At 53.3% G+C, this 44,818-nt stretch carries 41 protein-coding genes and 1 pseudogene (1 of these 42 running past the window's edge); 18 read left to right on the top strand and 24 right to left on the bottom strand.

Annotation, left to right across the window (positions count from 1 at the left end; all coding sequences use genetic code 11):
- Positions 1–199 precede the first annotated feature (199 nt).
- From H8527_RS05840 to H8527_RS05825, 4 genes are all read left to right on the top strand, one after another.
- Positions 200–466, top strand: a complete 267-nt coding sequence (locus tag H8527_RS05840) for a hypothetical protein (protein WP_255498527.1) — start codon at positions 200–202, stop codon at positions 464–466.
- Positions 394–543, top strand: a complete 150-nt coding sequence (locus H8527_RS10040; RefSeq protein WP_370539229.1) for a hypothetical protein — start codon at positions 394–396, stop codon at positions 541–543. Before H8527_RS05840 ends, H8527_RS10040 begins: the two co-directional genes overlap by 73 nt.
- A gap of 583 nt (positions 544–1,126) precedes the next feature.
- Positions 1,127–1,387, top strand: coding sequence for a hypothetical protein (locus H8527_RS05830; RefSeq protein WP_187546443.1), 261 nt, complete (start codon positions 1,127–1,129; stop codon positions 1,385–1,387).
- 87 nt (positions 1,388–1,474) lie between these two features.
- Entirely contained in the window at positions 1,475–2,545 is a 1,071-nt protein-coding gene (locus H8527_RS05825; protein ID WP_222935113.1) for a winged helix DNA-binding domain-containing protein, read from the top strand.
- Positions 2,546–2,663: 118 nt separating this feature from the next.
- Here the strand turns inward: H8527_RS05825 and rpmH are convergent, their stop codons facing one another.
- The 6 genes and pseudogenes from rpmH to H8527_RS05800 form a co-directional block, all read right to left on the bottom strand.
- Positions 2,664–2,822, bottom strand: coding sequence for a 50S ribosomal protein L34 (rpmH, locus tag H8527_RS05820; RefSeq protein ID WP_009437314.1), 159 nt, complete (start codon positions 2,820–2,822; stop codon positions 2,664–2,666).
- 145 nt (positions 2,823–2,967) lie between these two features.
- Positions 2,968–4,059 carry a tryptophan--tRNA ligase gene (gene trpS / locus H8527_RS05815; protein WP_187546441.1) on the bottom strand — a complete coding sequence of 364 codons (1,092 nt, stop codon included), beginning with the start codon at positions 4,057–4,059 and terminating at the stop codon, positions 2,968–2,970.
- A 111-nt stretch (positions 4,060–4,170) separates the two neighbouring features.
- A pseudogene (locus H8527_RS09915) lies at positions 4,171–4,350 on the bottom strand (IS30 family transposase); the annotation flags it as partial.
- 84 nt (positions 4,351–4,434) lie between these two features.
- Positions 4,435–4,962 (bottom strand): hypothetical protein, encoded by a 528-nt coding sequence (locus tag H8527_RS05810; RefSeq protein WP_187546440.1) that lies wholly within the window; start codon positions 4,960–4,962, stop codon positions 4,435–4,437.
- Between the two features lie 126 nt (positions 4,963–5,088).
- A complete protein-coding gene (locus H8527_RS05805; RefSeq protein WP_187546438.1) occupies positions 5,089–5,406 on the bottom strand; it encodes a TRL domain-containing protein in 318 nt (105 codons plus the stop codon).
- Positions 5,407–5,704: 298 nt separating this feature from the next.
- Complete coding sequence (locus H8527_RS05800; RefSeq protein ID WP_187546437.1) at positions 5,705–7,240, bottom strand: OmpP1/FadL family transporter; 1,536 nt, start codon at positions 7,238–7,240, stop codon at positions 5,705–5,707.
- Positions 7,241–7,495: 255 nt separating this feature from the next.
- Between H8527_RS05800 and H8527_RS05795 the strand changes: the two genes are divergently transcribed.
- Positions 7,496–8,107: a glutathione peroxidase gene (locus H8527_RS05795; RefSeq protein ID WP_187546435.1), complete on the top strand. Its 612-nt coding sequence runs from the start codon at positions 7,496–7,498 to the stop codon at positions 8,105–8,107.
- A gap of 105 nt (positions 8,108–8,212) precedes the next feature.
- On the opposite strand, the gene H8527_RS05790 is transcribed toward H8527_RS05795, so the two are convergent.
- From H8527_RS05790 to tsaB, 8 genes are all read right to left on the bottom strand, one after another.
- Positions 8,213–8,560, bottom strand: coding sequence for a T9SS type A sorting domain-containing protein (locus H8527_RS05790; protein WP_187546433.1), 348 nt, complete (start codon positions 8,558–8,560; stop codon positions 8,213–8,215).
- 149 nt (positions 8,561–8,709) lie between these two features.
- Positions 8,710–10,098 (bottom strand): RIP metalloprotease RseP, encoded by a 1,389-nt coding sequence (rseP, locus tag H8527_RS05785; protein ID WP_187546432.1) that lies wholly within the window; start codon positions 10,096–10,098, stop codon positions 8,710–8,712.
- Between the two features lie 66 nt (positions 10,099–10,164).
- The gene (locus tag H8527_RS05780) at positions 10,165–11,325 is read right to left on the bottom strand and encodes a 1-deoxy-D-xylulose-5-phosphate reductoisomerase (protein ID WP_187546430.1); all 1,161 of its coding nucleotides are present in this window, start codon (positions 11,323–11,325) and stop codon (positions 10,165–10,167) included.
- Positions 11,322–12,356, bottom strand: coding sequence for an acyltransferase (locus H8527_RS05775; protein WP_187546428.1), 1,035 nt, complete (start codon positions 12,354–12,356; stop codon positions 11,322–11,324). The genes H8527_RS05780 and H8527_RS05775 overlap by 4 nt, the downstream gene beginning before the upstream one ends.
- A 94-nt stretch (positions 12,357–12,450) precedes the next feature.
- A complete protein-coding gene (gene rimM / locus H8527_RS05770; protein ID WP_187546427.1) occupies positions 12,451–13,032 on the bottom strand; it encodes a ribosome maturation factor RimM in 582 nt (193 codons plus the stop codon).
- Between the two features lie 19 nt (positions 13,033–13,051).
- The gene (gene murA / locus H8527_RS05765) at positions 13,052–14,356 is read right to left on the bottom strand and encodes a UDP-N-acetylglucosamine 1-carboxyvinyltransferase (protein ID WP_187546425.1); all 1,305 of its coding nucleotides are present in this window, start codon (positions 14,354–14,356) and stop codon (positions 13,052–13,054) included.
- Positions 14,357–14,372: 16 nt separating this feature from the next.
- Positions 14,373–14,912, bottom strand: a complete 540-nt coding sequence (locus H8527_RS05760; RefSeq protein ID WP_187546423.1) for a DUF4290 domain-containing protein — start codon at positions 14,910–14,912, stop codon at positions 14,373–14,375.
- Positions 14,913–14,914: 2 nt separating this feature from the next.
- Positions 14,915–15,607 (bottom strand): tRNA (adenosine(37)-N6)-threonylcarbamoyltransferase complex dimerization subunit type 1 TsaB, encoded by a 693-nt coding sequence (gene tsaB, locus H8527_RS05755; RefSeq protein ID WP_187546421.1) that lies wholly within the window; start codon positions 15,605–15,607, stop codon positions 14,915–14,917.
- 1,128 nt (positions 15,608–16,735) lie between these two features.
- On the opposite strand from tsaB, the gene H8527_RS05750 reads away from it, so the two are divergent.
- Positions 16,736–17,221, top strand: coding sequence for a hypothetical protein (locus tag H8527_RS05750; protein ID WP_187546419.1), 486 nt, complete (start codon positions 16,736–16,738; stop codon positions 17,219–17,221).
- A gap of 97 nt (positions 17,222–17,318) precedes the next feature.
- Here H8527_RS05750 and H8527_RS05745 read toward each other — a convergent pair whose 3' ends face one another.
- The 7 genes from H8527_RS05745 to H8527_RS10035 form a co-directional block, all read right to left on the bottom strand.
- A complete protein-coding gene (locus H8527_RS05745; RefSeq protein ID WP_187546417.1) occupies positions 17,319–20,297 on the bottom strand; it encodes a M16 family metallopeptidase in 2,979 nt (992 codons plus the stop codon).
- A 26-nt stretch (positions 20,298–20,323) separates the two neighbouring features.
- Positions 20,324–21,637 carry a thioredoxin fold domain-containing protein gene (locus H8527_RS05740; RefSeq protein ID WP_187546415.1) on the bottom strand — a complete coding sequence of 438 codons (1,314 nt, stop codon included), beginning with the start codon at positions 21,635–21,637 and terminating at the stop codon, positions 20,324–20,326.
- A 207-nt stretch (positions 21,638–21,844) separates the two neighbouring features.
- Positions 21,845–22,309: a hypothetical protein gene (locus H8527_RS05735; protein WP_187546414.1), complete on the bottom strand. Its 465-nt coding sequence runs from the start codon at positions 22,307–22,309 to the stop codon at positions 21,845–21,847.
- 1 nt (position 22,310) lies between these two features.
- Positions 22,311–22,940: a fasciclin gene (locus tag H8527_RS05730; RefSeq protein WP_187546412.1), complete on the bottom strand. Its 630-nt coding sequence runs from the start codon at positions 22,938–22,940 to the stop codon at positions 22,311–22,313.
- A 40-nt stretch (positions 22,941–22,980) separates the two neighbouring features.
- Positions 22,981–24,522, bottom strand: coding sequence for a RagB/SusD family nutrient uptake outer membrane protein (locus H8527_RS05725; protein ID WP_187546411.1), 1,542 nt, complete (start codon positions 24,520–24,522; stop codon positions 22,981–22,983).
- Positions 24,523–24,529: 7 nt separating this feature from the next.
- The gene (locus H8527_RS05720) at positions 24,530–28,015 is read right to left on the bottom strand and encodes a SusC/RagA family TonB-linked outer membrane protein (RefSeq protein ID WP_187546409.1); all 3,486 of its coding nucleotides are present in this window, start codon (positions 28,013–28,015) and stop codon (positions 24,530–24,532) included.
- Positions 28,016–28,704: 689 nt separating this feature from the next.
- Positions 28,705–29,502 (bottom strand): energy transducer TonB, encoded by a 798-nt coding sequence (locus H8527_RS10035; protein WP_187546407.1) that lies wholly within the window; start codon positions 29,500–29,502, stop codon positions 28,705–28,707.
- 189 nt (positions 29,503–29,691) lie between these two features.
- Between H8527_RS10035 and porQ the strand changes: the two genes are divergently transcribed.
- From porQ to H8527_RS05665, 10 genes are all read left to right on the top strand, one after another.
- Positions 29,692–30,669, top strand: a complete 978-nt coding sequence (gene porQ, locus H8527_RS05710) for a type IX secretion system protein PorQ (RefSeq protein ID WP_187546405.1) — start codon at positions 29,692–29,694, stop codon at positions 30,667–30,669.
- Positions 30,670–30,720: 51 nt separating this feature from the next.
- Entirely contained in the window at positions 30,721–31,596 is an 876-nt protein-coding gene (locus H8527_RS05705; RefSeq protein ID WP_187546404.1) for a 4-hydroxy-3-methylbut-2-enyl diphosphate reductase, read from the top strand.
- Positions 31,597–31,652: 56 nt separating this feature from the next.
- Positions 31,653–32,216, top strand: coding sequence for an FKBP-type peptidyl-prolyl cis-trans isomerase (locus tag H8527_RS05700; protein WP_187546402.1), 564 nt, complete (start codon positions 31,653–31,655; stop codon positions 32,214–32,216).
- Between the two features lie 329 nt (positions 32,217–32,545).
- Entirely contained in the window at positions 32,546–33,754 is a 1,209-nt protein-coding gene (trpB, locus tag H8527_RS05695; RefSeq protein ID WP_187546400.1) for a tryptophan synthase subunit beta, read from the top strand.
- Positions 33,755–33,813: 59 nt separating this feature from the next.
- On the top strand, positions 33,814–34,386 hold the full coding sequence (locus H8527_RS05690) for an aminodeoxychorismate/anthranilate synthase component II (protein WP_187546399.1): 573 nt from the start codon (positions 33,814–33,816) through the stop codon (positions 34,384–34,386).
- Positions 34,387–34,573: 187 nt separating this feature from the next.
- Positions 34,574–35,641, top strand: a complete 1,068-nt coding sequence (locus tag H8527_RS05685; protein ID WP_187546397.1) for a Gfo/Idh/MocA family protein — start codon at positions 34,574–34,576, stop codon at positions 35,639–35,641.
- A 324-nt stretch (positions 35,642–35,965) separates the two neighbouring features.
- On the top strand, positions 35,966–36,418 hold the full coding sequence (locus H8527_RS05680) for a copper resistance protein NlpE N-terminal domain-containing protein (RefSeq protein ID WP_187546395.1): 453 nt from the start codon (positions 35,966–35,968) through the stop codon (positions 36,416–36,418).
- A 110-nt stretch (positions 36,419–36,528) separates the two neighbouring features.
- Positions 36,529–37,476: a calcium/sodium antiporter gene (locus tag H8527_RS05675; protein WP_187546393.1), complete on the top strand. Its 948-nt coding sequence runs from the start codon at positions 36,529–36,531 to the stop codon at positions 37,474–37,476.
- Positions 37,477–37,611: 135 nt separating this feature from the next.
- Positions 37,612–38,160, top strand: coding sequence for a glutathione peroxidase (locus H8527_RS05670; protein ID WP_187546391.1), 549 nt, complete (start codon positions 37,612–37,614; stop codon positions 38,158–38,160).
- A 99-nt stretch (positions 38,161–38,259) separates the two neighbouring features.
- Entirely contained in the window at positions 38,260–38,700 is a 441-nt protein-coding gene (locus tag H8527_RS05665; RefSeq protein WP_187546390.1) for a MarR family winged helix-turn-helix transcriptional regulator, read from the top strand.
- 156 nt (positions 38,701–38,856) lie between these two features.
- Here the strand turns inward: H8527_RS05665 and H8527_RS05660 are convergent, their stop codons facing one another.
- Genes H8527_RS05660 through H8527_RS05650 form a run of 3 tightly spaced genes read right to left on the bottom strand, consistent with a single transcriptional unit; the run spans position 38,857 to position 41,856 of the window.
- A complete protein-coding gene (locus tag H8527_RS05660) occupies positions 38,857–40,386 on the bottom strand; it encodes an arylsulfatase (RefSeq protein WP_187546388.1) in 1,530 nt (509 codons plus the stop codon).
- Between the two features lie 35 nt (positions 40,387–40,421).
- Complete coding sequence (locus H8527_RS05655) at positions 40,422–40,898, bottom strand: type I restriction enzyme HsdR N-terminal domain-containing protein (protein ID WP_187546386.1); 477 nt, start codon at positions 40,896–40,898, stop codon at positions 40,422–40,424.
- 4 nt (positions 40,899–40,902) lie between these two features.
- Positions 40,903–41,856, bottom strand: a complete 954-nt coding sequence (locus H8527_RS05650; protein ID WP_187546384.1) for a helix-turn-helix transcriptional regulator — start codon at positions 41,854–41,856, stop codon at positions 40,903–40,905.
- 627 nt (positions 41,857–42,483) lie between these two features.
- Between H8527_RS05650 and H8527_RS05645 the strand changes: the two genes are divergently transcribed.
- Together H8527_RS05645 and H8527_RS05640 are read left to right on the top strand one after the other, a co-directional pair.
- Positions 42,484–43,749, top strand: a complete 1,266-nt coding sequence (locus H8527_RS05645) for a hypothetical protein (protein ID WP_255498531.1) — start codon at positions 42,484–42,486, stop codon at positions 43,747–43,749.
- 68 nt (positions 43,750–43,817) lie between these two features.
- Positions 43,818–44,818, top strand: partial view of an imelysin family protein gene (locus tag H8527_RS05640; RefSeq protein ID WP_187546380.1) — the 5' portion only. Its footprint extends 115 nt past the window's final position; the window shows 1,001 of its 1,116 coding nt (coding positions 1–1,001); it begins with the start codon at positions 43,818–43,820; the stop codon falls past the right edge of the window.

The raw sequence follows: 44,818 nt of genomic DNA, 5'->3' as shown, positions 1-44,818 counted from the left end.
TAGCAAAATTTCCTCGTCTGTACATTCTCATAAAGTCACTTTACTGGTATGAATTTATTTTCTTTATTACTAACCCCAATTCGGGATAAGCAAAGCTTGTTTTTTGCCTTAAAATAGTTTTAACAAAAGCCAAAAAAAGAGGATTATTTTTCGTATATTTGTTGTTGATAACCAAACAGATAACAAAAAACAATCCTCTATGAAACTTGTCAGCAAAGTTACGGAAATTTATTGTATTGCAGATGATTTCTGCAAAGAATATGAGCTGGAATTGAACAAAAAGGCACTTTCGCTTTCAAATCCAGCTCCCAACACCCCTAAAACTCGCAATAGAAAGGGAAGAATGAGCGATGCAGAAATGATTACCATTCTTGTCTTGTTCCACAGCAATACATTTCACAATCTCTTTTTGCTTCACTCTTCGATAGGGGAGTTCACATCGTCACGGGAATACGCACTAATATGAAGAACCACTTAATGGATGTGCAAACATTGAACATTCCCCTCAAAAAATCTCCCTCGCGCGCGTATACCCTACAATAGCACGTGTTTTTTGCCTTCACTCCTTCACCACAGGGGATAGACGCCAGAAAAACAGGTCGTTACAGGTGAAGGCATTCGACATCTGTGCCTTCACCTGCCTTCACCACTGTTGCCCCTCGGTGAAGGCGGTGAAGGCAAAAAACAAGCCTGTTGTGTAGTGATGCGCACGTACGCGCGAGGGCGAACAAGCGAAATGCCGCTGTCTCTTACCTCTGAAAATCTACCTCTGAACTAAATCCATCTACCTCTGAGGTAGAAAAAACTACGTCTGAGCTAAATTCCTCCTGCTCCCTCGCAGATATGTTAAAGTCGTGTTAAAGGCGAGGGTGAGTGGCGGATTTCTTGGGCGAGATGTCTATATATTCACAGAGGCCGACATCGAGCGGGAGAGAAGCAAAGGAAAAAGAAAGGTGTTCCCGAAGGAAACTTTTTGTTGCTTCGGAAAGATTTTGCCCGTTTCTTCTCGAATAGAAAATTCCTTTTTACTACCTTTGCAATCTGATAGCACCTTGCTCCAAAAAGTTAGGAGGAGGTGTTGGAAGCACTTTTTCTCATCAATACAACAACTTGACACCACAACAAAATGAATCAAGAAAAGTTTTTAACCATTCTCGGCTGGATTGCCACGGCCACCGCTATGGCGATGTACATCTCTTACATCCCGCAGATTAGTTCTAATCTGTCCGGACACAAAGGCGACTGGCTTCAACCCTTGGTAGCCGGCATCAACTGCACACTGTGGGTGGGCTATGGTGCTATCCGTAAGAAGAAAGATTGGCCCATCATCATCGCCAACTTCCCCGGCATTCTCTTTGGTTTCGGAGCATCTATCACAGCGCTGTAAAAGGAGGGACAATCCTTCTCAGTGATGCCCGATATTCGCCCCATTGGGGAGGTTTCCCTTTATCCAACAGCCCAAAAGAGAGATGCGATGACGACAGATTTCAGAGTTTTAAGACAGATTTCTCAACAGTTGGTCTTTCCTTCCTTCGTAAGGCCCGAAGAGGTTGTGGCGTGGATGGGTGCCATGCAGGCGCAAGACTACAACATGGTCAAATGGGCTGTGGGCATACGGCTGAAAGGGGAAGGCGGCTTCTCGGTGGTACAAAAGGCTTTCGATGAAGGTAAAATTCTACGCACCCATGTGATGCGCCCCACATGGCACATCGTCCCTGCCGAAGATATCCGCTGGATGTGCGCATTGTCGGCCTCAAGCCTACAAGCCACCATCAGGGATAAGAAACGAATGGCCGCTTTGCTGTTGAGCGAAGACACCTTTCGGAAAGGTTGCCGGCTCTTTGAGCAGCATCTTGCCGGAACGACAGGGATGACGAAAGATGAACTTGAAGCGATTTTTGTGGCCGAGGGAATACCCTGCGTTACCGGTACGATGTATCGCCTCCTCATGTTTGCCGAAACCATCGGACTGATTTGCAGTGGTATCGACCAAAACGGCAAACCCACCTACGCCCTGATGGACGAACGGGTGCCGCCCACACCGGAGCGCTCCAGAGAAGAAAGCATCGCTTTACTGGCTGAACGCTACTTCCGCAGCCATTCGCCAGCCACCCTCGCCGACTTTGTTTGGTGGTCGGGGTTGGGCATTCGAGAAGCGAGGGCAGGCATAGAGGAGATTAAAGACCGGCTCGAACTGCTGACGATCCAAAATACCACCTACTATCTGCATACGGAAGCGGCCGCCCTCATCTCGACTCCGGAAGCGGCGGTACATCTCCTGCCGGCGTTTGATGAATACACCATAGCCTACAAAGAGCGGGCGGAGGTGATTCACGAAGCCGGAAGAGGACGCAATCAATGCTCTAAAAATGGTTTTTTCTATCCGCTCATTGCCGACCAAGGCAATGCGGTAGGGCTGTGGAAGGCAGAAAAGAAGCGGAAAGCGCTGTTAGTGACAACCACGTTCTTTGCCCCTCATCTCGAACCCAACTCCCTTCTCCTGCAGGCAGCGACAGAGCGCTACTTGTCGTTTTGGAGCAAGTAAGGGGAAGGGCGCTCTTCGACTTTTCGAGGAGCACTCTTCTCCACTACACAAACAAAAAACCGAATTCTTCAAAAAGAGGAATTCGGTTTTGTTTGAGGTTGTATCGCAGTACAGCGAATTACTTCTTGCCGTGTACTTCATCAGATACGGTGAGCTTCTTACGGCCTTTGGCACGACGAGAAGCCAAAACGCGACGGCCGTTTGCAGTGGCCATACGCTGACGGAAACCATGCTTGTTGTTTCGCTTGCGATTGTGGGGTTGGAACGTTCTTTTCATTTTTTATATCGATATTATTGTTGTTCTGTACAATGCTCACGCATTCGTCATTCGGACAGCAAAATTAGCAAGAAAATCTCATTTAGCCAAACCTTTGTGCTACTTTCTGCACAATGAGAGCAGTTTGGCTGGCTGCTTGGCGCACTTACTGTGCAAAACGTGCCACTTGCTCGGCTATCAGTTCGGCGTCGTCGAAATAATTGATTTTCATGGCACGACGCACATCGGCCAATGTGTCGGCCGCCACTTCGCGAGCGGCTTCGCTGCCTCGGCGCAGAATTTCGTAGATGGCGGGAATGTCCTTTTGAAGTTCCAGACGGCGCGCCCGAATAGGTTCAAGCGTTTCGTTGAGTACCTTTTCCAAGAACTTTTTGCACTTCACGTCACCTAAGCCTCCTCGCATATAGTGGGCTTTGCACTCGTCAAGGTTGGCATAGTCGGGCCAGTAGCGGGCAAAGTGGTCGTCGGTGCAGAAGGCATCGAGATAGGTGAAGACGGTGTTTCCTTCCACGTGACCGGGATCACTCACGGCGAGGTGCGTGGGGTCGGTGTACATGGTTTTGACCTTTTTGGCCATTTCATCTGCTGTCTCAGAGAGGTAGATGCAGTTGCCCAAACTCTTCGACATCTTGGCTTTGCCATCGGTGCCGGGAAGGCGCATACAGGCAGCGTTGTCAGGGAGCATGATGGAGGGCTCGACAAGGGTATCGCCATAGATATGGTTGAAGCGGCGCACAATCTCGGTGGCCTGCTCAATCATCGGTTTTTGGTCTTCGCCGGCGGGAACGGTGTTGGCACGGAAAGCCGTGATGTCGGCGGCCTGCGAAACAGGGTAAGTGAAGAAGCCGACAGGGATGCTGCTTTCAAAGCCACGCATACCGATTTCGGTTTTCACCGTGGGGTTGCGTTGCAGACGCGACACGGTGACCATGTTCATAAAGTAGAAAGCCAATTCGCAGAGTTCGGGAATTTGGCTTTGGATGAAGAGGGTGACACGCTCGGGATCAAGACCGCAGGCAAGATAGTCGAGCGCCACTTCTATGACGTTTTGCCGCACCTTTTCAGGATTGTCCACGTTGTCCGTCAGGGCTTGAGCATCGGCAATGAAGACAAACATCTTCTCGTAGTCGCCGGCATTCTGCAATTCTACGCGGCGGCGGAGCGAACCGACATAATGCCCAATGTGAAGGCGACCTGTTGGGCGGTCGCCTGTGAGAATGATTTTATTGGAAGACATAAAATGCTAATTTTGCGTGCAAATGTACGATTTTTTTTTGAGATGGCGAAACAAAACGCCCTCTGCTTCCGAGGAGGCAGAGGGCGGAGAAGGGCCCGTAGAGTCAACCGGCAAGTGCTCTGCTTTCTTCCCATGGGCAAGTTTGGCCATGAAGAGCATGTTTGTGGAACGCTCCACAATCGTGAGTATGGCGTGGTTGTGACTATCCACAATCAAATCCATCTCAAAATCCCCAAAGCGTTTTCCGTCTGCCTGCTTGGGACGCGAGTGAATGCTCGTTCTATCGGATATGGGGAAAGGCACTGCGGTGGGCGAAAGGCGGAGCATTTCTCTTTTCTCCGCAGTCGCGCGGAGAAACCACCCCCGGCAGACGACTTAGTCATTTTTCATCTGTTCGATCAACTGATAAATGCCTTGTTGACGGCGCCACGCTTTGTCGGAGAAACTATAGCTGACCACCGGTTGACCTTTGTGGCAGAAGCGGAAGGTCAAAGGCGTCTGTGCGCTGAGCAACGTTTGCCACAGAGTATAGGGCAATTGGATGGAAAGGCGCAGTTCCCATTTGGATTTTCGCGGCTCTAAGTACAGCCGTTCGGTAGGAAAGGTATGGTTCTTTCCTTGGGCGTCTCGAAACGTGAGACTATCCACCTTTTGTGGCACGGAAAAGAGTAGCGAAGTGTTGAGCCTCAGCGAATCGTCGGGGCTGATATAAGTGACGTCGAAGGTGAGTTTGCTCCTCTTGTGGGCGCCTTCCTCTCGACATTCCGCTTTGCTGGGCAGCACAAAATAGAGCATTCCCCGTTCGGTGGGTCGTGAAACGATGTATTTGATGAAATTTTCCGCCTGCAGAGTGGCGAAAGCGGCAAGAAGGAAGAAAAGTATAGTCAGAAAAGATCGTTTCATCGTAGTAAGCAGTGTTAAAAAAGTATACGTGGAAAAAATCGAGCCCACCAGTTGTAAGCAAATACGAGGTCGCAGAGATGATTGCACTGCGACCTCGTAAGTTGTTCGGAGTTCTTGTCGGTGTGATTATTCACCGTAAACAAAAATGGTGTACTTGCCGTAGAGACCGAGGATAGAGTATTTTTTGCTATCTACGTGGCTGATCTTCTTGATGCCTGCTTTCTTTGCAGCTGCATTGATCGAAGCGTCACCCGTAACCAAAACGCCGAGGATGTTCACGGCTTCAGCCGTACCTACTTTGTTACCAACAGTGTTAGAGGTGGCAGTTTCACCGGATTGCATGTCGGTGTAGATTGTACCCAAACCTGCGGGAGTGGCAATCGTCGCGCAACTCGTGAAAACGAGAGCTGACACCGCTACAAGAGCGAGAGAAAGTTTCTTCATAACTGTAAAAGGAATTAATGGTTCTTTTAAGTGTTTAAGTATGCCGCAAAGATAGTAAATGTATTTTTAATAAACAAGCCCGAAGGGAGAAATTTATCGTGTAAAATATTTGAACTGCGATATTTTCTGAAAGAACGGCTCGCCATTTTGCGCTGACTTTTCGGTGAATGTGTGGGAGAGGAGCGCCGCAGGCTTACCATTTTTAGGGCTCGTTGGAGGAGGACAGGGGGGGAGATTTGCGGAGTGTGTGCTGGTTGCTTCCCTTGAAAGATTTCGAGAGGAAGGGGGTAGCACTTACTTAAAACTTAAATTCGGCACCAATGCCAAACACTTTGTTGCTGCGGGTGAAGTGGTCCGTACCGCGCAGAGCGCCTGAAGCCACGATGGCCTTAGCACGTTCTTCGCCTTGGGCTTTGGCGATGATGTTGGCGGTGTTGTTGTAGTTGTCGGCCGTCTTGGTGTAGTCACCATAGAAGGTTTGGAAGTAGGCCACGTTGAACTTCACGCGGTCGTTGAGTCGATAGCCCAAGCCGAGACCCACGCTGTAAGAATTGACGTTGAACGAAAGGTCGTTGACAAAGGCATCAGTGTTGGGATAAATCGTGCGCTGCATACCGGCACTGAGTTCAAACTTCTCATTCACATCGTACTCCGCACCCACGTTGTATTCCATCGTGCCATGGTCGAGGAGTTGGTTTTTCCAGCCCGAAACGTCCGAACCCGATTTGGCTTCACGGTCGAAATAGTAGTGGTAGCCGGCATTCAGACGGAGACGCTCGATGGGGCGGTATTGTACGCCCAGGGTGAGCAGGGCGGGAATGTCGCCGCGCACCTTAGCACCGTCTTTATAAGCTGCAAGAGCGGTGAGGTTGTCGGCGCTGGCAGAGCTGGCCGAGGTGTTCTTAAACTCAAGGCGTGTGCTGAATTCGTATTTTGCAGCCACATCAAACTTGTCATGATGGTAGTGCACACCTACGATAGGGGCGATGCCAAAAGCCGACTGGTCGGTGTTGAGCAACACGTCCTGTGTGGCAACACCGAGCACACCCATTGTGCGTGCAGCGGTAGCGGCTTGTGCTGCGGCTGCATGCTGACCCGCGGCTTGTGCTGCGGCAGCCATGGCCTTATACTTGTCGGAAGCCGCATTGAAGTAGCTCGATGCACCTACCATCGCACCACCGGCACCGGCATTGATACGGATGTTCTTGAGATAGCCGTAGTAGTTGGCTGTGGCATAGATACCGCGCAAACCCAAATAGGCCGAGAGGTGATTGGTGATTTTATAGCTCGAGCCGAGGGTCGTGCCAAAATAGTATTGTTTGCCGCGCATGTAGGCATCTACATCATACTTGTCGAAGCCAAGGTTTTGGTTCTTGCCGAGCATACCGAGGAGGGCAACCTGACTTTCGAACGAACCCAAACCATTTTCATACTCGGCCTTCCCGCCACCGCCGACTAAGGCAAAGTTGAATTGGAGCGTCCAGCGATCCTTGACCCAAGCAGCCTGAAGGGAAGGAATGACGGGAGCCGCCGCACGTCCTTCAAAATACTTTTGGGTGCGACCACCGTTGTTCTGCCCATAGGCAAAAGATCCGAAGGTAGAGGTGATTTCACGCGTTTGGAAAGCCGCCTGCCAGTTGACACCGAGATGGATGCCGTTGCTCAAAAAACTCACACCTGCGGGGTTGGAGTAGACGCCGTTCAGATTGACTGCAGCGTCTTGTGCAGGGTTGCGCAGAAAGGCTACGCTTTGGTTGGTGTTGGTCAAGTAGCCGCCTGCGGTGGCAGAGAAGGCTGTGGCGAGCAGTGCCACAGAAAGAAAGAACTTTTTCATGATTTACGGTAAAATTGTTATTTACGGCGGCAAAAGTACGATTTTCCTGCACACGAGAAAAATAATTGTGCAGAAATAAGCGATATTGCTGCTCACTTTCGTATGTTTTGCGCAACTGATGTGGCAAAGCACCGCTTTGGACACACGCTAATTTGCTTCATCTACCAACGAGGGGGATACAAAAATACAGATGGTAGCGGCAGATTTCGCTAAGAAATCCGTACTTTTGCAATCTTATCTCTTTATTCATATCAAATGAAACGTTTTTTGCTTTCTCTCTTTGCCCTTTGTGCCTTTGTGCCGGGGCTGTTGGCTCAACAGAGCTTGTATGATTTTCAAGTAGCCGATCGCGATGGCAAGCTCGTGAGCTTGTCGGACTATCGGGGCAAGGTCCTCTTGATTGTGAACACCGCCACCGAATGCGGTTTCACACCGCAATACAACGACCTGCAACGCCTCTACGAACGCCTGCACGATCAGGGTTTCGAGATTTTGGACTTTCCCTGCAACCAGTTTGGCGAGCAAGCCCCTGGTACGGCCGAGGAAATCCATCAGGTTTGCACAGCACGCTTCAACATCACATTTCCGCAATTTGACAAGGTGGAAGTGAACGGCCCAAATGCCGCTCCCCTCTTCACCTTCCTCAAGAGCCAACAAAGTTTCAAGGGGTTCGACCTCAACTCGGACATCGGCCGACGGATGGACGAAATGATGCGCAAAACCGATCCAAACTACGCCACGAAGCCCGACATCAAGTGGAACTTCACCAAGTTTCTCGTCGACCGCCGCGGTTTTGTCATTGCGCGCTACGAACCGACCCACCCGCTCTACGCCATCGAGGAGGACGCGACCCTGATGCTCCGATAGTGCTCAGCAAATAGACTAAGAAGTGAGACCATCACAACTTTTTGTGGTGGTCTCGCTTCTTGTTGTTGAGGAGAGAAAACGGAGTGTCTTCGGCCTATCGTCGGCTTAGAGGAGGTTGATGCGGCGCGCCACCTTGCCCACCTTGGCAATGTAGATGCCGCGGTTGAGGTTGAGCGTGATGGTCTTGTCGTCGCTGTCCACACGATAGGTGGCCACTTTGACCCCTGCCACGTTGTAGAGGTCGAGCGTGAGCCCTTCGGCATTCTGCACCCGCACCTGATTATTTTTGGTCGTGATGAGGATATCACCACCGGTGGGCACTTCTGTCACATTGGGTGCAGTGGCAACGGGTGTCATGGTCCAAGGTTCGGGAAACTGGAACGGAGCGGCAACGGCCGAGGTCCCGGTCCAAGCCAGGGCGATGAGCAGGAGAAGACGTATAGCAGAGTTCATATCAAATCAGACTTTAGGGCGTGGGGACGTGCTCCACGTGATGGTTTGAGAGCAAAAATAGCGTTTATTGTGCAAGCAGACAAGTTTTTTTGAAGAAATCTTCGTATTCCGGCTTTTTATCGGCCATTTTCGCTCAGAAAGGGCAGTCATCAGAACAGGAAGCGCACCACATCGTTGAAAATGCCGAGTGCCATCAAGCCGAGCACCAAATAGAAACCGATGGTATTGACGCGCTCAATCAGACTGTCGGGGAAGCGGCGGCGGGTGATGAGTTCGAGCAGCGTGATGAAGATATAACCACCATCGAGCATGGGGATGGGCAGGAAGTTCATGAAGGCCAACATAAGGGAGATGAAGGCCGTGAGCTGCCAGAAGGCGGGGGCGCTCCACGTGGAGGGGAAGAGGCTGCCGATGGTGCCGAAGGAACCGACACTCTTGGCGCCCTCGAGAGTGAAAATGTAGCGCAGGTCGCTCACGTAGCCGGTGAGCACCTCCCAGCCGTGGCGGATGCCGGCGGGGAAGCAGTTGAGGAAGTTGTAGTGCATGGTCTCCATCTTGTAGTCGGCCAAGACGTTGTGCTTCATCACACCGAGTTTGCCTTCGGCGGTAAGTGAAAAACGGAGGGTGTCGCGGAGGGCATTGTCGGCGTGGAGCACCACGAGGGCGGTACGGAGCACGGCGGGTGCCACTTTGCCGTCGGCGGCATCGATTTGGTCTTTGACCACGGCGAGTTGGGCATCGATTTCGTTCCAAGTCTGCACGGGGGTACCGTTCATCGCGATGATGCGGTCGCCCTCGCGCAGGCCGGCCTTGCGGGCGGGGCTGTCGGGGGCAAGGTCGTCAACGAGAGCGGGCAGGGTAAGGGCAACAAAGGGCGGTTGCTCCTTGATCATCTTGAGCAGGTCGATGCGGCCGCCGGTGGCAATGTCCACCTGTTCGCCGCGGCGCAACACGTGGATGGTCTGTGCTTTGCCCAAGTCGCGGAGCATTTCGCTTTGGTTGAAATGAGTGTAGGTCTTACCGTCGGCCCCGGTGATGATGTCGCCGTTGCGGAAACCGAGTTGTTGCGCTGTGGGCGAGAAGGTGAAACCATGGGTGATGTTGCGCATCGGCAGGCGCTCTTCGCCCCACGCCAGCAGCACCATCGAGTAGATGAACAGCGCCACGAGGAAGTTCATCAACACACCGCCCACCATCACCAGCAGGCGCTGCCAGGCAGGCTTGTTCTTGAACAGTTCGTGAGCCGGAATGGTAGCCTCTTCTTTGGCTACGGCATCGGCATCGGTGCTCTCATCGACCATACCGGCGATTTCGACATAGCCCCCAAAGGGCAACCAGCCGATGGCAAACTCCGTGCCGCGCCATTTGCCTAACGGCAGCGCCACCCGCTTGCCACGCCAAAAGTCGAAAAAGAGGCAGAAGCGGTGGACTCGGATACCGAAGAGTTTGGCAAAAAAGAAGTGGCCGCCTTCGTGGAGGATGACCAGTAGGGAGATGCTCAGAATAAGTTGTAGAGCTTTGGTGAGAAAGATTTCCATTGCTTACTTGTTGTGGAGTTTTGTGTTGAAATAAGGTGGACGGATGCCACCGAGGAGAGGGCGCGTTTAGGCAGAGGGTGCATCGCAATAGGCCGCGACGAGACGGCGCACTTCGGCATCGGACGCGAAATAATCGTCGAGGGTGGGCTGCTTGCAGAAGGTGGCTTCGGCCATGGCGCGGCGGATGCAGCGCGCGATGTCGAGATAGCCGATGCGGTTTTGTCGGAAAGCGAGATTAACGACTTCGTTGGCGGCATTGACGACGCAGGGCATGTTGCCACCGATTTCGGCAGCTTCGTAGGCGATGCGCAGGCAGTCGAATCGATCAAAGTCGGGGCGTTCGAAGGTGAGGTTGCGTAGTGCAAAGAGGTCGAGCCGTTCGCCGCTCAGCACTTCACGCTGTGGGAAAGAGAGGGCATACTGGATGGGCAGGCGCATGTCGGGCACACCGAGCTGGGCTTTGACAGCACCGTCGGCAAACTGCACCGCGCTGTGGACGATGCTTTCGGGGTGCACCACCACTTCTATCTGTTCGGGCATCACGCCGAAGAGCCATTTGGCTTCTATCATCTCAAAACCTTTGTTCATCATCGTGGCGCTGTCGATGGTGATTTTGGCGCCCATCTCCCAGTTGGGGTGGCAGAGGGCTTGCGCTGCCGTCACGCCTGCCATCTCGGGCAGGATGAACTTGCGGAAAGGCCCTCCCGAAGCGGTGAGCAGGATCTTGTCGATGGCGTTGCCGCCTTCGCCCACCAAACATTGGAAAATGGCACTGTGCTCGCTATCGACGGGAAGGATAGCTACGCGGTGCTCCACCGCCAACCGAGTGATAAGTTCACCGGCCACCACGAGCGTTTCCTTGTTGGCCAGCGCAATGTTCTTCCCTGCTTCGATGGCGGCGATAGTGGGGCGCAGTCCCGAAAAACCGACCATCGCAGTGAGTACGACGTCGACTTCGCTCATCCGCACCACATCGCAAAGAGCATCGGCACCGGCAAAGACTTTCATGGGCAGGTCGGCCAGCGCATCGCGCACCGTCGCATAGTGGGCTTCGTTGGCAATGACCACGACTTCGGGCCGAAACTCACGCGCTTGTGCAATGAGGAGTTCAGCGTTGTTGCAGGCGGTGAGTGCGTAGGTTTGGTAGGCTTCGGGATGCTCGCGCACAATGTCGAGCGTTTGTGTCCCGATGGATCCGGTTGAGCCCAGGATGGCAAGTTTTTTCATGAAGGATGAGTTGTAATTCGGCCGGTGAGTAGAGACAAGAGGTGGGGAAAGAAGAGTTGTAACACTCGGAAGACAGCCCACGAAATGCCGATGATGACACATGGGAGGAGGACGTAGAAGGCTGCCGCAGCGATGACACCGGTGTCCATCAGCGGAAGGGCTTTCTTGCGCAGCATTCCGAACAGTGGTTCGTGGAAGGCGTAGAGAAAGAAGGCAAACTGCCCGCTGCGCCCCAGCCACGCCCAGCGCGTGGAGGAGGTTCCCATTTTTGCCCAGCGCCACAACAGCAATATCGCCGGGAAGGGGATGAGTGCATCAACGTAAGGCAGGATAGCCGCTGGGAGTTGTTGATAAAAGACCGTGAGGCGTACCATCAACAAGAGGAGCAGCAGCAAGGAGGAGATGGAGGGTATCAGACGAGCTGCGATAGATTGTAAGCGTTTCAGATGCCCCAAGCGTAGCGAAATGCCCAAACAGAAATAGAACAGCGAGAGGATGGGCACGTTGCAAAGATAGAGCACCAAGAGCACCCCGAGGGAGAGGGAGCGCGTGCCCTTGGCAAGCCACACCCAAAGCGGATAGACGAGGGATAGGCACATCAAATCTCTCAAAAACCAAAACTGGAAGTGCAGCGGTGTGCCTTGCCCATGGTAGTTCCAGAAAGAAGGCAAGACATCGTGCCACGTGGCTTGATGCAGGGCGAGGGCCGCCAGCAAGGTTAGGCTTCCCCAGCAGACATAGGGCACAAAGAGCGTGAAGAAACGCCGCTTCATCTTCTGCGGCCACGCTCGTGCGTCATCGCCGCCGGAAGAGACAATCAAATAGCCCGAAATGAGAAAGAAGAAAGGTACACAGACGCGGAGCACACCCAAATTGAGTGTTTGCTCAAGAAAGGACAAGACGCTGACCACATTGGGTTGTGCCAACTGCTGAAAGGTGGTGTATTGGTTGTGTAGCAACACCACGCCGACCATAAGCGGCAGGCGCAACCACGCAATCGCGTGCGAAGTTCGTTGTTCTATGGCATTCATCGTTCTGTTGCTTTGCGATTTACCTATATGCTCCTCCTCTCAGTGGGTGGAAATCCTGTACGAGATGTCGTGCAGTCAAGGATTTTTTACGCTCCTACCGGGCTGCATTGAGTTCTAAAATCTCCTCGGGCACATTGAGCACGAGATAGCGCCGGCGCGTGTCGTAGTCGAGGACGAAGTCGTCGTGCAGCGGCAGCAGCACCTCCTCGCCCTCCTCGGTTTCGACTGTGAGCAGCGCACTGGAAGGCGTGGTGGCCACGTGGGTGATGCACCCCAGTTCGCGTGTGGGCATACCGGCATCTTCGGTGTCATCGGCCTGGACGGCGGTCAGGTCGGGGAGCAGTACGGTGTAGCCTACAAAGGCTTGGAGGCTGCGGATTTCCGGAGCATCATCAGCGGGCAAAGCGGCGTGCGGATAATACACGGAAACACCGACCAAGCGGCGGGCATCTTTTTCAGAGTCGATCTCCTCGAACTTGATGAGGGCGGCTTCGTTGTTTTTGAAACGATATTCTTCAAAGAAGAAAGGGACGAAAATGCCGTCCAGCAGGAGCACAACATAGTCCACCTCACCGCGGTCGAAAGCATCGTCGGTGAATTGGAGTTCCATTTCGCCCTTGATGCCGTGGGTGCGGGTGAGGCGGCCGATGAGGTAAACGTCTTCGGGTTTAATCATAAGCTATAATAGTTGTGTCTTACACACGCTTGATGGAGGCGCCCAAAGCGTTCAGGCGCTCTTCGATGCGTTCATAGCCGCGGTCGATCTGCCCGACATTGTCGATGCGGCTCGTGCCGTCGGCACACATTGCGGCGATGAGCATGGCGATGCCGGCGCGGATGTCGGGGCTGACCATGCGGTGGGGCTTGAGGGCGATGTCGAAATTGTGCCCCACGACCACAGCGCGGTGCGGGTCGCAAAGGATGATTTGCGCTCCCATGTCGATGAGTTTGTCGACAAAAAAGAGACGACTCTCAAACATCTTCTGGTGAAACAAAACACTGCCTTTGGCTTGCGTGGCCACGACAAGGAGGATGGAGAGGAGGTCGGGCGTGAGTCCCGGCCAGGGGGCATCGGCCAGCGTCATGAACGAGCCGTCGATGAACGACTCGATTTCGTAGCGCTGACGGCCGGGGATGAAGAGGTCGTCGCCGCGCTCGTCCACGCGGATGCCCAGACGGCGGAAAGCATCGGGAATCATCCCCAGGTCGCGCAGGGAGACGTCCTTGATTGTAAGCCCGTCGCCCACCATAGCGCCGATGCCGATGAACGACCCTATCTCAATCATGTCGGGCAGGATGCGGTGGGTGGCGCCATGCAGTTCCGTCACGCCGACAATGGTGATGAGGTTGGAGGCTATGCCCGAGATGTTGGCGCCCATGCGGTTGAGCAGGTGGCAGAGTTGCTGGATGTAGGGCTCGCACGCCGCGTTGTAGATGGTGGTCGTGCCCTCTGCCAGGACGGCGGCCATGATGATGTTGGCCGTTCCGGTCACGGAAGCCTCATCGAGCAGCATGTAGGCGCCTTGCAGTCGGCGGGCAGCGAGTTCGAAGATGCCTTTTTCGGCATCGAAGTGAAACTCCGCCCCGAGTTGTTTCAGCCCGTAGAAATGGGTATCCAAGCGGCGGCGGCCGATTTTGTCGCCACCAGGCTTACTGATGGTGGCACGACCGAAGCGGGCCACGAGGGGACCGATGGTCAGCACCGAACCGCGCAACGCAGCGCAGCGGTCAAGGTATTCCTCCGAGCGCAGGTAGTCCAGATTGAGGGCATCGGCCTGGAAGGAAATGTCGCCGTGCCCATAGCGCGTCACCTTCACGCCGATGTCGCAAAGGAGCTGTATCAGGTTGTTGACGTCGACAATGTCGGGCACGTTCTGCAGGCGCACTTCCTCCGAAGTGAGCAAGGTGGCGCAAATCACTTGCAGCGCCTCGTTCTTAGCGCCCTGAGGAGTGATTTCGCCCTTCAAGCGGCGATTGCCTTCGATGATGAAAGAAGCCATAAGTAGGTGTAGGGGATTATTGTTCTAAGGCGTCGGCCACTTCGCTTTCGGTCAAAGCGCCGTTCACGCCCACCACGATGTCGCGCACCATGCGCCGTTGGTCGGGATGTCCGTTGCGGGCCGCAGCGAGTGTGGTGCACATGTGGGCAGCGGCTTGGCGGAGGAGCGCGTTGCGTGTGGCGATGTCGGTTTCGGACTCAATCCTCCGAAACAGTTGCTCCACCAGTTTGCCGTAGTTCTTCATCCGCAGACGATGGTCGGGATAGGCCAACCTCCCGGGGCGCACAGCCTCCGTGTGCGGCTCAATCTCGCACGGGAAGTCGATGTCGAGGCGATAGTCGGCGATGCGTGCCAGGTGGTTCCAGATTTGCACCTCGTTGTCAATCCCCGACTTCGTCTTGGCTGCCACCATCTTCATCACCTGCACGATTTGGTGGGCATAGCGGGTGCGCTCCTCCCGATCGGTCATGGCGAGCGCACGCTCCACCATCTCTTGCACCTCACGACCGTAGGCGCGCAGCCGCAGTGGGGGAAGTTGCGTGTTGTAGGGTAGCATGTTCAGAAGCGTTTTTTAGGGGTGGTGGCTTGATACTCTTTCAGGTAGAAAGGTTCGAAATAGGCGGTGTCGACAAATTCGCCCTTGGCGTGGGCACGCTCTGCCAGCGGAGCCATATATTTGGCCAGCGGGAGAGCGCCGTCGATGAAGTGAGCGTTGGGGTGGTCGATGACAGCCTTACACTTCTCCATGCCGTCGCCCAAGAAGTAGACGGGGCGCTCGTCGAGCCAAGGTCGATAGGTGTCGGCATCGACGATGTCGGCCTGCACCTCGCGCACAGCGTTGAGGGCGCGGTCGTAGACGGCAGCGTAGACCTCCATGCGGCGGGCATCAATCATCGGCACGAGGAGGGCATCGTCGGGCAGGTCGTCGCGGAAGAGGAGCGTGGGCACGGTGATGAGCTTGAGCGTGGGCACGGCAATCATCGGCACGCCGCGGCCGTAGGCCACGCCCTTGGCGGTCGACACACCGATGCGCAGCCCGGTGTAGCTGCCCGGTCCGCTCGACACGGCCACGGCATCGAGCGGGATGGCGTGGCTCTCAGCGAAGCTCAAGGCCTCGTCCACAAAGGGGGCGAGCACACGGGCATGGTTGGGGCCTTCCAGGTTTTGCTGTTCAAAAATCACTTGCCCGTCTTCGCTCACGGCTACGGAGCAAACGGAAGTGGAGGTTTCGATATGGAGTATGCAGGACATTGAGTCAATGATTTTACATCAGGTTGGGAGATTTCTCGGGGGGACTTTCCCCTTTCGACAGAAAAAGGCGCTTGCTTTCGGCGCACATCTCCCCAAATTATCGCCTGCAAAGGTACATCTTTATCAGTAATGTGCCAAAGAAAACGCTTATTATGTAGTCGGTGCGCCCTTTGACAAAGTCTACGGGACGTTTCAAATTTTGGTCGGCGAGCGTCGCAAACTATAAACCAAGGTTTGAATTATATAAACCAAGGTTTGGTTTACATAAACCAAAGTTTGAATTACATAAACCAAAGTTTGGTTTATAGAATTTCTCTGACTTATCGAACTTTTTTCGGCACTTGCGCAACTTTACTTGCGCTGCCGCCGAACTTCATCAAAACCGCCCACGGGGGCTTCTACTTCGTGCGGTGAATATCAGACATTCTTCTACATCGTACAAGTCCAAAGCCGCAGGGTAGTCCCCGGAGGGGGCTTCTCTGAATAGCCGTAGTGTGAGGAGGAAGGACGACGAACCTACGGAACGTCCAACGCTGAAAGAAACCAGCCAATTTGACTTCCAGAGAGAAGGCCTGCCCCTATAAGTATATAGACATCTCGTCCACGAAAAGTGCCACTCATCCTTGACTTTAACACGACTTTAACATTCCTGCGAGGGAGCTGGAGGAATTTAGCTCAGACGTAGTTTTTTCTACCTCAGAGGTAGATGGACTTAGATCAGAGGTAGATGTTCAGAGGTAGGAGACAGCGATACTTTGCTTTTTCTCCCTCGCGCGTACGTGCGCATCACTACACAATAGGCTTGTTTTTTGCCTTCACCGCCTTCACCGAGGGGCAACAGTGGTGAAGGCAGGTGAAGGCACAGACGTCGAATGCCTTCACCCGTAACGGACTGTTTTTCTGGCGTCTATCCCCTGTGGTGAAGGAGTGAAGGCAAAAAACACGTGCTATTGTAGGGTATACGCGCGCGAGGGGGATTTTTTTGTATGTTAAATGTTTTGGTCTTTCGGGATTTTTTGGTGCAATTTATTTGGAAGATTAAAATGAAAAATCTTATATTTGCTGCCATCAATGTTGTTAAATCTCATAATACTAGAAGTCATGTGTAAATTAAAATTCTTATGCTGCTTGTTAGCACTATTAATGTTTGAAGCATGCTCGGAGAATTCTATTGAACCTATTCAGAATGAAGGGGTAGGAGTACTGCTGGGTAAAAATCTCCAAAAGTTTTCTTTCTCAGAATGCAAGGCTGAAAAACAGATAGCCAATGAAGATCAAGTGCAATTGTTTACCTTGCCTGAAGGTCGGCTTCGTATGATTGTAAAAAATCTTACTTTCCCATGTGATGCTCTCTTATCGGGAACAGTAGAAAATTCTGATAAAGAGTGCATATTGTATATTCTCGGAAAAGGAATATCTGCAAATTGTATGTGTCATCATGATTTTACTTATGAATTTTCCGGATTGAAAAATGCCACCACTTATAAGATTGTGGTGAAGCAATGTGAGACAAATAGAGAAACTTCGGATGTTCCCTACCATTTTTATCGTGAAATACAAACTTTCAGCTTTACCTATGTGAATGGAAAAGCACAACTTGAAGTTAATAAATAGTCTCCCCTCAACTACGTACTTCCAATTTACCTAAACAACAATGGGGTGTGCCTAATGTGGCACACCCCATTGTCGTATTTAGGAGAATGAAGAGATCTTACTTTTCCCACTTGCGCTCGGCAGGAGGAAGGGCTTTGACCACGATGTCGCGGTGGCGGGCTCCTTGCAGCAGACGAGTGGCAACGGACTGCACATCTTCCGGCGTGAGTTGGCTGAAAGCATTGTCTACCAACGCTGCGGGCGCTTGGGCAGCAGTGGGCTGCGCCTTAGGCTGTTGTTGCGTTTTGCCTTTGGTCTTACCCGATGTAACGGTGGCTTTGTCCACTTCGGCAGCGAGATCGGCCGGAAGTTGAGGTACCGTCCCTGTTTCGGCATAGACGTTGAGCATTCCCATCCACAAAAGGGCTTCGGGCGTGTTGCTTTCCGTGTGCGTTTCTTCGGTAGCGGCATTGACGGCCAAAGGCACTTGTACGGCTTTGAACTCGTCGGCAGAGAAATGTCCGGCAGCGATGTCGCGGAGAAGTTCATAGGCACGCGCTTTCATCTCATCGGTACGGGCGCGCTCAGTGGTAAAGTGAATGTTGAGCGTGGCCAGTCCTGCTGTCTCGGCATCGGTGGGAGCGTTGTAGCGGCTGCGCACCCCGATGGTGTAGGTGGCGCGGGCTTTTTCGCGCAACTCCTCGAAATAGCGGTTTTCCAATAAGCCACGGAACACTTCGAGAGCGGCTTGCTCACGCTCATTGAGGTTGAGGTCGTTGAGATAAGCGATTTCGATTTCGCCTTGGTCGCCCTCGGTGTCTACGAGAAACTCACGCTTGATTTCGGGGGCTTTGGAAGAAAAATCGAGACTGCGCTGTGGTGCGAGCGATTGCAACGTGGCGGTACGGCGGTCGGCATGGCCGGGGAGGGAGGCCAGATAGCGCTCCACAAGTTGGCGTGCCTGTGCTTCGGGCAGGTCGCCTACGATACAGAAAGTGAAAGCCTCAGCACGTCCAAACTGGGAGGCAAAGAGCGGAGCGAGATCCTCGTGACGTATCTTTTTGTAAAAGTCGGCGTCCTTACGAGGATTTTCGGGGGTGATGGGATTGAGCAGTTCTTGGATAGAATCTTGCACAGCCTGCATACCAGTGGTGCTGCGGGTAGAGGCGACATAGGCACTGCGCTGCACATAGCGGTCGAAGATGTTACGATCGAAACGCTGATGCGCCAAGACAAGATGGGCATAGCCCAAGAAATCGTCGGCCACAGCGGCAGCCGATTCGCCTCCGATACCGCTGGAGGTTTCAGACGAGGAAATGGAGAGATCGAAATCCTTGTTTCTTACCCATTCGTAAAGCTGATTGCGCGAATAGTTGTGCACCCCGCTTTGCATGATGAGCTGCGTCACGGCGGTGTAGGCCGGAAGGTCGCGTGCTGTGATGGAAACAGCGCCACCGGGCGCAGAGCCGGCAAAGAAGAAGCGGCCTTTGGGGTTGGGCACGTACTTGTAGAACACGCGTGCACCATTGCTCAACGTCCACTCTTGGGCTGCGAGAGCCGTGATGTTTTGGGTGGCGGTGATGTGTCCGGCCGGCAGGTCGAAGTCGATGAGGCGGGTGATGGGAGCGTGAGCAACAGGTTGCACCGTGGAGGGGTCGGCTTGCGCAAGGGCTTCGGTGAATTGTGCCTGCGTAAGGTTCATTTCATCGGCCGTTCTCGAAAAGGTGACAAAACTGAGATTGCGTCCATCGAGCATCGAGCGAAGCCACTCGTTCATGTCGTCGACCTCCAGTTCTACGAGTTCTTCGAGGTTGTCTTGCAGTTGCTGACGGAAAGACTTGATGGGGCGTTGCAGCAGGAAGTTTTCTTTGAAAAGTTGGAAAAGGTTGTCGGGCGTGCCGAGGCCTTCTTCTGATTCCAGCAACGTTTTGATGCCGTTGTAGATTTCTTTGCGTACAGCGTCAAATTCGGTTTCGCTAAACCCACGCTGTCGCAAATCTTCGCGGACGGCCAGCACTTGACACAGGGCATTGTACTCTTTTCCGTGGAAAGGCACAACATCCCACGCCATCTGACTTTGCAAGCGTACCAAGGGAGAAAGGCTCACCGAGGCGGCGATGAAGTCTTCGCTACCATCGTTGCGCAATGCAGCAAAACGACGTGGCGCCAAGCGGTTGAAGATTTGTGTGAAGAAGGTGTTGTGCTTGATATGGGCGATGCGTGTGCTGTCGCGCTGGTCGAAACGCTGATAGATACCCAGCGAAGGAGCAGTATTCTCACGGTCGATGAAGCGGGTGTAGAGCGGTGTGGCATTGTCGGCGATGGTGCGCGCATCAAGATCGACAGGAGCTTTCTTGTTGGGCACCTTGCTCAACACGGCCTTCACCTTGGCTTCCCACTCTTCGGGGTTGATGTCGCCGACGATGGCGACAAACTGGAGGTTGGGGCGATACCACGTGTCGTAGAAACGCTGCACGTCTTTGGCTTTGAATTGCTGCAAAATCTCCGGCGAACCGATGACGTTGCGCTGGGCGTAGCGTGCATTGTTGTAAAGCACCGGATCGATGACGTCGTTCATACGCTGGTCGACATTGTAGCGACTACGCCACTCTTCGAGCACGATGCCGCGCTCTTTCTCCACATCGGCAGGAAGCATCTTGATGCCGTGGCACCAGTCGGCCAAGAGGAGAAGCATGCGGTCGGTCAGTGCGGTGTTGGCGGCAGGGACATTGTGCACCGCATAGCGGGTTTCATCTTTGCCGGTGAAGGCTTCAAAATCGTGGAGATTGTTGGAGCGCAGGAAAGTCATCACGCGCTCGGGAAAATGCTCGGTGGTGTTGAACGCGAGGTGTTCAAGCACGTGTGCCAAACCTTTCTGCCGGTCGTTTTCGAGGATAGCACCGACATTCTGATAGAGGTAGAATTGAGCTTCGCCGGGCGTGCTGCTATCGTGGCAGACGTAGTAGGTCAAGCCGTTGGGAAGCGTACCTGTGCGCAAACCCTCGATTTGTGCACGAGCCGTCCACACATGCGCTAATGTGAACACGCAACTTACCATGAAGATGCGGAGGAGACGGGAAGAGAAAGATGAAAACATAAGATGGAGAGGCATGAGGGGAAGAATTATTTCTCAAGCAATTCGAGTTCGGCCAGTTTGCGGGCAATGGTTTGCTGTACCATCGCTTGCACCATTTCCATTTCGGCCATGCGCAGACTCTCGATGTTGGCAAGGTTGTATTGCTCGCGGGCTTTACCGAAATCTTTGAGTTGCCGGTAGGAGTCGCCCAACATGACGAGGTAGTTCACGCGGTTCATCACTACTTGTTCACCGGCAAGGGCGTGTTCCACCCAAGCAATGGCTTGGCGGTGTTGGTCGGCAGTGAGTTGATCGCCTGCGGCATAGTAGAGATCTTGTGCGGCCTTACCATAGTCGGCAGGAGTGGCTTCCTTACCCAAACGCTGCAAGAGCGAAGACATCGCTTGGATGTAGGTCTTGGTGTCTTTGTTTTTGTAGAGCTGATAGAGCGCATCGGCATAGATGGCTGTGCGTTCGGCAGGAGAGATACTTTCCGTGCTGACCACGGCATAGGACTTTTGATAGGTAGTACCTACTTTTTCCACAAGTTCCTTGTAGTGGGCATCACCGGCTTTGGCCAGCGCTTCAATTTGCGCATCATTGTTTTCCACTACATAGTAAGCAGCTGCATTACCGATGGCAACCTGCCAAGCGGGAAGATTGTCGTTGATGAAGTCGATCATCTCCCGAATTTCGTTCTTGTCATTGCCACCCACCGAATTGATGATGAGATAGTCCTGTTTGTTGATTAGGGCAGGACCTTTCTTGGCCTTGATGTAGGCGGCGTAGAGTTTGCGCAGGCGGACAGCCCACTTTTCGGCATCCATACCTTCTTGTGCTCCGAGAAAGGCAGGGGCTTTCATCAGGAGGGCTTGCTGGATAGACAAGTCGTTGGTCTGCTTCTTGTATTGCTCATAAAGGTCCTCAAAGCGTAAAGATTCGCCAGCGGCAATGCGTCCGGCTTCCATCAGTTGCGCAGCATTCATAGCGCCGGTGTTGACAGAAATTGCCTTACCATCGGCTGCGATAAAAGCGAGTGTGGGGAAGGCTTCTACATTGTATTGCTTGGCCAAGGCAACGTTATCGCCTTTTTCGGCATCAAGCTGGAGGGAGATGAAGTTGGCATTGAAATAAGCCCCCACGGAGTCTTGGGTGAACACTTCTTTGGCCATGCGCTTGCAAGGGCCGCACCACACGGCGTAGAAGTCGACGAAAAGGGGCTTGTTTTGTTTTTGGGCTTCGACAAGGGCGTCCTTGAATGAACCTTTGAAGAAGGTGATGCCTTTTTCTGCATTTTGCGCTTGTCCGTTGAATGCGAACAGAAAGGCAAAGAACAGGAGAAGAGAAGATAGTCTGTACATAATGATTGTGCGTTAGATGATGTGAAAGAGGAGAGTCGATAATTGTCGTTGGGAGAGGTCGGTATCAAACCGATCTGCGCTGCCGAAGGAGTCTACGATTGTGGGGAACTCTCTGGTGGAGCAGAGGGTGGGTTCAAATGAGGAAAAACAACGACGGCAAGGGATTTTCAAACTTGCAAAACCTCTTGCCGTCGATGGTGAAAATGCTTAGGGGGTCGGTTCGTCATCGTTCACCACGAAGGTGAGCACATCGGTAAGTTCACGGCTGTGGTCTTCATTGTAAACGAGCAACGTGAGCGTGTAAACACCATTGGGAATACGCTGAAGGGCTGCGGGGAAAACCTGCACGATACCGCCTTGGATAAGCACTTCGCCCGCTTTGACAGCTGCGTCAAAAGCTGCTGCATCGCCACCTTCTTTGGCTACAACGCGCACATACTTGTAGTTGATGGGGTTGGTACCTGCCACACCTTGAATACGGGTCGATGTCCAGGGTGCACCGGTCTTAGCACGCTCGCTGTCGGGAGCCGGCGTACGGTAGACTAAAACAGTATCGGGAACATAAGAGGCGTGGTCGGCATTGAGGTAGCCCACCTTCATGCGGTCGCATGCGGCAAAGACAGAAGCGATGAGTAGCAGCGCGAAAAGGCTGCTGAAAAGAGATGATTTCATACTAAAAATCGCTAAGGGTAAAGTTGTAGTCGAGCGAGTGTACTACGCCCGTCAAAGTTTGGATGTTAGATGAAGCTACGACAGTGCTTTTGGTTGTGGTCGGCGAGAGGAGGTGGATTTGTTTGGGTCCCATCTCCGGCACTCCGTTGTAGGAAGAACGGAAAGTGTAAATCCACAACTTTTTTCCGGAAGCCATGTCGAATGTTTCTCCACCGGTACCGATGACTTCAGAGGCGTTGGTACTGGCATGTCCTGCGGTAAATTCGTCCAGCAGAAGACGCTTTTTCAACACGCAGTCGAGAATAAAGTCTCGACACTGAGCTTTGGGAATGTCGGTGACTTGCTTCAAATCATTTTTCAGGAGATAGCGGCGGATGCTGTGGTTCGTGATGCCGAAGAAAGTAATGTCCTTTCCGTAACTGCTCGTACCTTGAAAGAGGGGTACGAGATCAGCATGTACCGCCATCACACGGAGAGAATCCCAGTTGTAAGGGTCGCCTTTGAAGTATTCCCACATAGTGGTGTTGTGGTTGCCGTTGGCCTCTCCTGTATCGATGAGGTTGTATTCGGTGCAACTCTGCGCCCCAAACATGAGTAGTAGCGCAAAGGCAAGATAGATGATTCTTTTCATAAGATTGGAAACTTGGGGTGAAGTGATAAGGAAGAGGCGCTTATTGATATTGCACCCAATAGGGTTTCTGATGGATCAGAGGGTTGACCAGATGTCCATCTTTGTCTTCTCGCGCTCCGGCCGGAACGGGGAGTACCAGCGCTCCTCCATTCACATTTTGCGCGCTGAGCACACGGAATTTGCCTTTCAGTTCGGTAGCGTAGTAACCATTACGAATGATATCGAAATAATGGCTGTCGTTTTCGCCCAAGAACTCTTTGGTGCGCTCAAGGTAGATGGCTTTTTGCAGCCCTTCAGTGTCGGTGGCTGCGGGGTAGGCCGTGGCTTGTGCACGCGAACGGATGACATTGAGGTCGGCGATGGCAGAGGCATCTTGGCCGAGCTTAGCATTACATTCGGCACGCAGCAGATAGAGGTCGGCCAAACGCCATTGCACCAAATCGGCGTTCAGACTACGGAAATCTTTTCCGCCTTCGGCATATTGGTTGGCATCATACACGCCATTGCGGAACTTGTAGAACAAAGCATAGTTGTTGCCGTCTACTTCGTGAGGGGTGTCGATTTCGTAGAAGTAGGCCGTACGACGCAAATCATTGTTTTCGTACATCGCATTGATGGTCTCGGCATAGAGGCGCGCAGTGGTTTCAGAAGTTATCTTACCGAGCGTCTTTGTTTCGTTGACCGGCCAACTGGTGTAGGCCGAAGCCACGAGGTTGGGCGTAGTGGTATAGATGGAGCGGGTAACATCGTAGCTCAGTGTAAATACGACTTCGGGGTTGGTTTTGGTGGGTTCAGAGAGCAGTTGGCACAATGTCTCGGGACTGTCGCAAAGTTGATAAGAACCGACTTTCTGATCGATGACTTGTGTGGCGTATTCCACCGTCTTACGATAGGCTTCTTGAGCATCGCCTTTCAACTTGTACAGGTCGATGATGCTCCCTTTCCAAGCATAGATGTGCGCGAGCAAAGCAGTGCAATTTCCCTTTGAAGCAAACTGGCGTGAGCTAATGGGAGAACCATTGATATCACGAAGCTTGTCGTGTGTGGGAAGCAAATCGAGTGCACGCTGAGCATATTCAGCAGCTTTATCAAGCACCTGAAGTTGAGGGGTCGTGTCGTAGGCCTTGATGACTTTCGAATTTTCCATCACCGGCACATCCCCAAAGCGCTGTACCAAGGTGAGGTAAGACATGCCCAAGGCAAAGTAAGCCTGCCCTAAATGGTAGTTACGGCGTGATTCGGTGAGACCTTCTGTGCGATCGATGTTGTCGATGAGCAGATTGGCTTCAAAAATGACATCATAGAGCTTCTTCCAATCTTGCGCATCGATGATGGATTTGGGGTTCCATTCGCGCACTTGATTGCCTTCTTGCAGTTCATCTGCCACAACTCCGGCCGTTTGAAACACGTAGTCTTCAGATAGGGCGCTGTTGAGGAAATAATGAATGGAAGAGGTCGTAGCGTTCAGTTCTTTCTCGGTCTTGAACGAATTGGTGTAGGTCAAACCATTCTCTGGCTGCAAATCGAGGTTGCAGGACGCCAGCAAGAGACCGGCGGCGAGGAGGACGATATGCTGTTTCATTGGAAGTTTAGAATTTGAGATTGATACCGAGCGTAACCTTACGATTGAGGGGATACTGGTCGCCCAAGTCCTTACCCGTATAGGGATCTACGACTTCAGGGTCTACGCCGGAGTAATTGGTGATGAGGAAGAGGTTTTCACCCGAGAGGTAAAGATTGCAGCCTTTCAAGTGCAGGGCTTTTGTCCACTTCGTCGGAAGGTTATAACCCAACGTGAGCTGTTTGAGGCGCAGATAACTTACATTTTCGATGTTAGAGTCAATGTTGCCATCAAACTGTCCGATGTATCCCTGATCGGCAAACTCGAGCGAAGGATAGTCGGCTTTGTCACCGGGCTTCTGCCAGAAAGTAGCTTTGCGATAGTCGTTCATCACAACACCAAACTTCTTGGTGAACAAGAACGCTGAGTTACGCACCATGTTCATCATTTTGCGTCCGATGACATAGCTCATGAGCACATCGAGCGTAAAGCCGTTCCACTCTACGTGATTGGTGATACCTCCATAGAGCTTGGGGAGGGTGCTGCCGGCATAGTAGAGGTCTTGTGAGTCAATCTTACCATCCGAGTTTTGGTCGGTAATTTTACGACCGCCCACGCGCAGCGGATTGTTTTCTGTACCGAAATAGAGCGGCATACGCTTGCCCTGTTGGTTGTAGTAGTAAGGAATGTCCTTTTCGTCTTGCACGATGCCTTCGTCGTGGTAAGTATAGATACCATAAACGGGACGTCCCAATACTTTGTCGGTGAGGTCGACATTGCCGTAAGACTTGCGGAACATATTGCGGTTGCTGGAGAAATTGGCACCGACGGTCCACTTGAAGTTCTTGTTGCGGTAGACATCGCCTTCGACTTCAAACTCTATACCTTCGTTGGAGATGGCAGAAGCATTGTTCCACATCTTGTCGGTCAGGAAGAAGTTGCCGGGTAGCGGCGTCTGCATGAGCAGCGCATCAGAGTACTTATAATAGTAGTCGAACTTGAAGCGCAGGCGGGAGTCGAGCAGATAGAAGTCAAGACCGAGGTCATATTGGTCACTCTTTTCCCAAGTGAGCTTATTGTTGGCCATGAAAGTGGGAATGAGTCCCAAATTGCCGAAGAAGGTGTTGGCTTCAGCCATCACACCCAAGGCCAAATAAGGCTCTTGGAACTTTTGACCGGAGCGTCCCCAAGAGGCACGGAGCTTACCAAAGTTCATCCACCAGAAATCTTTCAAGAATTGTTCTTCGCTGAACACCCAGCCTAATCCTGCGGCGGGGAAGGTGCCCCAACGCACATCTCTGCCGAAGACCGAAGAACCATCCGTACGAATAGAAAACTCGGTGAGGTAGCGCTGACGATAGTTGTAGGTGAAACGTCCCAAGAAGCTCTGCATGGCTTGCTCTTCCTTATTGCTCAGAACGCTTTGGAGCGCTTCGGGAGTGCCGTATTCGTTGGTGCGGAGTTTCGGCCAACCTTCACCAATGTAAGTGATTTGATTGGTCGGGCCGCCCATGGCAGAACCGCTGAGTGACAAGGCCAAATCACGATTGTAGGTCATACCGGCCATCAATTCAAAACTGTGTGCCTCCTTAAGGTTGAAGTTATAGGTGAGGAGGTTTTCATTCTGAATCATGGTCATGGCATAGTCTGCCCCCTCGGCTCTCGAGAGTTTGTTGTAGCCCAAGTAGTCGGGAGTGAAGGTATAGGAGCGGGTGAAGTAGTGGTCAAGTGCCACAGAAGAAGAAAACTTCAGCCCTTTGAGAATTTGATAGTTTATACCTCCATTGAGACGAAGATTGTAGTTGGTATTGGAGCGTTTCACGTCTTGCAGACGGCGCAAAGCCTCACGTTCAGCCACCGACCCCTTACCGGGAAGGAGAGAAGGCGTTTCTTTGGGGTCGAACGTCAATCCTTGGATTTTACCCATCGAACCACCCGAGTTTTTGTCCGTGTAGGCAAGATTGGTGCGCAGATAGAAACTGAGACGTGGAGTGAGGTTGATGTCCAGGTTGGAGAGCAAACTGAAGCGCTGGAAGTTAGAGCTGATCATGATGCCCTTTTCATCATAAAGACCGGCGTTCACCATATAGCGCACGTTGTCTTTTCCTCCGGAGATGGTCGCGTCGGCCTTGGTGATACGTCCCACGCGGAAGGCATATTTCCACCAGTTGGTACGATTGTTGTAGAACGTATTGAGCGAGTCTTGCACAATTCCGGGCAGACTATTTTCACCGTTGAGCACAGCACCGTTACGCCAAAAGTAGTCGTAAGCTCCGTCATTGTTGGAGTCCCAACCCCAAGTGTCGTTGTGGCTGCCGGGCATTACCACGTTGTCGGTAGCCCAGTCATAGTGTCCTAAACGTTGTTTGAGTGCCAAAAGGGTGGCAAAATCGCGCTCGCCTTTACCCATGATTTGTACGGGGGTGGCAGGCAGCCACGAATAGGTTTGCGATACATTGACATTAAATTCTGCTTTACCCGACTTACCTTTTTTCGTGGTAATCAGGATTACACCGTTACCGGCACGCGAACCATAAAGCGCGGCAGAAGCTGCATCTTTGAGCACCTGCACGGATTCGATGCTGGAAGGGTCGAGACCTGCCAAGGTGTTGATGCCGCCTGTCTTCACAGAAGTCGTCGAAGTCACGGGTACACCGTCAATGACATAAAGGGGCGAACCATCGTTGACTCCTTGCTGGTTGAGCGAGGAGAAACCACGGATGGTGACCTGCGAACCACCGCCGCCGGGGGTTCCGCTCAAGTTGGTGATTTCCACACCGGCCATGCGGCTTTGCAGCAGATTTTCAATGCTGGGGGTGGGGGCATTTTGGATTTGATCGCTTTTCACACTGGAAACCGCACCCACCAAGTCGCGCTGACTGCGCTTACCATAAGCAATCACCTGTACCTCACCCAAAGCCGTAGAAGTGGCTTTGAGGGTTACGCTCAGGGGCTTACCAAGAGTGTAGGCTACGCTTTGAGCATCATAGCCTAAGCAGGAAATGAGCACTTCGCCCGTAGCCTTATTGACGGGCAGAGAAAATTTACCATTGTCGTCGGCCTGCACACCTTTGGTCGTACCTTTCAAACGCACGATAGCAAAGGGTACACCCAGTCCTTTATGGTCTTTGATGGAGCCTTCGAGGTGCTGACCGCTTTCCTGCTGTTGTTCCAAACGGAAGACTTTGATGTTCGCTCCGTTCACACTATAGGTGAAGGGGGTGTGCGAAAGCAGTTGTTGGGTGGCTTGAAGCGTCGTCACGCTGTCGAGCGAAACTGTGAGGGTCGTAGAGTAGGCTTTCACTTCATCGGTGTAGGACATGATGTAGTCTCCTTGGCGTGCCACCATATCGAGAATGGCAGTAAGAGGCTTGTCCTTAAACGAGAGGGAGAAGGTGTGGTTCGCATTTTGGGCATATACACTCAGACTCGTGACAAAATAAATCGCGAAGAGTATTCCCAATGCAAGACCCCGAGCTTTCAGTCGTTGACTGGCGATTGAAAAGACGTGCATAGAGATAGTGAATAAATGATGATAGATAGTTGATTTCAAAAAGGACAATTTAGGTTGCAAAAATACCGATTTCTGTATTCTTGCCCAAATAAATGGTAGTTTTTTTACGCTTTGTAAACACAAGGCAAAGATCAAAAGAGAAGACCGCGCGCTTCTCCTTGGTCGGCCGGTTTTACCACAGTCACGCCCGACTTCCCACTTATCCTCACGCGCGCGTATACTCTACAATAGTCTGTGTTTTTTGCCTTCACTCCTTCACCGTGCCCTGCAAGTCGCTCATCGACAGATATTTGTGGGTGAAGGCAGATTTGGAAAAAATGCCAAAAGCAGGGGGTGAAAGGAGCGATGATCGTGAGAATATAAGAAGCGGGTGAAGGCAGTGAAGGCAAAAAACAAGGCTATAAAGTAGTGTACGCGCGCGTGCGCGAGAGAAGCAGGCCGAAAAGACCGAAAGTGCGCCGTCTTACTTCGTCCCGTCCCATGGTTCATCACAGGGGAAACTCCCTTTGAGAAAAATAAAACTACCTCAGAGAAAAATAAAACTACCTCAAAGGTAGATGAAACTCCCTTTGAGGTAGATGATGGATGCGCTCGGTGAATCAGCACGATCCACATTGTGTGCCACAGCTACTCGGCAACCCTATGGACATTGACGAGGACATGCACAGTCCTTCCCACATCACGCGGTGTCACTGTAACTGAAAATGGATTGGAATACTGATTTTCACCGGCAGCGGTTGCCCATTGCGTCGACCGGGCTTCCACTTCGGCATACGACGGACAGCGGTGACGACGGCACGATTCAAGGCATCGTCGGCTTTCTTCTCGACTTCGATGTGGCTGACAGAGCCATCGGCCTCGACGATGAAAGCGACCAGCACATCGCCTTCCGCTTTGCGCCGTTGTGCTGCGCCCGAATAAAGCACCGTTGAGTCCATATACTGCATCAGCGCCTGCACGCCTCCGGGGAAGATGGGCAACTCCTCCACACGCTCCGTCTTGACCAGTTGCGCGCCTTCTATGGGGAGGTCTTTTTGGTCGGCATTGTGCGTCAGGTCTTCGTCGCGCAAAGAGGCTTCTTCCAGAGTGGCTGCATCCGTCACGCCGTTTATGCCCATCGGCACAGATATCGTGCGGCGGTCCACGATTTCGGGCATCGCGTTGGACGCGCCGGGCGTGGCCTTGACGGCGACAGCGCGCCGCCCCGTGGAGATGCGTTTCACCTCAAACCCTTTTTCCGCTTTGAGTGGTCGAAGTTTCACGACTTGTTCCAGCTCAGCCGCAGTTTCCTGCACCGCGCGATAGACAAAATAGCCCACGGCACCCGCCACCCCGAGGAGCACTACCAGGATGCCAGCGAAAATCAACGCCACAAGACGATAGCGACGCCCTGCCTGCTTGCGAATCAGGTAAGCGCCGTATCGTTTGTTGCGGTGTTCAAACACGAGGTCGCACCATTCTTTGGATACTAAAAGCGAGTTGCTCACGTTAGGAAAAAGAAAGTGATGAGGCAAAGAAAGGGAGAAAAAGGAGCGGAAACCGACAAATGGTCCACTGCCCCTCGCTTTCAGCCTCAAAAGTATGTGGGAAGCGCTGTCTTGGCGCTATTTTCCCGACAAAATTACGCCCAAAATATAAAATAAGTAGTACCTTTGCCTCACTATTTTATGCGCATAATGAAAAAATATCTAATTATAGCATTCTTTTGCGTGCTCCCGCTTTCCTTGGTCGCCCAAGAGAGCACCTCGGCTTTTCAAATCCTACGCTTGCCCACTTCTGCCCATCTGGCCGGACTGGGGGGCGAGAACCTTTCGACCATCGACGACGATGCCTCGGCCGTGCTGCACAATCCTGCCTTGCTGAGCAGCGTTTCCTCCGGCACGCTCGGCCTCTCCTTCATGACCTACGCCGATGGAGCGAAGTGGATGGGAGCGCAATATGTGCGAGCCTTTGGCGAACGCCACACCGGCGCGGCCTTTGTGCACTACATGGGATACGGAGAGATGACCGAAACCGACCCGTCGGGCGCGGCCATCGGTACGTTCTCCCCAAAAGATATGGTCGCCGGCGTCGGCTATAGTTACCTGCTCTCCGATCGCTGGGCCGGGGGAGCAGCGTTCAAACTGCTGTATTCCTCTATCGCCAACTACCACGCCGCGGCTGTTGCGGTCGATTTGGGGCTGAACTATTACGACGAAGACGAGGACTTGAGCCTTTCGGCCACTTTGCGCAATGCAGGAGCGCAAATCAAAAGTTACGACAATCGCACCGAAACCGTCCCTTATTCCTTCCAATTCGGGCTGACCAAAGGGTTGGAACACCTGCCGCTGCGTTTCAGCCTCACGGCCGTCGACCTAACGCGATGGGACAAGCGCCACTATTATGTGCCGTCCGACAAACCGATGGGCTTCGGTCGCCTGGCGCTCAATCACCTTGTCCTGGGGGCGGAACTCCTTCCCTCCGACGTGCTCACTCTTTCCGTCGGCTACAACTTCCGCCGCGGCTACGAACTCAAAGCGGCCGGAGCATCACATTGGGCCGGAGTGACTGCCGGCATAGGCTTGAATTTCTCACAGATAAAGCTTAATTTGGCCTACGCTCAGTATCACAAATCCACGGCTTCCCTCATGGGCACTGTGGCCTACACGTTCTAAACGTGGCTCACACTAACTAAACTTTCCTACTTACATTTTCCTCTCCTTTCCATGTTGAACATCGAAATCGACGCCGGTTCCGGCTTTTGCTTCGGGGTGACCACGGCCATCAATCGGGCAGAAGAAGAACTGACGCACCACGACATCCTCTATTGTTTGGGTGACATCGTCCACAACAGCCGCGAAGTCGAGCGGCTGCGTGAGCGAGGACTGGTCATCATAGACCACGAAACGTTTGCGCAACTTCGTGATGTGCGCGTTTTGCTTCGTGCCCACGGCGAACCACCCTCTACTTACGAAACGGCACGCCGCAACAACATCACGCTTATTGACGCCACTTGTCCCGTCGTGCTCAATCTGCAACAGCGCATCATGCGTGTCTATCACGAGATGACCGACCCGCAAATCGTCATTTACGGCAAGCACGGCCACGCCGAAGTGCTCGGGCTGGTGGGGCAGACGGCGGGCGAAGCGATTGTAATCTCTGATATGAGCGAAATAGGCAAAGTTGATCTCACGCGAAACACTTATCTCTTCTCGCAGACCACGAAACCTCTGGAAGGTTTCCAAACGCTCATCAACTACCTGACTGCAAACATCCGCCCACCCGCTGAGTTCCGCTGCTACGACACCATTTGCCGCCGCGTCTCCAACCGCTTGCCCGGGGTGCAGGAGTTCTCCAAACGTCACGATGTTGTCCTTTTCGTCTGCGGATTGAAAAGCAGCAACGGACGCGTGCTCTATGAAGCCTGTCGAAAAGTGAACGAGAACACGCACTTCGTCGAGGATCCCTCGCAGCTCGATGCTGCATGGTTCCGCGGGGTGAGCAGTGTCGGCATCTGCGGGGCTACGTCCACGCCCAAATGGCTGATGGAGCGCTGCGCCGAGCGCGTGCGTGAGCTGGAGACGTCCGAAGCCGAAGGCTGAGCCGCGTCCTCTGGTTTGCTTTCCTTTTTTTCTAAATCATCCTCATTTCCTTTTTTATGAAACCCTCTTCCACTCCTCCCTCCTCCGCCAAGCGTAGTGGCCGCAACCGCCCTTTGCTCTTCTTCGTTGTCCTTGCCGTGCTTGTCGTCTTCGGTGGCTACTGGTATCAACAGCGCCACGCCACGACCATAGAAGAAACGCCGACGCATGCTGAGGCCGACTCGCTCAAAGCGAAAAACCTGGCCGCGGGCGAAGCCTTTCTGGCTGCCAAAGCCCAAGAAACGGGCGTCCAAACCCTCGGTGCCGGTTTGCTCTACAAGGTGCTGAAGTCGGGCAATGGGACTTCCCCTACCGCCACATCGACTGTAAAGGTCAATTATGAAGGCCGCCTCATCGACGGCACCATCTTCGACAGCAGCTACCGGCGCGGCGAGCCGGCGGAGTTTCCGGTTTCCGGTGTCGTTCCGGGCTGGCAGGTCGCCCTCAAGGCCATGAAGCCCGGCGACGTTTGGGAAGTCTACGTGCCGCACTATATGGCCTATGGCGAGGCAGGTAGTGGCAGTAACATTCCTCCTTGCTCGGCGCTTGTGTTCAAAATCGAACTGCTGGAGGTGAAATAAAGTCTCTTTCGTTTGGCAGTTTTGCTGAAAAGTTCTACTTTTGCAAACGATACAACTCAAATAAACTCCAATTCAAATGAGGCAGTTTACCGCACATACTTACTTTTGGTGGCTTTGCTCAGGATTTTCCAATCGTGAGTCGCTTCCTCGTGTGTGCTAATTTGAGAATTAATAAATAGGGCTTGATTAGTCGAGGCTTGCCGTTGCTCACGGTAAGCCTCGCTTTTTTTTATGGATGAAAGCCTACAATTCCCCCACACGATTCTCCGGACAAAAACAACAAAGCACAACGATTGCCCACACCATCAACTCCCTAAAAACTTTTCCCCATGTCTGCTCCCTCTTCCTCCTACCGCATCGCTCCCGACGGCTTCTATGGCCGCTTCGGCGGAGCCTACGTCTCCGAAGTCCTTCGACCCGCCATCGCTGAACTCCAAGCGTGCTACCGCGAAGTCATCGAAAGCGAAGCGTTCCAAAGCGAATTTCAAACCCTCCTGCGCGACTACGTCGGACGCCCCAGTCCCCTCTACCATGCGCGACGCCTCAGCGAGAGATATGGTGCCCGCATCTATCTCAAGCGCGAAGACCTAAACCACACCGGGGCGCACAAAATCAACAACGCCATCGGACAAATCCTCCTCGCGCGAACCCTCGGAAAAACACGCATCATCGCCGAGACGGGAGCCGGACAGCACGGCGTGGCCACTGCCACCGCCTGCGCGTTGATGGGCATGCCCTGCGTGATCTATATGGGAGCCGTCGATGTGGAACGCCAGCACGTCAACGTGGAACGCATGAAAATGCTCGGCGCCGACGTTCGCCCCGTCCAGAGTGGCAGTCGCACGCTCCAAGATGCCGTCGACACTGCCATCGCCGACTGGGCGGCGCATCCGGCCGACACGTTCTACATCATCGGTTCTGCGGTCGGCCCGCATCCTTATCCCGACCTCGTGGCACGCCTTCAAAGCGTCATCAGCAAGGAAGTCAAAGCCCAGCTCAAAGCCAAGGAAGGCCGCGACTATCCAGACTATCTCCTCGCCTGCATCGGCGGTGGCTCCAACGCCTCCGGCAGCATCTATCACTACCTCGGCACGCTCGGCGTGCGCATCGTCTTGGGAGAAGCCGGTGGGCAAGGCGTAGAGAGCGGTCGCACCGCCGCGACCATCAACATCGGTAGCGCGGGCATCCTCCACGGCAGTCGTACCCTCGTCATGCAGGACGCCGAAGGCCGTGTGATCGAACCCTACAGCATCTCCGCCGGACTCGACTATCCCGGCATCGGCCCTCTCTTTGCCCACCTTGCCGACACCGGCCGCGCTACCGTCCTGCCTATCACCGATGATGAAGCGCTCCATGCCGCCTTCGAACTCACCCGCCTCGAAGGCATCATCCCCGCTCTCGAAAGCAGCCACGCCCTCGCCCTCCTCCCCCGCTGCTCCTTCAAGTCCGATGATGTGGTCGTGCTCACCGTGAGCGGCCGAGGCGACAAAGACATCGAAACCTACTTGAAGCACAAATCGCGCTTCACGGATGTTTAGGCCGACCCTGCCGTAAGAAAGCGCGCCCCGCCCCTACCGCTCATCCCTTTCTCCTGCTTATGAAAGTTATTGTTATCGACAACTACGATTCGTTTGTCTACAATCTCGTCCATCTCCTCCGTCGCCTCGACGCAGAAGTTCATGTCGTGCGAAACGACCGCTTTCTCCTCGAGGAGTTGGAAGCATACGACAAAATCCTGCTTTCCCCCGGCCCGGGATTGCCGAGTGAATCCGGTCTCCTGCTCGACGTCATCCGCACCTACGCCGGCCGCAAACCCATCCTCGGTGTCTGCCTCGGTCATCAAGCCATCGCCGAAGTCTTCGGTGCGCATCTGCATCAACTTGCGGAGGTGTGCCACGGTATCGCCACGCCCTGCCTTCCCACTACAGCGGACTATCTGCTTGCCGGGCTGCCCAATCCCTTCACTGTGGGACGCTATCACTCGTGGGGCGTTGCGCCCGACAGCCTCCCCTCCGTGCTCGAACCCATCGCCGCAGCTCCCGACGGCACTCTCATGGCTCTGCGCCACCGCACCTTCGACCTCCGCGGCGTGCAGTTTCATCCCGAGAGTGTGCTCACTCCCGAAGGCGAAATATTGATGCACAACTGGCTCTCCCACTCTCCATGCTGAGACTTCCCATAAACTTTGAGAGGTCGTCAGGCGAAGAAAAACGACAAAAATCGTCCGCTCCCATGCCATTCGGGGACGGACTTCTTTTTTCTCTTTGCTCCTGCTGTTGCTGTTTCCTGCTTTCGCTGCAGGGTGTCACATTACTTATAAGGCACATTTTCAGAAAATGACGTAAGGAAGCATGAACATGAGCTATTTAGAACAACTTATTGCCCACTACAAGAGCAGACGTAGCCGTAGAGAGCTACACCGCATCTATACTCGCCGGTATGCGTTGGTAGGGTTGGGCGGTCATTGTGTCAGTAATCTTTTGCCCGTGATACAGCATCTTCAGTTACCGCTGAAGTACATCTGTTGTACTTCAAGAGAAAAGGCAGAACTGATTTCCCGAAAGTACAAAGACGTTATCGGGACGACGTCACTACAAGCCCTCTTGCAAGACGAGGAGATTGCGGGAATCTTTGTGGCGGCTCACCCTGATGCGCATTTTCAAATCGCAAGTGCTGTGCTCAAAGCCCGCAAAGCGCTCTTTATAGAGAAGCCTCCTTGTCGGAGCAAAAAGGAATTGGAAATCCTGATTGAGCTTGCTCGACAAGCAAAAACAACAATCGTGGTCGTCGGACTACAAAGGCGCTTTGCCCCGGCCACAGAAATTCTGCAGAAACGTTTGAGAAAAGAGAAGGTGCACCATTATCATTATCGCTATCTGACGGGTTTGTATCCAGAAGGAGACGCTTTGCTCGACTTGTTCATCCACCCCTTGGATTATGTTGTCTTCCTTTTCGGAAAGGCAAAGCTGAAAGCGATGGAGAGGGTAGAGCAAGGAGGAGGACAAACATTATTTCTCATCTTGGAGCATCACAAGGTAATGGGTGTTTTGGAAGTGTCGACCGACTATTCTTGGCAGGAGGCGCAAGAGTTGTTGAGCGTCAATACGGAGCAGGGCATTTATAGGTTGAACAATCTGGAGCGTTTGGACTTCATGCCCAAACGCTCTGCGGTGTTGGGCATTCCGCTGGAAAAGGTGCTGCAAAGCCGGACAAGCGTTGTCAACCTATATGGACGTAATGCTTTTCTTCCTACTACGGCCGACAATCAGCTTGTTTCGCAAGGCTTTTTCTCCGAGATTAGAACTTTTGCCGACAAGGTCGAGCATCAAAGTAAAAAGAGAAAAAGTTGTGCTTCCGACTTGGAATGTATCCAAGACACCTATTGGCTCATCTCAGAGATACGAGAATATCTGGATAAGAAATAGGTCAGTAGGTGTTCAGCATTTGATACATATTTGTTTCCATTTCTCGTCAGCTTGTCTTTGCGAAGAAGGAGTGTAGCGGGCTACACGAGGGCTGAACAAAGGCGAGATGGCGGAAAGGGAAACAAAAATGGTATCAAAGTAGAGAGCTTCCCACGACTAAGATAGTATCAATTAATTTTGAACACCTACTTATCAATCGTTTCTTATACAGGAGGCGAAGATGGGCTTAACGTAATTTATACGACTGCACCCTTGCTGTTCTCAACTTATTGTCTACCTTTGCACTCGTTAAATCGCTAATTACATAACGTAAATTTTACAGAAATGAAAAAAGTTCTCTTTATTCTCGCAGTCGGCGCTTTTGCCCTCTCTTCTTGCAATCAAAAGAAGACTGAAGGTGCTGAACAAGTAGATTCTACACAAGTAGTAGCCGACAGCATGGCAAACGACTCTTTGACTACTTATGAAGGTACTATCCCCGCTGCTGACGGCCCCGGCACGAAGTATGTGGTTGCTCTCACAAAGGATACTCCTGCTCATTTCCACGTGACGGAAACTCTCCTTGCAGCAGAAAATGGCAAGGACCAAGTGAATGAGTACAACGGTGTTGCTGAAGAAGTGACTGTAGGTCAAAACAAGGGCTTGAAGTTGACGCTGGGCGAAGGCAATGCGCTTTACCTCAAGCAAATCGATGAGACAACTTACCGTATGGTAAATGATCAACTTGAGGAGGCTGTAAGTAAAGACCTCAACTACGACCTCAAACTCAAGAAGTAATCTGTCGTACGAGCCGTTTCCTCACTTGTTGAGGAAGACAATACTTATGTGCCAGCGCAAACACTCGCTTTGCGCCGGCACATTTAATTTTCCTCTCATATCTTGTCCCTATGCTGATTTCTCTTGGTCAAATTCTTTTTGGAGCAATCTTTGTGCTTCTCGGTGCCGATCGCCTCACGGAAGGAGCCGTGGCGGTGGCCGAACGTTTGCGTATTCCTCAAATTGTCATCGGGCTTACGGTGGTGGCTATGGGCACATCAATGCCGGAATTTACGGTAAGTCTTGCGGCTGCACTGAAAGGCACGCCCGATCTTGCCGTTGGCAATGTGGTGGGAAGCAATGTTTTCAATGCTTTTGCCATAGTGGGCGTCGCAGCGATGATAGCTCCCATGACGATCCTTCGGCTCACCGTGAAGCGGGATCTCCCTTTTGCGCTCGTGGCTTCGCTGCTGCTGGTGGTGTTTGGCCTTGATGGCTACATCGGGCGAGTGGATGCCACTGTGCTTTTGTTGCTGTTTGTTGCTTATATGATTATCACTGTGCGGCAGGCGCGTACGGAAGGCTCCGGTGAGGAAAGCACGGGGGCTGAGACGGCACGCCCGAAGCAGCGCCTGTGGCTGTCGGTGTTTTGGCTGGTGGTTGGGCTGGGGGCGCTGGTGTTCGGCAGCAGCCAGTTTGTCGATGGGGCTTCAGCCATGGCGAAATCCTTTGGCGTGAGCGAAGCCGTCATAGGCCTGACGATTGTGGCGATAGGCACCTCGCTCCCGGAACTCGCGACGAGCGTCGTGGCCGCTCGCAAGGGCAACAGTGGGATTGCGATGGGCAATGTCATTGGGTCGAATGTTTTCAACATTCTCTTTATTATCGGCACGACGGGAGTCATTTCTCCGATGCGCATCAGTGGGATAACGTCGGTGGACTATATGATGCTCGTGCTCTCGATGTTGGCGCTTTGGCTCTTTTCTTACACTCGCCTGCGCATTGAGCGCTGGGAGGGTGGAGCGTTGCTTGCGGTCTTCCTGGGCTATCTAGGCTGGTTGCTCTATCAGGTCGTCTGATCGCGGAGGTACGGACGTGGGCTATAAAGTTTCTTAAACCTCGCAAGGGTCGCTTGCGATGTGGAGAGAAAGTTCGTATCTTTGCGTGCAAAAATAAAGATACATCCTTTTTTCTCACTAAAATCAACAGACAAAATGGCAACGATTTATGACTTCGCCCTGCTCGACAAGCAAGGAAACACGGTGAGCCTCGCGGACTACCAAGGCAAAGTGCTCCTTGTGGTGAACACGGCGACCGAATGCGGCTTTACGCCCCAATATGAAGACCTGCAGAACCTCTATACCCGCTTCCATGGGCAAGGCTTTGAAATCATCGATATTCCTTGCAACCAGTTTGGAGGCCAAGCCCCCGGCACTGACGAGGAAATCCATGAATTTTGCGCGCTCCGCTTCGGCGTGAAGTACGACCAGTTCAAAAAGGCCGAGGTGAACGGGAAGAACGAATTGCCCCTCTATACCTGGCTGAAGCGCGAAAAGGGCTTCGAAGGCTTTGATTCTGCTCACAAACTCACGCCCATCCTCGTGCAGATGTTTGACAAAGCGGACTCCACGTGGCGCACAAGCAACGACATCAAATGGAACTTCACGAAGTTCCTCATCAACCGTGCGGGAGAAGTGGTGGCACGTTTTGAACCCACCCACGACACCGAGGATGTGGCTGCGCGCGTGCAAGCGTTGCTCTAACTTTGGCGTCCTGATTCGGCTTCTACTTTTCACCTATCGACCAAACCGGCAGTGGGCACGTCCCACTGCTGGTTTGCTAATTCCTCTCCTCTTCCTCTTATGTCCTACGAACAACTCAAACTCGACAATCAACTCTGCTTCAGGCTTTATGCAGCGAGCCGCCTTATCATCCAAGCTTATCATCCGTATCTTGAGCCGCTCGGACTCACTTATCCGAAATATCTCGCCCTGATGGTGCTGTGGGAGAAAGACGAACGCCCGGTCAATCATATCGCTCGGCAGATGGCGCTGGAAACGAATACCGTCACGCCGCTCATACAGCGCATGGAGCGCGAAGGCTTGGTGACGCGCCGCAAAGGGACAGAAGACACGCGCCAAACGATTGTTTCGCTCACGGAACGCGGGAAGGCGCTCCAAGAGGCGGCGTCCAACGTTCCGAATTGTATGCTCGACATGCTCTGCAAGAGCGGCCTCAATCCTGACTCGGTGATGGAGATTGTCCCGCAGTTGGACGAGATTATCTCCCACTTGCGAAAGTAAGGCGCGTTTGCGGTTTCACGCTTGCGACACCGAATTTTCTCGCTTTCTGCCACGGATATTTCTGCTTCAGATATTTCCTACTTCTGCTTCATGCAAAAGCCCACGTTGTCGCCAAGACAACGTGGGCTTTTGTGTGGTTTCCGCTTTGTGTTTTGCTCAATGCGGAGACGGTGTTTGGAGGATGCGGTTGAGCTGCTGCTGCATTTGTTGGGCGATGTCGGGGCGCTCTGTGGCGCAGTTGTGCTGTTCGTGAGGATCGTTTTGCAGATTGTAGAGCTGCGGCTGTGTCGAGAAGCCCGTTTCGATGCCCGTCCCCCAAGGCACGATGGGCGCTCCCTTTCCGGCGGGGATGAATTTCCAGTCGCTCGTGCGGAGGGCTACGCTGCGGTTGTAGGCCATCATGACAATTTCACTGCGCGATTGGGACGACCGCCCGAGCCAGACGGCATGGGCATCGCGGCTGTCGGGAGCAGCATCGGTGGGAAGCGGTTGCCCGATGACTGCGGCAAGGGAGCGGACGGCATCAATCTGGGAAATCAGGGCGTCGCTCCTTTGTCCCTGCGGCACCCCTCCGGCCGGCCAACTCACAATAAAGGGAATACGGCTGCCGGCTTCAAATGCGCTGTACTTTCCTCCTCGTAGATTTCCGCCGGGACGATGTGTGCCGGCAAGCACTTCGGCTTGGTCGTCATAGCCATCATCGAGCACCGGTCCGTTGTCGCTGCTCAAAATGATGAGGGTGTTGTCGGCGATGCCGAGCTGATGGAGCGCTGCAAGGATTTTCCCGACAGTATCGTCAAACTGTAGGATAGCATCACCGCGTAGTCCCATCGGGCTTTTTCCTGCAAAGCGGGGATGCGGCCAGCGCGGCACGTGCACATCGTTCGTGCAAAGGTAGAGAAAGAAGGGCTGTTGCGGCCGAGTGCTCACTTGTTCGCGCATCCAGTGGGTGGCGTAGGCCGCAATCGAGTCGGCAATGTTCTCGTCCTTCCACAGCGCTTTGCCCCCGCCACGCATGTAGCCAATGCGAGAAATGCCGTTGACAATGGCCATGTCGTGGCCGTGCGAAGGGCGGAGTTGCAGGAGTTCGGGATTTTCGCGGCCGGTCGGGGTATCGGGGAAGTTGTGGGCGTAGTTCACCTCGATGGGAGCCGTAGGGTCGAAGTTGCGGATGCGACCGTTTTCAATGAATACACACGGCACACGGTCGGCCGTAGCCGCCATAATGCAACTGTAATCGAAGCCCAAGTCGTGGGGCGTTTGGTCGAGCGTGCCGTTCCAGTCCTGTGCTCCGCTGCGGCTGCCCAGCCCGAGATGCCACTTCCCGATAGCGGCCGTGGTGTAGCCCGCTTGGCGGAACAAGTCGGCCAGGGTGAACTGTTCGGGGCGGATGATAAGGGCAGCGTCACCTTGCGCCACGCCCGTGCCGGATCGGCGGAAAGGATATTCGCCTGTGAGCAGGCCGTAGCGCGAGGGTGTGCTTGTGGAGGCCGCGGCATAGGCGTTGGTGAAGCGTGTTCCGCGTGCCGCGAGTTGGTCTACGTTGGGCGTTTTCACACGTTGGGCGCCGTAAGCGCTCAGGTCGCCATAGCCGAGGTCGTCGGCCAGGAGGACGATGACGTTGGGCTGTTGGGCACGTGCAACGAAATGGCTCATCAGAGCAAGCAGTAGGGATGTTGTTTTCATAGAGTAGGAAAGGTTATCGAGAATGGTGGGAAAGGTTATCGTGGGGCGAGCTGATGGTAGTGGGGAATGTCGGGAAGAAATTGCGTCCGCCCCTTGTTGTAGTCGAAGTGGCAACAGAAATGGCGAAGGCCGTTGCTCACGATGAGATAGTCGGCGTGCAGAATGCTATTGTAGCTTTCCACCTGTCGAAACACGGCCTCGGTGATGCCGATGTGGGGCGCTTTATACTCTATGATGACGCGTGGAGAGGCATCGGCGCGGGCAAAGAGCACACTGTCGCAGCGCCGCGTCACGCCACTCACATTCACCCCTACCTCGTTGGCCATCAGGCTTGGAGGAAAACCGCGTTCCGCCACGAGAAAGTGTACAAAATGCTGGCGCACCCACTCTTCAGCCGTGAGGGTGACAAAGCGCCGCCGCAGAGGATCAAACACAACCTGCCGCCCCGCTTGCCCGATTTTCACGTGCAGCGGAGCGGCAGGTAGATTGAGCGTTGGAAAAGCTTTCTCCATGGCGCTATTGCAATTCGATTTCTTCGACCTTGACAATCTGGTTGACGATGGCATAGATGGTCAAGCCGCTCACCGAGTGGATGCCGAGCTTACGGGAGATGTTCTTGCGGTGTGTCAGCACGGTGTTGACCGAGATGAAGAGTTGGGCCGCCACCTCCTTGTTGGTCATGCCGCGCACAATGCAGGCAATGATTTCCTTTTCGCGTTCGGAGAGGTTTTCGGGGGCAGGCTCTTCCTTCTCCACAGGAGTGTCTTTAGCCGTAGCAGCCACTTGATCTTCGAGACGTGCCACAGCGGGGAAGAAGAGGGTCTCCTCCATGTCGCAGTGGGCGCGTAGGTCGGCCTCGCAGTTGTAGAGGCTGAAAAGGACATTGCAGAGGAGGTCGGACGAGGTGCCTTCGGCCGGGGTATAGTATTTGATGATGATGTTCTTCAACTCTTGAAGCTTGGTGTCCATCCCATCATGGCTTTTGCAGTAGTGCCGGATGCGAAAATCGGGGTCGAGCTTCCCGGCCAAGAGATGGTCGACGTGGGTGAAGACACGCTGGTTTTCATACTCCATGTGCTTGCGCACCTCGCTCATGTATTCGTCGTAGAATTTGAGAATGAGAAATGCCACTTCGTTTTGTCGCGAGCAGTCGATGGCTTCAAGGAGTTTGCGACGGATGTGCTGAAGTTGGAAGTCGAGGAAAAACTCGTGTGCCGACTTGAGGTGGTGCATCATCGTGACCATATCGATTTTGTCGATGTAGAGTGGGGCGATGGAACCACCTTGTTTCATGACATTGGCCACAGCGATGAAAGTCGTGGTGTCGACACCCGCTGCGGTGCACACTTCGCGCACGGTTTTGTCGCCCACACCGAGCTGAATTCCGAAGCGGCAAATCATCTGCAAGAGCGAGGGTTGGGAGGCAATGACATCGCTGATTTTGTCTTGTTCGCTATAGCTGGTAATCATAGTTCTTATTGTTGCTTGGGGGCGCAGCCCATGGCAGAGGGTGTCATAGCACCCTTGTACGCCCTATTTTTCGGGACAAAGTTACAACATATTTTTTAGTTATCATCGCTATCTATAAGCATAATTCTGTTTGTTCCTTCCTTTTTGCTTCGTAGACTGTGTTTTTTATGCAATCTTTCCTTGAATATGGCAAATTTACGGGCGAAAAACTTCATTTTCAGCGGCTGCAGCGGCACGACTGTTCTTCTCTATCAGTGAAAGGAAACAGGGCTTTATGCTAAATTTATGCCCGAAAGTGGGTGTTGCCCATCTCATTTCTTCTTGTCGGCTTGCCGAAATTACCCTATTTTGGTGATTGCATGCTTGTTAAATAGTCCTTACTTTTGCAGTCCAAATCATTATGTAAACAAATCTGCAAAAATCTTTTTCGTAATCTTTCTCGCAACAATGTCTCGTTCTCCTCTTTCCTTTCTGCTTTTTGCCGGACTGCTGATGTCGGCCACGGCCACGGCACAATGTCCCATCAAAGACTCCATCATGTCGCAAATCGATACGCCCGTGCTGGATGGCACAACAGGGGCCACCGAACACCACCATCCCGATGGCGTGACCAGTGCTACTACGCCCATGCAAGGCCGCTCGAACGATAAAAAAAAGAAACCCCATAAACATCAAGACCCCGACCACTTCCACCAGTTTCGCCTCGGTGGCTATGGCGAAGCGGTGGCGGCCTTCAAGGACTACGGCATCAACCGCTTCTATGGCGGTGCCGACGGCAATCCGCGCACCCATCGCAACACCATCTCCATTCCCCGCTTCGGGCTCGCACTCGACTACAAGTTTTCCAAAAACTGGATTTTGAGTGCTGAAATCGAGTTTGAGTCCGGTGGCACAGGACAGGCTGTAGAGTTGGAAAATACAGAGAATGGAGAGTACGAAACTGAAATTGAAAAGGGAGGGGAAGTGGCCATCGAGCAGTTCCACATCACGCGGCTCATCACGCCCACCTTCAACCTCCGCGCCGGCCACATGATTGTGCCCGTGGGCTTGACCAACGCCCACCACGAACCGATGAACTTCTTCGGCACCGTCCGCCCCGAAGGCGAGCGCATGCTGTTGCCCTGCACGTGGCACGAGACGGGACTTGCCGCTTTCGGTCGTGTGGGTAGCCGTGCCGCCACGTTCGACTATCAGGTGATGGTCGTGGCCGGCCTGAACGCCAATGGATTCGACCGCAACACGTGGGTGGCTTCGGGCAAACAAGGTCTTTTTGAAGAAGACAACTTCACCAGCCCCGGCTATGCCGCCCGCCTCGACTGGGTGGGTGTGAAAGGGCTGCGCGTCGGCGCCAGCTATTACTATTGTCACGACACGTCGGCCAACTCCGACAAACCTTCGTACTATGGCAACATGGGCCGTGCACCGCTCAGCATCCTCTCCGGCGATGCTCAATACACCGATCGCTACGTCACTGCCCGCGGTTGCGTGGTCTGGGGCAACCTCGCCAAGTCGGACGTCATCAGCAGCCGCCACGGCCGCCACTCCAACGCTTCGCCCTATTCGCGCGTCACGCCGGTGGCCAAGAACGCCATGAGCTGCGGCGGTGAAGTAGGCGTCAATCTGCGCAACATCATCAGCTGCCCCACGATGCCCGAGCTTCTGCCTTTCGTGCGCTATGAATACTACAATCCGCAGGAGAAAGTCCTCGCTCCCCACGTGGCCGACCAGCGCTTGAAAACCTCCATGTGGACGATGGGCTTGAACTATCGCGTCGGCAACGGCGTCATCCTCAAAGCCGACTACACCACGCGCTCCATCGGTAGCGGACGCTTCAATTCCGAAAACGAGTTTGCCCTCGGCATCGCTTTCACCGGCTGGTTCTTGAAGAAATAAACTCTACTCAAACAAAACATATCTACAATGATTTCCTCTGTGCTGCCCTCTTGCTTTCGGGCGCAACGATGTTCACCGCTTGCAGCGATGACAAGGTCGACGAAAAGGAGATGGCCATCCATCTCGACTACAATCAAGAAAACGCCTCTTCTTGGGTGAACTATGCCGCCTATGCCGCACAGCTCCTCGTGAATGACGCCAAAACGCTCAACGACTCTTGGAGCAAGGGCTATAAGGAGAGCGAAGCCTTTGGCGTAACCTTCAAGAAGGCCAACTCAAAGTACCCCACTTTGAAAAACGCTGTGGTGCAAATCATTGACGGTTGTGTGGAAATCTCCAACGAAGTGGGTGAAACCAAAATCGGTGACCCCTTGACCAAGTGGTTGAGCGGCCGACGCACCGAAGCCCTCTATGCCGTTGAGTCTTGGTACTCCTGGCACTCTCGCGACGACTACACCAACAACATCTACTCCATCCGCAACGCCTTCTATGGCAACCGCACGGGCGTCTACAACAAAGACACCCAGACCGCTCCTTCGCTCCTCGGCTTCATCTACAGCAAGGACGCTGCCCTCGCCGCTCAGGTAGACAAGGCCATTGCCGCAGCTGCCAAGGCCATCCAAGACATTCCTCAACCTTTCCGCAACAACATCGGCAGCAAGGAAGCCAAGGCCGCTCAAGACGCCTGCGCTGCCCTCAACGAACTCCTCGACAAGAAGGTGAAGCCCCTCGTCTCCGAGAGCAACACTGCCGCCGACGAAGCCGAATTTACTCGTATCGTTTCGGTCTACGTAGACAACGTGGTGCTCCCCACCTATGCTGACTTGGAACGTGCTACCCTTGACTTGAAAGCCAAGATTGATGCTCTCAAAGCTCAACCTTCCAATGCTGCCTTCAAAGCCGCTGCCGAAAGTTGGATTGCTGCTCGCACACCCTGGGAGACCAGCGAAGCTTTCCTCTTTGGTCCGGTGGCCGACCTCGGTCTCGACCCCAACATGGACTCTTGGCCGCTCGACCAAGTGGGTATTGTCAATGTGCTCAAGTCCGGCAAGTATGACGCGCTGAACTG

Origin of the sequence: Alloprevotella sp. Lung230 (assembly GCF_014385435.1) — a bacterium.
GTDB lineage: Bacteria > Bacteroidota > Bacteroidia > Bacteroidales > Bacteroidaceae > Alloprevotella.
Note: the sequence above shows the minus strand (reverse complement) of the source record. Positions and strands in the feature narration are given on the sequence as shown.

What these genes read in the sequence shown, in the direction of transcription:
- H8527_RS05805 (WP_187546438.1), bottom strand. Translation starts at nt 5,406, where the DNA reads ATGAAGAAACTTTCTCTCGCTCTTGTAGCGGTGTCAGCTCTCGTTTTC.
- H8527_RS05650 (WP_187546384.1), bottom strand. Translation starts at nt 41,856, where the DNA reads ATGATTACCAGCTATAGCGAACAAGACAAAATCAGCGATGTCATTGCC.
- H8527_RS05680 (WP_187546395.1), top strand. Translation starts at nt 35,966, where the DNA reads ATGAAAAAAGTTCTCTTTATTCTCGCAGTCGGCGCTTTTGCCCTCTCT.
- H8527_RS05825 (WP_222935113.1), top strand. Translation starts at nt 1,475, where the DNA reads ATGACGACAGATTTCAGAGTTTTAAGACAGATTTCTCAACAGTTGGTC.
- H8527_RS05760 (WP_187546423.1), bottom strand. Translation starts at nt 14,912, where the DNA reads ATGCTACCCTACAACACGCAACTTCCCCCACTGCGGCTGCGCGCCTAC.
- porQ (WP_187546405.1), top strand. Translation starts at nt 29,692, where the DNA reads ATGAAAAAATATCTAATTATAGCATTCTTTTGCGTGCTCCCGCTTTCC.
- H8527_RS05705 (WP_187546404.1), top strand. Translation starts at nt 30,721, where the DNA reads ATGTTGAACATCGAAATCGACGCCGGTTCCGGCTTTTGCTTCGGGGTG.
- H8527_RS05790 (WP_187546433.1), bottom strand. Translation starts at nt 8,560, where the DNA reads ATGAACTCTGCTATACGTCTTCTCCTGCTCATCGCCCTGGCTTGGACC.
- tsaB (WP_187546421.1), bottom strand. Translation starts at nt 15,607, where the DNA reads ATGTCCTGCATACTCCATATCGAAACCTCCACTTCCGTTTGCTCCGTA.
- H8527_RS05700 (WP_187546402.1), top strand. Translation starts at nt 31,653, where the DNA reads ATGAAACCCTCTTCCACTCCTCCCTCCTCCGCCAAGCGTAGTGGCCGC.
- H8527_RS05685 (WP_187546397.1), top strand. Translation starts at nt 34,574, where the DNA reads ATGAGCTATTTAGAACAACTTATTGCCCACTACAAGAGCAGACGTAGC.
- H8527_RS05725 (WP_187546411.1), bottom strand. Translation starts at nt 24,522, where the DNA reads ATGAAACAGCATATCGTCCTCCTCGCCGCCGGTCTCTTGCTGGCGTCC.
- H8527_RS05735 (WP_187546414.1), bottom strand. Translation starts at nt 22,309, where the DNA reads ATGAAATCATCTCTTTTCAGCAGCCTTTTCGCGCTGCTACTCATCGCT.
- rseP (WP_187546432.1), bottom strand. Translation starts at nt 10,098, where the DNA reads ATGGAAATCTTTCTCACCAAAGCTCTACAACTTATTCTGAGCATCTCC.
- H8527_RS05730 (WP_187546412.1), bottom strand. Translation starts at nt 22,940, where the DNA reads ATGAAAAGAATCATCTATCTTGCCTTTGCGCTACTACTCATGTTTGGG.
- H8527_RS05800 (WP_187546437.1), bottom strand. Translation starts at nt 7,240, where the DNA reads ATGAAAAAGTTCTTTCTTTCTGTGGCACTGCTCGCCACAGCCTTCTCT.
- H8527_RS05810 (WP_187546440.1), bottom strand. Translation starts at nt 4,962, where the DNA reads ATGAAACGATCTTTTCTGACTATACTTTTCTTCCTTCTTGCCGCTTTC.
- H8527_RS05745 (WP_187546417.1), bottom strand. Translation starts at nt 20,297, where the DNA reads ATGTTTTCATCTTTCTCTTCCCGTCTCCTCCGCATCTTCATGGTAAGT.
- H8527_RS05840 (WP_255498527.1), top strand. Translation starts at nt 200, where the DNA reads ATGAAACTTGTCAGCAAAGTTACGGAAATTTATTGTATTGCAGATGAT.
- trpB (WP_187546400.1), top strand. Translation starts at nt 32,546, where the DNA reads ATGTCTGCTCCCTCTTCCTCCTACCGCATCGCTCCCGACGGCTTCTAT.
- trpS (WP_187546441.1), bottom strand. Translation starts at nt 4,059, where the DNA reads ATGTCTTCCAATAAAATCATTCTCACAGGCGACCGCCCAACAGGTCGC.
- H8527_RS05655 (WP_187546386.1), bottom strand. Translation starts at nt 40,898, where the DNA reads ATGGAGAAAGCTTTTCCAACGCTCAATCTACCTGCCGCTCCGCTGCAC.
- H8527_RS05645 (WP_255498531.1), top strand. Translation starts at nt 42,484, where the DNA reads ATGCAAGGCCGCTCGAACGATAAAAAAAAGAAACCCCATAAACATCAA.
- H8527_RS05660 (WP_187546388.1), bottom strand. Translation starts at nt 40,386, where the DNA reads ATGAAAACAACATCCCTACTGCTTGCTCTGATGAGCCATTTCGTTGCA.
- H8527_RS05775 (WP_187546428.1), bottom strand. Translation starts at nt 12,356, where the DNA reads ATGAATGCCATAGAACAACGAACTTCGCACGCGATTGCGTGGTTGCGC.
- H8527_RS05690 (WP_187546399.1), top strand. Translation starts at nt 33,814, where the DNA reads ATGAAAGTTATTGTTATCGACAACTACGATTCGTTTGTCTACAATCTC.
- murA (WP_187546425.1), bottom strand. Translation starts at nt 14,356, where the DNA reads ATGGCTTCTTTCATCATCGAAGGCAATCGCCGCTTGAAGGGCGAAATC.
- H8527_RS05795 (WP_187546435.1), top strand. Translation starts at nt 7,496, where the DNA reads ATGAAACGTTTTTTGCTTTCTCTCTTTGCCCTTTGTGCCTTTGTGCCG.
- H8527_RS05675 (WP_187546393.1), top strand. Translation starts at nt 36,529, where the DNA reads ATGCTGATTTCTCTTGGTCAAATTCTTTTTGGAGCAATCTTTGTGCTT.
- rpmH (WP_009437314.1), bottom strand. Translation starts at nt 2,822, where the DNA reads ATGAAAAGAACGTTCCAACCCCACAATCGCAAGCGAAACAACAAGCAT.
- H8527_RS05780 (WP_187546430.1), bottom strand. Translation starts at nt 11,325, where the DNA reads ATGAAAAAACTTGCCATCCTGGGCTCAACCGGATCCATCGGGACACAA.
- H8527_RS05665 (WP_187546390.1), top strand. Translation starts at nt 38,260, where the DNA reads ATGTCCTACGAACAACTCAAACTCGACAATCAACTCTGCTTCAGGCTT.
- H8527_RS05740 (WP_187546415.1), bottom strand. Translation starts at nt 21,637, where the DNA reads ATGTACAGACTATCTTCTCTTCTCCTGTTCTTTGCCTTTCTGTTCGCA.
- H8527_RS05670 (WP_187546391.1), top strand. Translation starts at nt 37,612, where the DNA reads ATGGCAACGATTTATGACTTCGCCCTGCTCGACAAGCAAGGAAACACG.
- H8527_RS05720 (WP_187546409.1), bottom strand. Translation starts at nt 28,015, where the DNA reads ATGCACGTCTTTTCAATCGCCAGTCAACGACTGAAAGCTCGGGGTCTT.
- H8527_RS05830 (WP_187546443.1), top strand. Translation starts at nt 1,127, where the DNA reads ATGAATCAAGAAAAGTTTTTAACCATTCTCGGCTGGATTGCCACGGCC.
- rimM (WP_187546427.1), bottom strand. Translation starts at nt 13,032, where the DNA reads ATGATTAAACCCGAAGACGTTTACCTCATCGGCCGCCTCACCCGCACC.